The 57,671-nt window shown below is 58.8% G+C and carries 50 protein-coding genes (1 of these 50 running past the window's edge); 19 read left to right on the forward strand and 31 right to left on the reverse strand.

The window, feature by feature from the left end; translation table 11 throughout:
- Positions 1-49 precede the first annotated feature (49 nt).
- Positions 50-1,228, reverse strand: a complete 1,179-nt coding sequence (gene mltA / locus A8O26_RS17905; protein WP_064119169.1) for a murein transglycosylase A — start codon at positions 1,226-1,228, stop codon at positions 50-52.
- Between the two features lie 128 nt (positions 1,229-1,356).
- Between mltA and A8O26_RS17910 the strand changes: the two genes are divergently transcribed.
- Positions 1,357-1,806, forward strand: coding sequence for a c-type cytochrome (locus A8O26_RS17910; protein WP_064119170.1), 450 nt, complete (start codon positions 1,357-1,359; stop codon positions 1,804-1,806).
- Between the two features lie 132 nt (positions 1,807-1,938).
- Here the strand turns inward: A8O26_RS17910 and A8O26_RS17915 are convergent, their stop codons facing one another.
- The 4 genes from A8O26_RS17915 to A8O26_RS17930 all read right to left on the reverse strand — a co-directional run bounded on the left by A8O26_RS17915 (position 1,939) and on the right by A8O26_RS17930 (position 6,550).
- Entirely contained in the window at positions 1,939-2,334 is a 396-nt protein-coding gene (locus A8O26_RS17915; RefSeq protein WP_064119171.1) for a DUF1090 domain-containing protein, read from the reverse strand.
- Positions 2,335-2,431: 97 nt separating this feature from the next.
- The gene (gene ligB / locus A8O26_RS17920) at positions 2,432-4,108 is read right to left on the reverse strand and encodes an NAD-dependent DNA ligase LigB (RefSeq protein WP_064119172.1); all 1,677 of its coding nucleotides are present in this window, start codon (positions 4,106-4,108) and stop codon (positions 2,432-2,434) included.
- Between the two features lie 237 nt (positions 4,109-4,345).
- Positions 4,346-5,536, reverse strand: coding sequence for a methionine adenosyltransferase (gene metK / locus A8O26_RS17925; protein ID WP_008081040.1), 1,191 nt, complete (start codon positions 5,534-5,536; stop codon positions 4,346-4,348).
- A gap of 18 nt (positions 5,537-5,554) precedes the next feature.
- On the reverse strand, positions 5,555-6,550 hold the full coding sequence (locus A8O26_RS17930; RefSeq protein ID WP_064119173.1) for an ArsR/SmtB family transcription factor: 996 nt from the start codon (positions 6,548-6,550) through the stop codon (positions 5,555-5,557).
- Positions 6,551-6,808: 258 nt separating this feature from the next.
- On the opposite strand from A8O26_RS17930, the gene tkt reads away from it, so the two are divergent.
- From tkt to fba, 6 genes are all read left to right on the forward strand, one after another.
- Entirely contained in the window at positions 6,809-8,806 is a 1,998-nt protein-coding gene (gene tkt / locus A8O26_RS17935) for a transketolase (protein WP_016987233.1), read from the forward strand.
- 150 nt (positions 8,807-8,956) lie between these two features.
- Positions 8,957-10,009, forward strand: a complete 1,053-nt coding sequence (gene epd / locus A8O26_RS17940) for an erythrose-4-phosphate dehydrogenase (RefSeq protein WP_064119174.1) — start codon at positions 8,957-8,959, stop codon at positions 10,007-10,009.
- 12 nt (positions 10,010-10,021) lie between these two features.
- Positions 10,022-11,185: a phosphoglycerate kinase gene (locus A8O26_RS17945; RefSeq protein ID WP_064119175.1), complete on the forward strand. Its 1,164-nt coding sequence runs from the start codon at positions 10,022-10,024 to the stop codon at positions 11,183-11,185.
- Between the two features lie 34 nt (positions 11,186-11,219).
- On the forward strand, positions 11,220-11,441 hold the full coding sequence (locus tag A8O26_RS17950) for a hypothetical protein (RefSeq protein ID WP_064119176.1): 222 nt from the start codon (positions 11,220-11,222) through the stop codon (positions 11,439-11,441).
- A 57-nt stretch (positions 11,442-11,498) separates the two neighbouring features.
- Complete coding sequence (locus tag A8O26_RS17955; RefSeq protein WP_008081029.1) at positions 11,499-11,831, forward strand: MliC family protein; 333 nt, start codon at positions 11,499-11,501, stop codon at positions 11,829-11,831.
- Positions 11,832-12,102: 271 nt separating this feature from the next.
- Positions 12,103-13,167 (forward strand): class II fructose-bisphosphate aldolase, encoded by a 1,065-nt coding sequence (gene fba / locus A8O26_RS17960; RefSeq protein WP_007913760.1) that lies wholly within the window; start codon positions 12,103-12,105, stop codon positions 13,165-13,167.
- A 59-nt stretch (positions 13,168-13,226) separates the two neighbouring features.
- On the opposite strand, the gene A8O26_RS17965 is transcribed toward fba, so the two are convergent.
- Positions 13,227-13,580, reverse strand: coding sequence for a hypothetical protein (locus A8O26_RS17965; protein ID WP_064119177.1), 354 nt, complete (start codon positions 13,578-13,580; stop codon positions 13,227-13,229).
- A 506-nt stretch (positions 13,581-14,086) separates the two neighbouring features.
- Positions 14,087-14,449, reverse strand: coding sequence for a DUF6124 family protein (locus tag A8O26_RS17970; protein ID WP_064119178.1), 363 nt, complete (start codon positions 14,447-14,449; stop codon positions 14,087-14,089).
- A gap of 531 nt (positions 14,450-14,980) precedes the next feature.
- Between A8O26_RS17970 and A8O26_RS17975 the strand changes: the two genes are divergently transcribed.
- A complete protein-coding gene (locus A8O26_RS17975) occupies positions 14,981-15,241 on the forward strand; it encodes a hypothetical protein (RefSeq protein WP_064119179.1) in 261 nt (86 codons plus the stop codon).
- Positions 15,242-15,415: 174 nt separating this feature from the next.
- Here A8O26_RS17975 and A8O26_RS17980 read toward each other — a convergent pair whose 3' ends face one another.
- On the reverse strand, positions 15,416-16,084 hold the full coding sequence (locus A8O26_RS17980) for a polysaccharide lyase family 7 protein (RefSeq protein WP_064119180.1): 669 nt from the start codon (positions 16,082-16,084) through the stop codon (positions 15,416-15,418).
- 319 nt (positions 16,085-16,403) lie between these two features.
- Between A8O26_RS17980 and A8O26_RS17985 the strand changes: the two genes are divergently transcribed.
- Genes A8O26_RS17985 through A8O26_RS17995 form a run of 3 tightly spaced genes read left to right on the forward strand, consistent with a single transcriptional unit; the run spans position 16,404 to position 19,387 of the window.
- Positions 16,404-18,527, forward strand: a complete 2,124-nt coding sequence (locus A8O26_RS17985) for a putative bifunctional diguanylate cyclase/phosphodiesterase (RefSeq protein ID WP_064119181.1) — start codon at positions 16,404-16,406, stop codon at positions 18,525-18,527.
- A gap of 44 nt (positions 18,528-18,571) precedes the next feature.
- Positions 18,572-19,066 carry a YgjP-like metallopeptidase domain-containing protein gene (locus tag A8O26_RS17990; RefSeq protein WP_064119182.1) on the forward strand — a complete coding sequence of 165 codons (495 nt, stop codon included), beginning with the start codon at positions 18,572-18,574 and terminating at the stop codon, positions 19,064-19,066.
- Positions 19,067-19,090: 24 nt separating this feature from the next.
- A complete protein-coding gene (locus A8O26_RS17995; RefSeq protein WP_007913779.1) occupies positions 19,091-19,387 on the forward strand; it encodes a winged helix-turn-helix domain-containing protein in 297 nt (98 codons plus the stop codon).
- A gap of 97 nt (positions 19,388-19,484) precedes the next feature.
- Here the strand turns inward: A8O26_RS17995 and A8O26_RS18000 are convergent, their stop codons facing one another.
- Positions 19,485-19,937 (reverse strand): GNAT family N-acetyltransferase, encoded by a 453-nt coding sequence (locus A8O26_RS18000; protein WP_064119183.1) that lies wholly within the window; start codon positions 19,935-19,937, stop codon positions 19,485-19,487.
- A gap of 254 nt (positions 19,938-20,191) precedes the next feature.
- Here A8O26_RS18000 and A8O26_RS18005 point away from each other — a divergent pair, with 254 nt between their 5' ends.
- Positions 20,192-20,929 (forward strand): substrate-binding periplasmic protein, encoded by a 738-nt coding sequence (locus A8O26_RS18005; RefSeq protein WP_064119184.1) that lies wholly within the window; start codon positions 20,192-20,194, stop codon positions 20,927-20,929.
- A 121-nt stretch (positions 20,930-21,050) separates the two neighbouring features.
- On the opposite strand, the gene yccS is transcribed toward A8O26_RS18005, so the two are convergent.
- From yccS to betI, 9 genes are all read right to left on the reverse strand, one after another.
- Positions 21,051-23,243 (reverse strand): YccS family putative transporter, encoded by a 2,193-nt coding sequence (gene yccS, locus A8O26_RS18010; RefSeq protein ID WP_064119185.1) that lies wholly within the window; start codon positions 23,241-23,243, stop codon positions 21,051-21,053.
- A 229-nt stretch (positions 23,244-23,472) separates the two neighbouring features.
- Positions 23,473-24,651: an NAD(P)/FAD-dependent oxidoreductase gene (locus A8O26_RS18015; RefSeq protein ID WP_064119186.1), complete on the reverse strand. Its 1,179-nt coding sequence runs from the start codon at positions 24,649-24,651 to the stop codon at positions 23,473-23,475.
- A gap of 152 nt (positions 24,652-24,803) precedes the next feature.
- Positions 24,804-26,141: an ATP-dependent RNA helicase DbpA gene (gene dbpA, locus A8O26_RS18020; RefSeq protein ID WP_238704423.1), complete on the reverse strand. Its 1,338-nt coding sequence runs from the start codon at positions 26,139-26,141 to the stop codon at positions 24,804-24,806.
- Between the two features lie 128 nt (positions 26,142-26,269).
- Positions 26,270-27,697: a multidrug transporter subunit MdtD gene (gene mdtD, locus A8O26_RS18025; protein WP_064119188.1), complete on the reverse strand. Its 1,428-nt coding sequence runs from the start codon at positions 27,695-27,697 to the stop codon at positions 26,270-26,272.
- A gap of 154 nt (positions 27,698-27,851) precedes the next feature.
- Complete coding sequence (locus A8O26_RS18030) at positions 27,852-29,189, reverse strand: TldD/PmbA family protein (protein ID WP_064119189.1); 1,338 nt, start codon at positions 29,187-29,189, stop codon at positions 27,852-27,854.
- On the reverse strand, positions 29,189-30,631 hold the full coding sequence (locus A8O26_RS18035) for a TldD/PmbA family protein (RefSeq protein ID WP_064119190.1): 1,443 nt from the start codon (positions 30,629-30,631) through the stop codon (positions 29,189-29,191). Before A8O26_RS18035 ends, A8O26_RS18030 begins: the two co-directional genes overlap by 1 nt.
- Positions 30,632-30,893: 262 nt before the next feature.
- Complete coding sequence (gene betA, locus A8O26_RS18040) at positions 30,894-32,597, reverse strand: choline dehydrogenase (protein WP_064119191.1); 1,704 nt, start codon at positions 32,595-32,597, stop codon at positions 30,894-30,896.
- Positions 32,598-32,750: 153 nt separating this feature from the next.
- A complete protein-coding gene (gene betB, locus A8O26_RS18045; RefSeq protein WP_064119192.1) occupies positions 32,751-34,223 on the reverse strand; it encodes a betaine-aldehyde dehydrogenase in 1,473 nt (490 codons plus the stop codon).
- 88 nt (positions 34,224-34,311) lie between these two features.
- Positions 34,312-34,905: a transcriptional regulator BetI gene (gene betI, locus A8O26_RS18050; protein WP_053124587.1), complete on the reverse strand. Its 594-nt coding sequence runs from the start codon at positions 34,903-34,905 to the stop codon at positions 34,312-34,314.
- 429 nt (positions 34,906-35,334) lie between these two features.
- Here betI and betT point away from each other — a divergent pair, with 429 nt between their 5' ends.
- Positions 35,335-37,332 carry a choline BCCT transporter BetT gene (gene betT / locus A8O26_RS18055; RefSeq protein WP_038363124.1) on the forward strand — a complete coding sequence of 666 codons (1,998 nt, stop codon included), beginning with the start codon at positions 35,335-35,337 and terminating at the stop codon, positions 37,330-37,332.
- A gap of 242 nt (positions 37,333-37,574) precedes the next feature.
- Here the strand turns inward: betT and choV are convergent, their stop codons facing one another.
- From choV to A8O26_RS18070, 3 genes are all read right to left on the reverse strand, one after another.
- Positions 37,575-38,753, reverse strand: a complete 1,179-nt coding sequence (gene choV / locus A8O26_RS18060; protein WP_064119193.1) for a choline ABC transporter ATP-binding protein — start codon at positions 38,751-38,753, stop codon at positions 37,575-37,577.
- Positions 38,750-39,595, reverse strand: a complete 846-nt coding sequence (gene choW, locus A8O26_RS18065; protein WP_007962645.1) for a choline ABC transporter permease subunit — start codon at positions 39,593-39,595, stop codon at positions 38,750-38,752. Before choW ends, choV begins: the two co-directional genes overlap by 4 nt.
- 66 nt (positions 39,596-39,661) lie before the next feature.
- Positions 39,662-40,606, reverse strand: coding sequence for a choline ABC transporter substrate-binding protein (locus A8O26_RS18070; RefSeq protein ID WP_064119194.1), 945 nt, complete (start codon positions 40,604-40,606; stop codon positions 39,662-39,664).
- 437 nt (positions 40,607-41,043) lie between these two features.
- Here A8O26_RS18070 and A8O26_RS18075 point away from each other — a divergent pair, with 437 nt between their 5' ends.
- Together A8O26_RS18075 and A8O26_RS18080 are read left to right on the forward strand one after the other, a co-directional pair.
- Positions 41,044-42,420, forward strand: a complete 1,377-nt coding sequence (locus A8O26_RS18075) for an L-serine ammonia-lyase (RefSeq protein WP_064119195.1) — start codon at positions 41,044-41,046, stop codon at positions 42,418-42,420.
- A gap of 550 nt (positions 42,421-42,970) precedes the next feature.
- Complete coding sequence (locus A8O26_RS18080; protein WP_007949927.1) at positions 42,971-44,074, forward strand: GlxA family transcriptional regulator; 1,104 nt, start codon at positions 42,971-42,973, stop codon at positions 44,072-44,074.
- Between the two features lie 103 nt (positions 44,075-44,177).
- Here the strand turns inward: A8O26_RS18080 and A8O26_RS18085 are convergent, their stop codons facing one another.
- The 6 genes from A8O26_RS18085 to A8O26_RS18110 form a co-directional block, all read right to left on the reverse strand.
- Positions 44,178-44,441: a hypothetical protein gene (locus tag A8O26_RS18085; RefSeq protein ID WP_016983943.1), complete on the reverse strand. Its 264-nt coding sequence runs from the start codon at positions 44,439-44,441 to the stop codon at positions 44,178-44,180.
- Positions 44,442-44,812: 371 nt separating this feature from the next.
- On the reverse strand, positions 44,813-45,976 hold the full coding sequence (locus A8O26_RS18090; RefSeq protein ID WP_064119196.1) for a gamma-butyrobetaine dioxygenase: 1,164 nt from the start codon (positions 45,974-45,976) through the stop codon (positions 44,813-44,815).
- Positions 45,977-46,000: 24 nt separating this feature from the next.
- A complete protein-coding gene (locus A8O26_RS18095) occupies positions 46,001-46,477 on the reverse strand; it encodes a thioesterase family protein (protein ID WP_064119197.1) in 477 nt (158 codons plus the stop codon).
- 220 nt (positions 46,478-46,697) lie between these two features.
- A complete protein-coding gene (locus tag A8O26_RS18100) occupies positions 46,698-47,663 on the reverse strand; it encodes an L-carnitine dehydrogenase (protein WP_064119198.1) in 966 nt (321 codons plus the stop codon).
- Between the two features lie 142 nt (positions 47,664-47,805).
- On the reverse strand, positions 47,806-48,693 hold the full coding sequence (locus A8O26_RS18105; RefSeq protein ID WP_016983621.1) for a 3-keto-5-aminohexanoate cleavage protein: 888 nt from the start codon (positions 48,691-48,693) through the stop codon (positions 47,806-47,808).
- Between the two features lie 108 nt (positions 48,694-48,801).
- Positions 48,802-49,746, reverse strand: coding sequence for a choline ABC transporter substrate-binding protein (locus A8O26_RS18110; RefSeq protein ID WP_064119199.1), 945 nt, complete (start codon positions 49,744-49,746; stop codon positions 48,802-48,804).
- Positions 49,747-49,953: 207 nt separating this feature from the next.
- Between A8O26_RS18110 and A8O26_RS18115 the strand changes: the two genes are divergently transcribed.
- Complete coding sequence (locus A8O26_RS18115; protein WP_064119200.1) at positions 49,954-50,901, forward strand: GlxA family transcriptional regulator; 948 nt, start codon at positions 49,954-49,956, stop codon at positions 50,899-50,901.
- 70 nt (positions 50,902-50,971) lie between these two features.
- Here the strand turns inward: A8O26_RS18115 and A8O26_RS30525 are convergent, their stop codons facing one another.
- The 4 genes from A8O26_RS30525 to A8O26_RS18130 form a co-directional block, all read right to left on the reverse strand.
- A complete protein-coding gene (locus A8O26_RS30525) occupies positions 50,972-51,577 on the reverse strand; it encodes a Shedu immune nuclease family protein (RefSeq protein WP_081265215.1) in 606 nt (201 codons plus the stop codon).
- Positions 51,578-51,733: 156 nt separating this feature from the next.
- Positions 51,734-52,153, reverse strand: coding sequence for a DUF3010 family protein (locus A8O26_RS18120; protein WP_064119201.1), 420 nt, complete (start codon positions 52,151-52,153; stop codon positions 51,734-51,736).
- Between the two features lie 148 nt (positions 52,154-52,301).
- Positions 52,302-53,483 (reverse strand): DUF4238 domain-containing protein, encoded by a 1,182-nt coding sequence (locus A8O26_RS18125; RefSeq protein ID WP_064119202.1) that lies wholly within the window; start codon positions 53,481-53,483, stop codon positions 52,302-52,304.
- 113 nt (positions 53,484-53,596) lie between these two features.
- Positions 53,597-53,998 (reverse strand): lysozyme inhibitor LprI family protein, encoded by a 402-nt coding sequence (locus tag A8O26_RS18130; protein WP_064119203.1) that lies wholly within the window; start codon positions 53,996-53,998, stop codon positions 53,597-53,599.
- Between the two features lie 234 nt (positions 53,999-54,232).
- On the opposite strand from A8O26_RS18130, the gene A8O26_RS18135 reads away from it, so the two are divergent.
- The 3 genes from A8O26_RS18135 to dgcA all read left to right on the forward strand — a co-directional run.
- A complete protein-coding gene (locus A8O26_RS18135) occupies positions 54,233-55,210 on the forward strand; it encodes a dipeptidase (RefSeq protein WP_034153590.1) in 978 nt (325 codons plus the stop codon).
- Positions 55,211-55,317: 107 nt separating this feature from the next.
- Positions 55,318-55,848: a DUF5943 domain-containing protein gene (locus tag A8O26_RS18140; RefSeq protein WP_005792152.1), complete on the forward strand. Its 531-nt coding sequence runs from the start codon at positions 55,318-55,320 to the stop codon at positions 55,846-55,848.
- A 15-nt stretch (positions 55,849-55,863) separates the two neighbouring features.
- Positions 55,864-57,671, forward strand: partial view of a dimethylglycine demethylation protein DgcA gene (gene dgcA, locus A8O26_RS18145; RefSeq protein ID WP_016983627.1) — the 5' portion only. It continues 253 nt past the right edge of the window; 1,808 of the gene's 2,061 nt are visible here — the first part of the coding sequence; its start codon is at positions 55,864-55,866; its stop codon lies beyond the right edge, outside the window.

Genomic DNA, 57,671 nt, shown 5'->3' on the forward strand with positions numbered 1-57,671 from the left:
GCGAGCCTGCTCGCGAAAGCCATTGTTCAGACGACAAAGATCCTAAGGGTTACTTCTTTTCTGTATCCGCCACCTGCGGCACTTGCGGCAACGCCGCGCCTTTTGGCCAGAGCATCCAGATCTGCCCTTGCTGCTTCATGTCCCCGGCCAGTTGCCCGGCCGCCTCCCCGGTGCCCCAGAACAGATCTGCACGAACCTCGCCGGCAATTGCGCCGCCGGTGTCCTGCGCCGCCACCGGACGCACCAGGGCCGTACCATCCGGTTTTGTCGTCGACAGCCACAGCAGACTACCCAACGGAATCACCTTGCGATCCACCGCTGCGCTGTAACCCGCCGTCAACGGTACGTTCAGCGAACCGCGCGGGCCTTCGTTGCTGTCCGGGTTGCGGGTGAAGAACACATAGCTCGGATTGCTGCCGAGCAGTTCCGGGATCCGCGCCGGGTTGGCTTTTGCCCAGTTGCTGATCGCGTTCATGGTCACGTCTTCTTTCTTCAGCTCACCCTGCTCGACCAGCCAGCGGCCGATCGGCCGGTACGGGTGGCCGTTCTGGTCGGCGTAAGCGATGCGCAGCTGTTTGCCGTCCTGGGTCTGAATCCGCCCTGAACCCTGAATTTGCAGGAATTGCAGGTTCATCGGATCGGTCAGGTAGGCAACCACGGGGGCTTTGACGCCTTTGGATTCGATGGTGGCTGCGTCGTCGTAAGGCTTGAGCACGCGACCTTCGAGGCGACCGCGCAGACGCTTGCCTTTCAGTTCCGGGTAAATGCTGTCCAGCGAGACGATGATCATGTCTTCCGGCACGCCGTACACCGGCACATTGGCCGTGTCTGTCGGCGTCAAACTGCCGGGGTAGACCGGTTCGTAGTAACCGGTGATCAAGCCGTTGGGGTTGTCGTTTTCAGCGCGCAGGCCGTAGACGTCGAGGTTTTGTTTGAGGAAGGCGCGAATCTCGTCGGCGCTCTGCGGCACAGTGGCCGCTGCTGCGCAGGTCGGGCCCCAGACCGTATCAGCCTTGAGTCGGGTGCAGGCGCTGCGCCACGAACCGAAACCTGCCACCAGATCGCTGTCGGACACAACCGGCAGTGCTTCCCACGTGGCGCTGGAATAAGTGGCCAGTGCGTGGGTTTTCGGCTTGGCAGTCTCGCCACCGGTGCAGCCGGCGAGGATCGCCAGCAGCGGAAGGGTTGCGATCAACGGGTGACGCCAGGCCTTGAAACGGCTGTTCATGGAGTGATTCCTGTGCCGGTTGCCCGCGTGCTCCATGCGCTCGGACAACCCGTATTTTTAATAGGGCTATTGGTGTTTGACGGTGACGCGAGGATACTGGCCGCCGAATTCCGTGACCTGAAGCCATCATGACTCTTAAAAGAATTTCTGTTGTATTGCTGGCCTGTCTGACCCTTGCCGCCTGTGGCGGTGTCGACCCGAATTCCCCGCTGGGTCAACGCAAGGCGATCTTCAAGCAAATGCTCAAGACCGGCGAAGACCTCGGCGGCATGTTGCGTGGACGCATTCCGTTCGACGGGCCGAAGTTCGCCGAAGGCGCGGTCAAACTCGATGCGTTGTCCCATGAACCGTGGAAGCATTTCCCGCAGGTTCGCGAAGAGGATCACACCAGCGCCAAGGACGATGTCTGGAAACAGCAGGCGCGTTTTCAGGAAATGGCCCGCACCCTTGAAGCGGCCACCGGTGAATTGGTGATCGCCAGTCAGGTTCAGCCGTACAAAGCCAGCAACCTGGGGCCTGCAGTGCAGAAAGTTGAAGACGCCTGCACTGCTTGCCATAAACAGTTTCGCGATCATTGATTTTTGTAGTCTGAACTGACGCCTTCGCGAGCAGGCTCGCTCCCACAGTTGACCGGGTTGTCTAGGTGAACGCCGTCTAATGTGGGAGCGAGCCTGCTCGCGAAAAGGGCATCAAGTCCACCGCATTGCTTATCACTTATCGATTTCGTCCAGCGCGTCCTGCAGTTCTTTGCGCGACTCGGCCAGTTTGTCTTTGCGCTTGTTGATCTTCTCCGGATCGCCTTTCTTCATGGCCTTGTCGAGATCCGCCTGACGCTGACTCACTTGGTGCTTGGCTTCGAGCACCTTGTTTTCGCGCTCTTTCTTCAGGCCCGCGTCGGTGCAGTGCTCGTTCACTTCACGCAGGGCCGTTTCCAGGCCTGCCTGCTGATCGGCATTGCCGCGCGTCTTGGCTTGTTCGATCTGGTTCATGATGCCCTGCTTTTTCGCAGCGCAGCCGGTCAGGCCCGGGGCGTCTTCGTCGGCCATTACGGGGGCGGCCATCATGCCGCAGAGGGTGAGCATGGCGAGCGGTGCAAGAAATTTCATAAAAGCTCCATGTGCAAAGGCAATCGGGTCGTTCAGGCACTGCGCTGTTGGAGCGCCTCGGCGGCCGATGGGTTCCCGGTGCGCCGGGATTGCGTGGTCAAAAACCGTCGATTCCGGCGGCATGTAAGGTTTCGCTCAAGGCCAGTACCTGCGGGTCGCGAAAGAATGCGCTTAATTGCGCGGCGCGTCCCGGGCCGATACCGGCTTCTGCCAGCCATTGTTCGGTGTTGCGTTGTGCCAGCGCCTGCCACGAATCAGGCAGTCGGGCCTGACCGGTTGGCGGCAAGCCCAAGGCCCGGAGCCATTGAGCGAACGGCCGCTGGCGCGCACCGTTAAAACTGTTCATCAGGCGTTCGCTGCTGCGCTCGCCGAAGCCGGCAATGTTAGCAAGCTCTGGCGCGTCGAGGGTCAACCAATCCAGCAGGTTGTTTACGCGGCGTGTTTCGAGAAGTTTCTCCCAGGTGCCACGGCCGACATGTTGCATCGCCAGACCCTGCTTGCCACTGAGCCAGGTCAGGCGTGCGAGAAACTGGCTCTCGCAGCCGGCGGTGGGTTGCCAGCAACTCAAGGTGTGGAAGTCTTCGGCGTTGGGGATATTGATGTCTGCCCGTTCGCTGGTGCGCAGCACGACACTGTCGAGCCGCGGAATGGTCAGGCCGGCGAGGCTGATCGCGATCTGATCACCGGGGCGAATATCCAGCGTTTGCCAGCGCTTCAACGAGCTGGCGCTGACCCGTTTGATCTCTCGGTCATCCAGCATGACCGGGATCAACTCGATCACCGGTGTGATACGCCCGGTGCGACCAATCTTGAAGTTGACCTTGCGCACTTGCGCCAACGCTTGCGCAAACGGATATTTCCAGGCGACCGCCCAGTACGGCGCCCGCGCCTGCCAGCGCTCGGCGGGTGGACGCTGGCTCTGGCGCAAAACCACGCCGTCCGTGGCAAACGGCAGGGGTGAGCGATACCAGTGCTCGCGCCATTTCTGCGCCTCGGCGAAGTCGCTGACGGGATGGCTGAACGGTTCGATTGTGGCGAAACCCAGTGCTGCCAATCTGGCGATTCGCTCGGGCAAGTCCAAGGAGTCTTGCGGCCAGTCCCAGACGAACAGTCCGATGCCGGCGGCATGTTCGGCCTCAAGCGACTTTCTTCCCATCAGGCCTGCCACGGTCGCGCGGGCGTTGACGCTGCCGGCTCGAGCTTGCACGTGTTCGTTCAAGCGCCAGTAGAGTTCGCCTTGCACCAGCAGATCCACGGGTTGTGAAAGGCGTTGAGGGATAGCGCCAATTTTCTGTGCCGATGCCGTCCAGTCTTGGCCACGAACGCCGTCACCACGACTGATGGCCTGATGCAGAACGCCTGCGCGATAAATCAGCGTCACCGCGACGCCGTCGACTTTGGGTTGTACCCAGACATCCTGGCGGTCGCGTAGCCATGCTTCCACAGCCTGGGCTTTGTGCAGTTTATCCAGGCCGGTATGGGCGATGGGGTGCGCGATCGAGCCTGAGGCCGTGCGCAAGGGATCGGCTGGCGAGGGCAATTTGAAGCACTCTCGCCATTCGTTCAGGCGGGTGCGCGATTGATCGTAGAGCTCATCGGCAATCAGTGAACGACCTTCGCGGTGATAGGCGTCGTCCCATTGGTCGATCTGTTTTTGCAGGGCGGCGATTTCGCTTTTTGCTTGAGTGGCCGGCCATTTCGGGCAATCGGCGTGGGCGTTGAGGGTCGTACAGGCGAGGAGAAAAACAGACAGCAGGCGCAGAGTAGCAAGCATCGTGAGCGTCCTTGCTCAGGGGGAATGCTTGAAGGGTAGAAGACGAAAAGGCGTTCGGTGGGTGGGGTGTTTTGCGGGGTGTGTCTGCTCGGGAAGTGATGCCGGTCCGGCGGGCCTCTTCGCGAGCAGGCTCGCTCCCACAGGGGTTCGGGGGCAAGTTCAAAATTGTAGTTCAGGCATGAAAAAGCCCCGCACGGCGCGAACCGTGCGGGGCTTTTTTGTACCGCGGGGGAAGTCTTACAGACCCGCAGCAGCGCGCAGGGCGTCGGCGCGGTCGGTTTTTTCCCAGGTGAACGTGGTGAAGGTGTCTTCGCCAACGGTCTTGGTCTCTGGCGTGCGACCGAAGTGGCCGTACGCTGCAGTTTCCTGGTACATCGGGTGCAGCAGGTCGAGCATGGTGGTGATTGCGTATGGACGCAGGTCGAACACTTCACGCACCAGTTTGACGATCTTGTCGTCGCTGATCTTGCCGGTGCCGAAGGTGTTCAGCGAGATCGACGTAGGCTGAGCCACGCCGATCGCGTAGGACACCTGAATCTCGCAACGCTCGGCCAGGCCGGCAGCGACGATGTTCTTGGCAACGTAACGGCCAGCGTAGGCCGCCGAACGGTCAACCTTCGATGGATCTTTACCGGAGAACGCGCCGCCGCCGTGACGGGCCATGCCGCCGTAGCTGTCGACGATAATCTTGCGACCGGTCAGACCGCAGTCACCTACCGGGCCGCCAATGATGAACTGGCCGGTCGGGTTGATGTGGAACTGGGTGTCTTTGCTCAGCAGTTCGGCAGGCAGCACGTGCTTGACGATGAGCTCCATCACGCCTTCGCGCAGGTCTTTGTACGACACTTCAGGGTTGTGCTGGGTCGACAGAACAACGGCGTCGATACCGACAACCTTGCCGCCTTCGTAACGGCAAGTCACTTGCGACTTGGCGTCCGGACGCAGCCAAGGCAGCAGACCCGATTTACGGGCTTCGGCCTGGCGCTGCACCAACTGGTGCGAGAAAGTGATCGGCGCTGGCATCAACACGTCGGTTTCGTTGCTGGCGTAGCCGAACATCAGGCCCTGGTCACCGGCGCCCTGATCTTCAGGCTTGGCACGGTCAACACCCTGGTTGATGTCCGGGGACTGCTTGCCGATGATGTTCATCACGCCGCAGGTCGCGCCGTCGAAGCCGACGTCGGAGCTGTTATAGCCGATGTCGAGAATCACGTTACGCACGATCTCTTCCAGATCGACCCAGGCGCTGGTGGTGACTTCACCGGCAACGATGGCCACGCCAGTCTTGACCAGCGTTTCCACGGCAACGCGTGCGTGCTTGTCCTGGGTAATGATGGCGTCCAGCACCGCATCGGAAATCTGGTCGGCGATTTTGTCCGGATGTCCTTCAGACACGGACTCGGAGGTGAAGAGGGAGTATTCGCTCATCTCGATGTTTTCCTGAATTTACCGATGGTGAGTGTCGCCAGCCGGTCGCTGAAAATGGCGGACCTGGATCTGGAAACCATTACGTAAGCCTACATAGAGGCTGTCCCCGGGAACGAGTCCCGCAGCGGTGGCCCAACGGGCCAAATCGTCCTGTTCAAACCCCAACCACAGATCACCGCAGGCCTCCCTGGCCCAACTCTGGTTGTGGCTACATAACTCTGTCACGAGCAGACTACCGCCCGGTTGCAGCAGGTCGGCCATGTGCTTGAGCGCATCGGCCGGCGCGGCGAAATGGTGCAACACCATATTCAGTACAACGCAATCGGCCTTAAGGCTTGTGCCGTTCAATGCATCGGCCAATTGCAGGCTGACGTTAGCCAGCTGTTCACGTTCGCATACCTGACGCGCCAGTTCGAGCATCGCCGGGCTGTTGTCCAGCGCGGTTACGGTGCCGAAACGACGCGCCAGTTCCGGCAGAAAAGCACCATCGCCGGGGCCGACTTCAATGGCCGTGGCAGCACCATTGAAATTCAGTTTGTCGAGCAGGGCCAACACGCTTTCGCGGTACTGCGGCAAGCCTGCGATCAAATCCTGCTGGGCGCGAAATTTCTCCGCGACCCGGGCGAAAAAGTCCTGACTGGCCGCCGCACGTTGGCCGTGCACCTGTTCAATGCGCGTCTGCACATCGTCAGGCAGCGTCAGGTTGTCGACTTCTTCTAACAATGCTGCGTGCAACTTGCCGCCCAACAGTTCGGTGTGGGGCAGGGCGCGGCGATAGAAAATCGCGTTGCCTTCACGGCGGGTCGCCACCAGGTCGGCTTGTGCCAGTACCTTGAGGTGGTGGCTCATGCCGGACTGACCGATGCCGAAAATCTGCGCCAGCTCCAGAACACCAAACGAATCGTTGGCCAGCGCGCGCAAGACATTCAGGCGCAGCGGATCGCCGCCGGCCTTGCACAGGGCCGCCAGCTCGTCGCAATCGTCATGGCGAATGGAAGGCACGCGTAAATTCATAGGGCCGCAGTCTAGTGACGGTGAGAATTGATCGCAAGGCCAATATCAAAAAGTTTTGATATTGCTCGATAAATGGCACTTCTCACGAGACGGTTAACTCTACAAACGAGTAGCGGAAAGGTTTCACCAACAGAAAGCGCCGCTATCCATTGGAAAAACGCCCCCCGATGACTATCTGTCATTGCCCCGAGGCGCCCCGGTGAGGGAAAATGCCCTCCTTTTTTCCGTTTCAATCTATTCACACCCAGGAGATCAGCGATGCCTAGCCGTCGTGAGCGTGCCAACGCCATTCGTGCCCTCAGCATGGATGCCGTGCAAAAAGCCAACAGCGGCCATCCCGGTGCCCCAATGGGTATGGCAGATATTGCCGAAGTGCTTTGGCGCGACTACCTCAAGCACAACCCGAGCAATCCATCGTTCGCTGACCGTGACCGCTTCGTGCTGTCCAACGGCCACGGCTCGATGTTGATCTACTCGCTGCTGCACCTGACCGGTTATGACCTGTCGATCGAAGACCTCAAGCAGTTCCGTCAACTGCACAGCCGCACCCCGGGCCACCCGGAATTCGGTTACACCCCGGGCGTTGAAACCACCACCGGCCCGCTGGGTCAGGGTCTGGCCAACGCCGTCGGTTTCGCTCTGGCTGAAAAAGTTCTGGCAGCGCAGTTCAACCGTCCGAACCACAACATCGTCGACCACCACACCTACGTGTTCCTGGGTGATGGTTGCATGATGGAAGGCATTTCCCACGAAGTCGCTTCGCTGGCCGGTACGCTGGGTCTGGGCAAGCTGATTGCGTTCTACGATGACAACGGCATCTCCATCGACGGCGAAGTCGAAGGCTGGTTCACCGACGACACCCCGAAGCGTTTCGAAGCCTACAACTGGCAAGTGATCCGCAACGTTGACGGTCACGACCCGGAAGAGATCAAGACCGCCATCGAAACCGCGCGCAAGAGCCCGCTGCCGACCCTGATCTGCTGCAAGACCACCATCGGTTTCGGCTCGCCGAACAAGCAGGGCAAAGAAGACTGCCACGGCGCCCCGCTGGGTGATGCGGAAATCGCGCTGACTCGCCAGGCGCTGAACTGGAACCACGGCCCGTTCGAAATTCCGGCCGACATCTATGCCGAGTGGGATGCCAAGGAAAAAGGTCGCGCGGCCGAAGCCGAGTGGGATCAGCGTTTCGCTGCCTACTCCGCTGCATTCCCGACCGAAGCCAACGAACTGGTGCGTCGTCTGAGCGGTGAGCTGCCAGCTGATTTCTCGGAAAAAGCCTCGGCCTACATCGCTGAAGTCGCGGCCAAAGGCGAAACCATCGCCAGCCGTAAAGCCAGCCAGAACACCCTGAACGCGTTCGGCCCGTTGCTGCCGGAACTGCTTGGCGGTTCGGCTGACCTGGCCGGTTCCAACCTGACCCTGTGGAAAGGTTGCAAGGGTGTCAGCGCTGAAGATGCCAGCGGCAACTACATGTACTACGGCGTGCGCGAATTCGGCATGACCGCAATCATGAACGGCGTCACCCTGCACGGCGGCCTGGTGCCTTACGGCGCGACCTTCCTGATGTTCATGGAATACGCCCGCAACGCCGTGCGCATGTCCGCGCTGATGAAGAAGCAAGTCATCCACGTCTACACCCACGACTCTATCGGTCTGGGCGAAGACGGCCCGACGCACCAGCCGATCGAACAACTGACCAGCCTGCGTACCACACCGAACCTCGACACCTGGCGTCCAGCCGATGCCGTTGAATCGGCGGTGGCCTGGAAAAACGCACTGGAGCGTAAGGACGGCCCATCGGCGCTGATCTTCTCGCGCCAGAACCTGCAGCACCAGGAACGCGATGCCGGCCAGATTGCCGACATCAGCCGTGGTGGTTACGTGCTGAAGGACTGCGCAGGCGAGCCTGAGCTGATCCTGATTTCGACCGGTTCGGAAGTCGGTCTGGCGGTTCAGGCTTACGACAAACTGACCGAGCAGGGCCGCAAGGTGCGTGTGGTTTCCATGCCGTGCACCAGCGTGTTCGATGCTCAGGATGCTGGTTACAAGCAAGCCGTGCTGCCGTTGCAGGTCAGCGCACGTATCGCGATCGAAGCGGCGCACGCCGACTTCTGGTTCAAGTACGTGGGTCTGGAAGGTCGCGTGATCGGCATGACCACGTACGGCGAATCGGCTCCGGCTTCGGCACTGTTCGAAGAGTTCGGCTTCACCCTGGAAAACATTCTGGGTCAGGCTGAAGAGCTGCTGGAAGACTGATCCGGAAAAGATGTCGTCTGAGCTGACGCCTTCGCGAGCAGGCTCGCTCCCACATTGGAATGCATTTCCCTGTGGGAGCGAGCCTGCTCGCGAAAGCGTTGGTTCAGGCAACATCGCACTGACTGATTCCCCACGGTAATCGAGAACCCCATGCCTCAACCGCGTCCCTTCAAAGTTGCACTCAACGGCTACGGCCGGATTGGTCGTTGCGTCTTGCGTGCGTTGTTTGAGCGAGGCGAAAAAGCCGGGTTTGAAATTGTCGCGATCAACGATCTGGCGGACATGGCCAGCATCGAATACCTGACACGCTTCGACTCCACCCACGGCCGTTTTCCGGGCGAAGTGCGAGTAGAAGGCGATTGTCTGCATATTAATGGCGACTGCGTGAAGGTCCTGCGCAGTGCCACCCCCGAAGGCATCGATTGGGCGTCGCTGGGCGTCGATCTGGTGCTCGAATGTTCCGGTGCCTACAACACCCGTGAAGACGGCCAGCGTTTCCTTAACGCCGGCGCGCCGCGCGTATTGTTCTCGCAGCCGATGGCCAGCGAGGCGGATGTCGACGCCACCATCGTTTACGGCGTCAATCAGGATTGCCTGACCGGCGACGAACTGCTGGTGTCCAACGCCTCCTGCACCACCAACTGCGGCGTGCCGTTGTTACGCCTGCTCGACAAGGCCATTGGCCTCGATTACGTGTCGATCACCACCATTCACTCGGCAATGAACGATCAGCCGGTGATCGACGCCTATCACCACGAAGACCTGCGCCGCACCCGTTCGGCGTTCCAGTCGGTGATCCCGGTGTCCACTGGTCTGGCGCGTGGTATCGAGCGCCTGCTGCCGGAACTTGCCGGGCGAATTCAGGCCAAAGCCGTACGCGTGCCGACGGTCAACGTGTCCTGCCTCGACATCACGATGCAGACCGCCACCGCGACCGACGCCAATGAGGTCAACCGGATCCTGCGCGAGGCCGCCACCCATGGCCCGCTCAAAGGCCTGCTGGCCTACACCGAGCTGCCGCACGCCAGTTGTGATTTCAACCATGACCCACATTCGGCCATCGTCGATGCCAGTCAGACCCGTGTTTCCGGCCCCAAGCTGGTGAACATCCTGGCCTGGTTCGACAACGAATGGGGTTTTGCCAACCGAATGCTGGACGTTGCAGAACACTATCTGCAAACAGCAACTTCAAAAAAACCGTAGGAAGTGCGACCCATGACCGTGTTGAAGATGTCCGACCTCGATCTGCAAGGTAAGCGCGTATTGATCCGCGAAGACCTCAACGTCCCAGTCAAGGACGGTGTTGTCACCAGCGATGCGCGTATCCTGGCTTCGCTGCCGACCATCAAGCTGGCCCTGGAAAAAGGCGCGGCCGTGATGGTTTGCTCGCACCTTGGCCGTCCGACCGAAGGCGAGTTCTCTGCCGAGAACAGCCTCAAGCCTGTCGCTGACTACCTGAGCAAGGCGCTGGGCCGTGAAGTGCCGCTGGTCGCTGATTACCTGGGCGGCGTTGACGTCAAGGCCGGCGACATCGTGCTGTTCGAAAACGTGCGCTTCAACAAAGGCGAGAAAAAGAACGCTGACGAACTGGCCCAGCAATACGCCGCCCTGTGCGACGTGTTCGTGATGGACGCTTTCGGCACCGCTCACCGCGCCGAAGGTTCGACCCACGGCGTGGCCAAGTTCGCCAAAGTCGCCGCTGCTGGCCCGTTGCTGGCTGCTGAACTGGATGCACTGGGCAAGGCTTTGGGCGCACCGGCACAACCAATGGCGGCCATTGTTGCCGGCTCCAAGGTCTCGACCAAACTCGACGTACTGAACAGCCTGAGCCAGATCTGCGATCAACTGATCGTCGGCGGCGGCATCGCCAACACTTTCCTCGCGGCAGCCGGTCACCCGGTTGGCAAGTCGCTGTACGAACCAGACCTGCTCGACACCGCGCGCGCCATCGCTGCCAAAGTCAGCGTGCCGCTGCCGGTCGACGTAGTAGTCGCCAAAGAATTCGCCGAAAGCGCTGAAGCCACCGTCAAGCTGATCGCTGACGTTGCTGCTGACGACATGATTCTGGACATCGGCCCGCAAACCGCAGCCAACTTCGCTGAACTGCTGAAATCGTCGAAAACCATTCTGTGGAACGGTCCGGTCGGCGTGTTCGAGTTCGATCAGTTCGGTAACGGCACCAAAGTGCTGGCTCAGGCCATCGCTGAAAGCTCGGCGTTCTCCATCGCTGGCGGTGGCGACACTCTGGCTGCGATCGATAAATATGGCGTGGCTGAGCAAATCTCCTACATTTCCACCGGTGGTGGCGCGTTCCTCGAATTCGTCGAAGGCAAAGTGCTGCCAGCCGTTGAAGTCCTGGAAAGCCGGGCCAAGGCCTGAGGCCGCCCGTTTGGCCAGGCAAAGGAGTGTTTACATGGTCAAGTCGTTAGCGCTGTTGTTGCTGACCGGTACGCTGGCGGCCTGCGGGAGTAACCCGAAGGCCGAAGCCACGCCGGCGCCGAGCGAGTCGCAGAAGGGCTGTTACCAGGCCGACTGGCAGGCCGAAACCAACCCGGTGCTGAACAAGCGCTCGGGGCCGGACGGCCTGGAGAAATACGAGACGCAAACCCCGGCCAAGGAACATGGTTGTCCTTGACGGGTCTGACTCTTTAACTCAGGGCTGGCGGCGTGCGCCGTCAGTCGAGGAACACGGATGAAAGGCTTGATCGCCATTGCGGCGTTGGCATTGTTGGGCGGTTGCGCGCAGTTGAACCTGTTTCAGTCGTCTGCCCCGGCGGATAACTGGACGACCTGGACCTGCGACAGCCAGGCCAAAGTGCTGTGGCGTTACGCCGATGCCGGCCAGAAGGAAGTCGACGTTCGACTGGGTGGCGGTGATCAGGTCTATCGCCTGAAAGAAGAGCCGGGCGCCTCGGGCACGCTGTACAGCGACGGCATGCTGGCGTTTCACGTCAAAGGTGAGGAAGGCCTGGTGTACTGGGTCGCCACCAATGACCTGATCGGCCGCGGCTGCAAAGCTGAATAATTGCAACACCGCAGGCCCAATGTGGAAACAGATCCAACTGTGGGAGCGAGCTTGCTCGCGAAAGCGGTGGATCAGCTTGCATCAATGTTGACTGTTGAAATGCATTCGCGAGCAAGCTCGCTCCCACAGGAGGTCTGTGTAGCTCTCAGGATTTTGCTTTATCGAATCACCAGACCGGGCCTCAACCCCCGATCTGCAATCACTTGAATAGCCGCCGCCGCTCCGGCAGGCTGGCACGATTAACGACCCTCAACCGGGAGAGACACACACAATGGCACTTATCAGCATGCGCCAGATGTTGGACCACGCAGCCGAATTCGGCTACGGCGTTCCAGCTTTCAACGTCAACAACCTTGAGCAGATGCGCGCCATCATGGAAGCCGCTGACAAGACTGACTCCCCGGTGATCGTTCAGGCTTCGGCCGGCGCTCGCAAATACGCCGGCGCGCCTTTCCTGCGTCACCTGATCCTGGCCGCGATCGAAGAATTCCCGCACATCCCGGTGTGCATGCACCAGGACCACGGCACCAGCCCTGACGTCTGCCAGCGTTCGATTCAACTGGGCTTCAGCTCGGTGATGATGGACGGCTCGCTGGGCGAAGACGGCAAGACCCCGACCGACTACGACTACAACGTCCGCGTTACCCAACAAACCGTGGCCATGGCGCACGCCTGCGGCGTTTCGGTAGAAGGCGAGCTGGGCTGCCTGGGTTCGCTGGAAACCGGCATGGCCGGTGAAGAAGACGGCATCGGCGCCGAAGGCGTTCTGGATCACAGCCAAATGCTGACCGATCCGGAAGAAGCCGCTGACTTCGTCAAGCGGACCCAGGTTGATGCCCTGGCCATCGCCATCGGCACCAGCCACGGCGCCTACAAGTTCACCAAGCCACCTACCGGTGACGTGTTGGCGATCGACCGCATCAAGGAAATCCACAAGCGCATCCCGAACACCCACCTGGTGATGCACGGTTCGTCCTCGGTGCCACAAGAGTGGCTGGCGATCATCAACCAGTACGGCGGCGACATCAAAGAAACCTACGGCGTACCGGTTGAAGAAATCGTCGAAGGCATCAAATACGGCGTACGCAAAGTCAACATCGACACCGACCTGCGTCTGGCATCCACTGGTGCGATGCGTCGCCTGATGGCCACCAACCCGAGCGAATTCGACCCACGTAAATTCTTCGGCGCCACCGTGACCGCAATGCGTGATGTTTGTATCGCTCGTTATGAGGCGTTCGGTACTGCGGGTAATGCTTCGAAGATCAAACCGATCTCGCTGGAAGCGATGTACCAGCGTTATCTGAAGGGTGAGTTGAACGCTAAGGTAAACTAAGTGTTTGGTCTCAACTGCGTTATAAAAAACCCGCCATAAGGCGGGTTTTTTATTCTTTGTTATTTCACTTTGTCGGCTTTAAAATTATACGTTTTACCCACATTATCCCCACCTGCGTTAACCGTGACCGTACCGTTCAACTTCTCATCGTTGGCGTCGGCCGATTTCAAAGTGATGGTGAGTGTACTGTCACCATGTCCATATTCATCTCCATCTGAGGCTTTTGCTTTTGCTTGAAGATTAAAGGACCTTGAATTCTTCGCGGTATAGGTACCGGTGACGGTGAAATTAAGTCCGTAATATTGCATTTTGCCATTTTTTAACTGTCCATTTTGTGGGCTCAGTTCGTCAAATGTAAGTTTTAAGCAATTGCTTTCACCTGGATCAGAGACGGCGCCGTTGTAAGTAACCATTATGTTTGTCCTGTGTTCGCGATATTTAAGACTCGGGCTAAATGTCAGTCCGAAGTTGATTTTTTCGTATCACGTTGATGAGGTTAGATTGAAGGCTGTTTTTTGTAACCTGATAGAAATGACAGTTTTTTATATTAATTCGCGATGCTTTGGTCGAGTATTTCGTAAGTTCGATATATGTGTGGGTGATTTAAATAGGTTTGTTCTACTTGTTTTTATCAGTTCGAGCGAATTCGATTGCGTAAGTTGTTAAAAAAGGACGGATTTATTTATCAAGATTCCGTTCCCTTTATTCGCCTGTGTCGTGTCAGTCCCGCTAGATCGGCAAGCTGTGCCTGCGTCAGGCCACGACTTACAAGTTTTTCGCGTAATTGAATACCGAGACGGATGATTGAAAGAGGGTATCCATGTTGCGCTACCGTCACATTTTGATGTGTTGCGTATGGGGAACATTTAGTCCATTTGGTTCAAGAAACCCGCCATGAGGCGGGTTTTTTTGTGGGCGGCTATTTCTTTAGTTCGACATGATCCAGTGCCTGATTCACCGCCAGTTCACCGAGCATGACCACCTGCGCGATGCCTAGCGCGGTCTTGCGGTGTGAAGTGTCCAGCATGGCGGCGAAGTTGTTGAGCATTTCGCTGGCTGAACCCAGGGTTTCGCTGGCGTTGGCCAGCAGGGATTCGGTGTTGTACTTCGGGTTGGCGAGGTACATGGGCTCGGGTTGATGCGTGCTGGCCATGATGAAGGCGGAAGGTTTTAGGTAATGGTCGAGGGCGCGTTCGGCGGCGTCGTGGAGTTTTTTTGAGTCGAGGGATTCGTAGGGGGATGCGGGATCTGTTTCTGGCGGGTGTGGCGTTGATTTGATCATGTTTCGTCTCCGGTAAATGGAGCCGACACCGGATCGCTACTAAACGAAGAGGGTGGCAGCTGAACGCAGGTTAGTAGACCGGGGAGACGCGACCGGCGCACCCGAAGGCGCCCTGCGTACAGCTACCATCAAGCGCAGGCGTAGAAATACCTGACTGAACGGATGCACATACGCTTCGCGTAACCACGGGCTACTAAACCCGATCACTGGAAATCAGTGACGCGAATCAAGTTACCGATGGCCCGCCAGGCGCACAAGCCGGCGGATTCTGGCGTACCCGTAGGCAACGACGCAAGGTGTTGTAGGCATCCGGAAGTAACCGCTGGGTGGCTTAAACAACGTTGTTGAATGCAGACCGTCGGGTCCACAGTGCGTTTGTTATCTTTTGTGTACAGAGTTCTGCAATTCACCGGCCAATTTAGAAGTTGGATAATTCCAAAATCGTATAAAAAACTGTCAGAAATTACAGGTGTCTTGGGGTTGTTTATAGTTGAAGATAGAGTCTCTTCAATATCGTAAAGGAGTACGGCCATGAGTATCAGCGCAGCAAGCTTCACATTTGGTGCACGATATAAAGTCATCAGTAATTCTGGCGTAGAGATAGAGGGGGTCGTGGAAGAGAATGATCCAACCTCTCTGTTGATTGGGCTAGGGGCGGATCCAAAACAAACAGTCCCTTATCAAAAGATTGCTAGTTTTGAGAAGGTTGAAATTGCAATTCAACAAAGAGGCGGAGCAGCGAATGCCAATGCGATTAAGGCAGCTGTTGCAGCTGGGAAGGGCAAGTATTAGTAAACGTCGACACAATGTTGATCTCAATCGTGATGCAAGTCCTTTACTTGACTCGCAATATATTGGTTGGCGAGTGTGTTAAGTGATTTTATTTTCGCGTTGAGTCATATCTTTTCACTTAGAAAATTAACCCGCCCAACGGCGGGTTTTTTTGCGTTTGATTGGTTGATATCACTATTTGTCGTGATCGATGTCGAGTTTGGAGAAGGTCACTTGCCCACCTTCACTCGTGTACCCGGTATTGTCCTGCACATAAACCCCAGCCTTGAAGTACAACGGCTTGTTCCGCCAGGTCGCGCTGATCTGGCTGTCCCACTGATAACCCGCCGCGCTGATGCCGAGTGCGCCGCCGGGGCTTAAGTGGATGAGGTAGTTGAATTCGCGATCCAGTTTGATCCCGGTCGCCAGGGTGATGACGCGGCTTTCATCCTCGTCCGGATGCATGCGCACCTTGATCACGAGGTTGCCGGTTTCGGTTTTTGTCTTGTACTGATATTCAAGTTTGACCATCGGCTTCTGGCTTTCATAAGCGTGGATCTGGCCGATGACGATCTTGCCGGAGCTCGGTACTTTGTTCACCGTGACGGTCGCGCGCAGCAAGTTGTCGGCGTCCGGGTAGTACCAGTTGCGCAGGGTGCCGTTGCTGTAGGTTTCGCGCAGTTCGGTGCGTGGGTAGATGGCGTTTTCGGTTTTTGACCCGGTAACCGGTGACCAGAAGAACAAGGTGCCGGTGTCGGAATGGAAGTACTGATCTTTGAAGCCGTTCACCAGTTTTGAGGTTTCGACGGTGTATGGCGGGCTGCCAACGGGAACGCTGAGGTTCCAGGTTGCGAGATCGATCATGTCGGTTCTTCCACTCAAGTTTCACTGCACGCACGTGCCAGAAGCTCTAGCCCGCACGTTTTGGGGCGGCCTTTATAAGCGTAGAGGGATTTTTTGTTAATGCCCGTTTGGCAGATGATTGACGTCAACATCCTGTCGAAATGCCATCTCTGCCGGTTTCCGGGGGCTTCAGCGGTGACCGTTAGTCGGCAAATTCACGCTTTGGTTAAATGATGGCCTGATGACAGCTTCTGCTTTCTTGGATCCAGTACTAGAGTGAAGGCTCAGTATGTGTACGGTTTTACCGGAATCGCCCTGAAGTCCCGACAAGAGAAGCAGCATGGAATGCGCGCAACCCCCGCCAGGTGAAGGCAGCTCTGTCCTTTTGATCGTTGATGATTACCCTGAAAATCTGATCAGCATGCGCGCGTTGCTGCAGCGTCAGGATTGGCACGTCATCACGGCCGCCTCCGGTTTCGAAGCGCTCAATCTGTTGCTGGAACATGACGTCGACCTGGTGCTGCTGGATGTGCAGATGCCGGGTATGGACGGCTTTGAAGTCGCACGATTGATGCGCGGCAGCCAGCGCACGCGCCTCACGCCGATTATCTTTCTGACCGCCAACGAACAATCTCAGGACGCCGTGATCAAGGGCTATGCCAGTGGCGCGGTGGATTACCTGTTCAAACCGTTCGACCCGCAAATCCTCAAACCCAAGGTGCAGGCGTTGCTGGAACACCAGCGTAATCGCCGCGCCTTGCAGCGCCTGAGCCATGACCTGGAAGTGGCGCGCGCCTTTAACGCCTCGGTGCTGGACAACGCCGCCGAGGGCATTCTGGTGCTGGGCGAGGACGGCTTGATCCGCTTCGCCAATCCGGCAATTTCACGGCTGCTCAATGCGCCGGTGAAAGAGCTGGAAGGTAAGGAGTTTCTCGACTATCTACAGAAGCCGCACATTCCGTTGTGGGCCGATTCCGAGTTTTATGCCGGCTACAAGCGTGGCGAAACCCTGAGACTGCACGATGCCTTACTGCGCACAGCGCCCGGCCAGCAAGTGCCGGTGGCCTTGTCTTGCGCGGCATTGCCCTCCGAGCAACATGCGATGGTGGTGACGGTGCTGGACATGTCGGTGGTGCGGCACCTGCATCAGCAACTGGAGTTCCAGGCGGTCACCGATCCACTGACCGGGTTGCTCAACCGACGTGGGTTCTACCAGACCGTTGAAAATCTGTTGTTGCGTGGTGAGCGCAGCGACAGCAGTTGGGTATTGCTGTATCTGGATCTCGACGGCTTTAAACGGGTCAACGACTCCCTTGGTCACGATGCCGGTGATCGCGTGTTGCGCTGGGTCTCGGAGCAGTTGAAGGCCTGCCTGCGACCTTTCGACATTCTCGCGCGCATGGGCGGCGATGAATTTACCGCGCTGCTGGACCTGGAGTTCCCCGAGCAAGCGGCGAAGATTGCGGAGAAGCTCATTGAACGGGTGTCGATCTGTCAGCAGATCGAAGGTCTGGACATCGCCCTCGGCGCCAGCATCGGCATCGCCACTTACCCCGATTGCGGTTCGAACCTCGACGGCTTGCTGCGCGCCTCCGACATCGCCATGTACGAAGCCAAACGCGCCGGCCGCCAGCAATATCGCTTCTACGATCATGAAATGAATGGCCGGGCGCGCTCGCGGCTGATGCTCGAAGAAAGCGTGCGCAGCGCCATCGAGAACCGTGATTTCAATCTGGTCTATCAGCCGCAAGTCGCCATCGACACGGGGCAGATTCGTGGTTTCGAAGCCTTGCTGCGCTGGCAGCACCCGAGTGTCGGCGATGTGCCGCCGGGATTGTTTTTGCCGTTGCTGGAGGAAGCGCGGCTGATCAGTCGCCTCGGCAGCTGGATCTATCATCGTGGCGCCGGCCAGCGTAAAGCCTGGGAAACCCTGTTCGCCGACGACTTGGTGCTCGGCGTGAGTTTGAGCAACACCCAGTTCAGCCTGCCGAATCTGGTCACCGAGTTGCGTCAGGTGATGGAGCGGCACGCCCTGCAACCACGGCAACTGGAAGTCGAAGTCACCGAAGAAGCGTTGATGCAAAACCCCGAGGAAACCCGCAAACAACTGCGCTTACTGCGCAATCTCGGTGTGCGCGTGGCGCTGGATGATTTCGGCTCCGGCCCTTGCTCGTTGGCGCATCTGCGCGATCTGGAACTGGATACGCTCAAGCTCGATCGCCATCTCATCGCGCGATTGCCGGACTCCAAACGCGACGCCTCGCTGGTCAGCACAGTCATCAGTCTGTGCAAGCAATACGGATTGCTGGTGATCGCCGAGGGCGTGGAAACCATCGAGCAATACCAATGGCTACAAGCCCACGGCTGCGAGTACGTGCAAGGCTTCCTTGTGGCGCGGCCATTGATCGCCGAGGACGCCGCCAGCTTTGCCGAACCGTTTGACTGGAGCGCGCTGCCCGGCTGAATTCGCTACACTGGCGGACCTTTTTCGAACCGTGTCGCTCGTCCATGACTGTGTTGAAGTACCTCCAGGCCTATCCCGCGCAATTACAGGATCAGGTGCGCCAACTGATCGCCGAAGGACGTCTGGGTGAATACCTGAATCAACGCTATTCGGGGCGCCACGACGTGCAGAGCGACAAGGCCTTGTACAGCTACGCGCTGGACATGAAGCAGGAATACCTGCGCAACGCGCCGGCCATCGACAAGGTGCTGTTCGACAACCGCCTCGACCTGACCCACCGCGCACTGGGTCTGCACACCACGGTTTCGCGGGTGCAGGGCGGCAAGCTCAAGGCCAAGAAAGAGATTCGTATCGCTTCGTTGTTCAAGGATGCCGCGCCGGACTTTCTGAAAATGATCGTCGTGCACGAACTGGCGCACTTCAAAGAGTCGGAGCACAACAAGGCGTTCTATAAATTGTGCGAGCACATGCTGCCGGGGTATCACCAGGTCGAGTTCGATCTGCGCGTGTACCTGACCTGGCGCGATATGCAGGCTTAACCGTACGCAACCAGGAAGGTGGGGATGGACGTCAGCAAGACCAAAAGCAGTTTCTACCGCCGCTTGTATGTGGCGTACCTGATCGACAGCGGTCTGGCGCCGAGCGTGCCGACGCTGACCGAAGTCACCGGCATGCCCCGGCGCACGGCGCAGGACACGATTGCGGCGCTGGCGGATCTGGATATCGTCTGTGAATTCGAGCAGGAAGAGGGCGCGCGTAATCATGCGGGGCGCTATCGGATTCGTGAGTGGGGGGCGATTGATCGTGGGTGGATCGAGCGTAATTTGCGGCAGATCAAGGCTGTTCTTGAATATCCCTGAGTCCTGCGGCGCCTGAGCTGACGCCTTCGCGAGCAGGCTCGCTCCCACAGTTGGAATGCGTTTCCCTGTGGGAGCGAGCCTGCTCGCGAAGGGGCACTTAAGGGCGACGCATCCCGATATGCGGAATGTCATCCTCCAGATATTCCTCACCCGCCACAACAAACCCATACTTGCCGTAATACCCCTGCAAATGCGCCTGCGCCGACAGATAGATCGGCACCTGCGGCCAATGCTTTTCGGCCTGCTTCAGCGCCTGCTCCATCATTTCGTGCCCCAGCCCTTTGCCACGACCTTGCGGTGCGGTAATCACGCGGCCAATCACCACGTCGCCGCCCTGAGATTCCGGATCCAGCAGACGCAGATAGGCCATCAACTGGTCATCCTCCCAACCCATCAGGTGAAAGGTATCGCCTTCCAGATCCTGGCCGTCGAGGTCCGGATAGGCGCATTTCTGTTCGACCACGAACACGTCCGAGCGCAGTTTCAACAGCGCATATAGCTGTTCCTTGCCCAGATCACTGTGATGTTTGCAGACCCACTCGATTGTCATTTTTCGATTCCTTGAACGTGTCGCCCGATACTAAGCGCCTGCGGCAAAGATGTCTTTATGGCGTAAGAGTCTGTGACAAAGGTCAAAATGCCATCATTCCTTTCTCGCAGCCTCCGCGACTTTGTGTAATCTGCAGGAGAGCGCTGTGCACTGGCTGCAATGAGCTAATGTTAGGGCCTGGGTTTTGCCGGTAAGGGGCCTTGGGGTTTTGACTGAAAACATGCCGGGCATCTGCCCGCTAAGGATTTTCAAGCATGCCGCGATTGCATCGAGCCTTTGCTTTGATCGGATTGCTCTTGCTGAGTCAGAGCGCTGCAGCGGAGAAGCTGCGGCTGGTGTTTGATATCTGGCCACCCTTTACCGACGACACCTTGGTCAACGGTGGTCTGGCCACCGACATCGTCAGCACGGCGCTGGCCCGGGCCGGTTATGCCAGCGGTTATGAACAGGTGCCATGGGCGCGCGCCCTGCTCGGCGTCGGCGAGGGCCGTTACGATGTGTTGGTCAACGCCTGGTACAACGACGAGCGGACCAAACTCGGCCAGTTCTCCGGTGAATATCTGCTCAACCGCATCCGCTTTCTCAAGCGCAAAGACACGCCACTCGACTACTCAAATCTGCAGCAACTGCACACCTATCCGATTGCAGTGGTGCGCGGCTACGCCTACTCGGCGCCGTTCGATGCCGACACGGCGTTGCAGAAAGTCCCTGTGCATAACTTCGCCATGGCCGTGCGCATGCTCGCGGCGGATCGGGTCAAGCTGACGCTGGAGGATGAGTTTGTGGCGAAGTATTACCTGGCCAGGGAATCCGCCAAGGTGCGCAACTCGGTGGAGTTTTTGCCCCAGCCGTTGAGTGAGAACAGCCTGCATATCTTGGTCAGCCTGAAGAATCCGCAGCATGAGCAGATTGTCGCGGGGTTTGACAAGGCGATTGCGGCGATGAAGGCGGATGGGAGTTATGACAAGTTGTTGAGGCAGCATGGGATGTGAGGGCTGATCCAGAATCCTCTGGGTGGCTGATGGCCTCTTCGCGAGCAAGCTCGCTCCCACATTGGATTCGTGAACGACACAGAACAAATGTGGGAGCGAGCTTGCTCGCGAAGGCGTCCTGTCAGCCAGCGCTGACCTCACTGGTGTCCTTGATAAGATGCGCCGCCAACGTCCGCAACGGCCCCAACTGCCGGCAGATCAACGCCAACTGCGTCTGCACCAGCCGCTGCCCCTCATCGATCTCATCGGCCATCTGCTCCAGCTCATTGGCCAGCGCTTCTTCCTCGTCACTCTGAATCGCCACCGGCTGCTTGTTCGCCAACCCCTGAGCGATTTCATCGATGCTCGTCGCCAGTTTCACCCCGGCGCCATCAATCAAATGCTCGCGCACATCCGCCGGTAACTGCGTCTCGCGATGCGCGCCCAGCCCTGACAGATAACTCAACAACGTGTGTGACAGCACCAGAAAGCGGAAGCCGACATCCGCTTCCTTACGGAAATGCCCCGGTTCCATGAGCATGTTCGCCAGCGTCGTCGACAGCGCCGCATCGGCGTTGTGCGCGTTGCGTCGCGCCAGGCGATAAGCGAGGTCGTCGCTTTTGCCAGCGGCGTATTGCTGCATGATCTGGCGCAGGTAGATGCTGTTGCAGGTCAGGGTGTTGGCCAGCACTTTGTTCAGGCGTCGGCCCTGCCAGTCCGGCAGGAACAGGAATACCGTCAGGCCGGCAATCAGGCTGCCGAGCAAGGTATCGAACAACCGTGGCAGGAACAGCCCGTAACCATCACCGACCTGGTTGAAGCAGAACAGCACCATGATGGTGATCGCCGCCGTCGCCAGGGTGTAGCGGGTGGTTCGGTTGGTGAAGAACACCACGCCGGCGGCGATGGCGAAGCAGGACTGCACCAACGGGCTCGGGAACAGATCGAACAACGCCCACGCCACGGTCAGGCCGATGGCCGTGCCGAAGATCCGCTGACCGAGCTTGCGCCGGGTCGCGCCGTAGTTCGGCTGGCAGACGAACAGGGTGGTGAGGATGATCCAGTAACCCTGCGACGGGTGAATCAGATGCACCATGCCGTAGCCGATACTCAGCGCCAAGGGCAGACGCAGGGCATGACGGAACAACAGAGACGTTGGCGTTAACTGCGTGCGCAGGCGAATCCAGACGTCCTTGAGGTTGCGCGGCGAGCGGTCGAGCAGGCTGCTGTCGGTTGCGTCGGCCAAGGCATCGGGGTTGCTCGCGTCGCTGAGCAAACGGTCTAGGGTGCCGAGGTTGGCCGCCAGTGCGCGCAGTGAGCGCAGCAATCCGCGCCATGCCGGGTTGCTCTGGATGCGCAGGTGTTCGAGGGAGGCGTCGAGGTCGCTCAGGGCTTCGGCGAAACTGGCGTCGTAAATGAACGGCTGGCGCATCTGGATCGATTCGGCCAAGGCGCGGCAAGCCTTGCCCTGTTGACGCAACAGGCGCTGGCAGCGGAACAGTACGTCGCTGTGGAAGAACGCTTCGGCCAGCGCGTTGTACGGATAGTGCGAGGAGCTGGCGCGTTCGTGGATGTCCTGAGCGAGGAAATACAGTTTCAGGTAGCGACTGACCTTCGAGCCGGGGCGGCCGTTGCCAACGCGGTGCAGGATGATTTCCTTGGCGCTGTTCAACGCTGCGACCACGCGGCCGTTTTGCTGGGCCAGTTCCAGACGTCGGGCTTCGACGTCCATCTGCCGGATCGGCTCGAACAGCGAGGATTTCAGCTTCAGGTAAAAGCCCAGTTCGCGGAATAATCGCGCCAGACTCTGCTGCACCGGCTGGTTGGAAAACAGCGCCTGCCACAACACCGAGAGCAAGCCGTACCACGCCGCACCGGCCACCAGCAGCATCGGCTCGTGCCAGAAGTCGGTGACCGCGCCGCCGCGCTGATCAACGCCGATCATCGTGTACACCGACAGAATCAGCGTCGCCGAGGCAATCGCCCCATAACGCTCACCGAGCGCACCGAGCATGGTCAGGCCGAAACTGGCCAGCGCCAGAGCAATGGCAAACACGATGGGGTAGGGGAAGAGCAATTCCACCGACAGCGCGGCGATGCTGAAACACACCAGCGTCACGGCGAGGGCATTGAGGCGGCCCTGCCAACTGTCGTCGGTTTCCGCCAAAGCGCTGGCGATGATGCCGAGGAACAACGGGATCAACAGGCCCATTTCATCCTGATACCAACACAGCGCCATGCTGCCGGTCAGGGCGATGAACACCCGCACGCTGTAGCTGAATTTATCCAGCGCCCACAGGCGCCGCAAAGACTGACGAAACGAGGTCGAGGACATGAAGTGCGAAGGCCTTCCGAGGCGATGCCGCTAAATTGAGCCAGTAATGACGCCGACGCAATGGCGCCGATCACATCTGACAGCAAAAAGTGTTCCTTTTACTTACACCACAAACCACTGTGGGAGCGAGCTTGCTCGCGAATGCGATGTGTCAGTCACCACAATGTTGACTGAAAGACCGCTTTCGCGAGCAAGCTCGCTCCCACAGGGTTTTGTGTTTGGCTTTGGATCAAGCGTACTGCGCGGCGGCGTAACCGGAGGCCCAGGCCCACTGGAAGTTGAAGCCGCCCAGGTGGCCGGTGACGTCGAGCACTTCGCCGATGAAGTACAGGCCGGGGCTTTTCAGCGATTCCATGGTCTTGGAGGAAACTTCGCGGGTGTCGACACCGCCGAGGGTTACTTCGGCAGTGCGATAACCTTCAGTCCCCGCCGGAACGACTTTCCAGCTGCCCAGCTTCTCGGCAATCTCCGCCAGTTCAGCGTGGGTGTACTGCTTCATCGGCTTGGACACGAACCAGTTGTCCGCCAGCAGATTGGCCATCTTCTTGGTGAAGATCTCACCCAGTAGGGTTTTCAATTCGCTGTTCGGGCGCTCGGTGACTTGTTGCTGCAGCCAGCTCGCCGCATCGTGATCCGGCAGCAGGTTGATTTCCACCGTGTCACCGGATTCCCAGAACGAGGAAATCTGCAAAATCGCCGGGCCGCTGAGGCCGCGGTGAGTGAAGAGGATGTTCTCGCGAAAGCTCTGGTCGTTGCAACTGACCAGACAATCCACCGAAGTGCCGGACAGCTCGGTGCACAGTTCCTTGAGCTGATCGGTGATGGTGAACGGCACCAGACCGGCGCGGGTCGGCAGCAGTTCATGACCGAATTGTTTGGCCACTTGGTAACCGAAACCGGTGGCGCCCAGCGTCGGGATCGACAGACCGCCGGTGGCGATTACCAGCGACTGGCACTGGATCTGGCCGAGGGTGGTGTCGAGCAAGTAACCGCTTTCGACCTTCTCGATGGTCTGGATCGACGTGTCCAGATGCAGCTCGACGCCGACCTGATCGCACTCGGTCAGGAGCATTTCGAGGATGTCGCTGGATTTGTTATCGCAAAACAACTGGCCGAGTTTCTTCTCGTGGTAGGGCACGGCGTGTTTGCCGACCATGCCGATGAAATCCCACTGGGTGTAGCGCGCCAGCGCGGATTTGCAGAAATGCGGGTTCTGCGAGAGGAAATTGCTCGGCTCGGTGTACATGTTGGTGAAATTGCAGCGGCCACCGCCCGACATCAGGATTTTCTTGCCGGCCTTGTTCGCGTGGTCGAGCAGCAACACCTGACGCCCACGCCCGGCGGCGGTCAGTGCACACATCAACCCAGCGGCGCCAGCGCCAATGATCACGACTTCGGTAGAGCGCAAAACGGTGTCCTCATGGTGGGTCGCTACAAAACAAACTGTGGGAGCGAGCTTGCTCGCGAAAGCGGTGTGTCATTCAACGTGATGTCGACTGACAGATTGCATTCGCGAGCAAGCTCGCTCCCACAGGGGATCTTCGTTAAATGGAAGATCGGTTACAGGATACGCACGCGCAGCGAACGGCCCTTGATCTTGCCGTCGTTCAGGCGCTGCAGGGCTTGCATCGCCACGGTACGGTCCACGGCCACATACGCCTGGAAATCGAAGATCGCAATCTTGCCCACCTGTGCACCCGGAATGCCGGCATCGCCAGTCAGTGCGCCAAGAATGTCACCCGGACGAACCTTGTCTTTACGGCCAGCGCCGATGCACAGCGTGGTCATTGGCGGTTGCAGCGGGGCGAGGCCCTGGGACTTGAGGTTATCGACCTGATCCCAGTTCAGTGGCGACTTCTGCAGTTGTTCGATGGCCTGTGCACGGTGCGCTTCACCCGGCGCAACCAGGCTGATCGCGATGCCTTTCTCGCCAGCGCGACCGGTCCGGCCAACGCGGTGAATGTGGATTTCCGAATCGCGGGCCAGTTCGACGTTGATCACCATGTCCAGCGCATCGATGTCCAGACCACGGGCAGCCACGTCGGTGGCGACCAGTACCGAAGTACTGCGGTTGGCGAACATCGCCAGCACCTGATCGCGGTCACGCTGTTCCAGATCGCCGTGCAGGCCGACGGCGGAAATGCCTTTGGCGGTCAGGTGATCGACAGTTTCCTGCACTTGCTGCTTGGTGAAACAGAACGCTACGCAGGACGCCGGGCGGAAGTGGTGCAGGACTTTGGTCACTGCGCTCATGCGATCTTCCGGGGAAATCTCGTAGAAACGCTGCTCGATCTGCGTGTCATCGTGGAACGCCTCGGCTTTCACCGTTTGCGGGTCACGCATGAATTTCGACGCCAGTTGCTTGATGCCCACTGGGTAGGTGGCGGAGAACAGCAGAGTCTGACGGCGCTCCGGGGTCTTGATGATGATGTCTTCGATGGCGTCGTAGAAACCCATGTCGAGCATGCGGTCGGCTTCGTCGAGGATCAGCGTGTTCAGGCCATCGAGCACCAGCGAACCTTTGCGCAGGTGCTGCTGAATGCGGCCCGGGGTGCCGACGATGATGTGCGCGCCGTGTTCCAGCGAAGCGATCTGCGGGCCGAAGGACACGCCGCCGCACAGGGTCAGGACCTTGATGTTGTCTTCGGCACGGGCCAGACGACGGATTTCCTTGGCGACCTGGTCGGCCAGCTCACGCGTCGGGCAGATCACCAGTGCCTGGCAGCCGAAGTAGCGCGGGTTGATCGGGTTGAGCAGGCCGATGCCGAACGCGGCGGTCTTGCCGCTGCCGGTCTTGGCCTGGGCGATCAGGTCCATCCCCTTGAGGATCACCGGCAAGCTCTGCGCCTGGATCGGCGTCATCTGGGCATAACCGAGGGATTCGAGGTTAGCCAGCATGGCGGCGGACAGCGGCAGAGTATTAAAAGCGGTGGCGATGGTGGTCACGGGACTGGCCTGCAAAACAAAATGTCGCGCAGTGTAGCAGCCCCGTGCCACTTTCTTCGAAAGTTCTGGACGAACAGCGGTTAATGTTCGATGTGTTCTTCCGGGCGTTTGGCGCGGCGGCCGTCTTCTTTCGACAGTTGCGAGAAGATCGTTGCCGCGAGCATCGCCATGATTCCGACGGTGACAAAGGTCAGTTGGAAGGCACCGAGCACGGTTTCCACGCCATCGTTACCGACCTCTGCGGTAAACCCGCCCAGCAACGCACCGGCGCAGGCAACCCCCAGGCTCAATGACAACTGCGCCACCACCGACAGCAAGCTGTTGCCGCTGCTGGCGCTGGCGTCATCCAGATCGATCAATGTCACGGTGTTCATCGCCGTAAATTGCAGCGAGTTGATCGCACCGAGAATCGCCAGCAGACACAGCAGCAACCAATACGGCGTTTGCTCGCTGACCAGACCCATGCTCGCCAGCATGATCCCCAATGCCAGCGTGTTACCCGTGAGGACGATGCGATAGCCAAGCCGTTCGATCAGCGGCCGCGCCACCCACTTGGCGATCATCGCCGCTGCGGCCAGCGGCAGCATGCTCATCCCCGCTTGCGACGGTGAATAGCCGAGCGCCACTTGCAGCAGCAACGGCACCAGAAACGGCAATGCACCGCTGCCCAAACGGGCAAAGAGGTTGCCGAGAATACCGACGGCAAAGGTGCGGGTCTTGAACAGCGACGGCGCGAACAGCGGGTTTTCAATGTGCCCGGCACGCAACCAGTACGCCGCCAGACAGGCCATGCCGCCGAACAGCAGCAACATCACGCGCAGGTGCGGCAAGTGCAATTCGCCGAGGCCTTCCATGGCGATGGTGATGAGGATCATCGCCGCGCCGAACAACAGGAAACCGAGGCTATCGAAGCGCGTGCGTTCGGTGCCGCGCAGGTCGGGAATGAATTTCCACACCGCGTAGCAACCGATGACGCCGACCGGCAGGTTGATCAGGAAGATCCAGTGCCATGTCAGGAATTCGACCATCCAGCCGCCCATGGTCGGGCCGATCAACGGGCCGAGCAGGCCGGGGATGGTGATGAAGCCCATGATCCGCACCAGTTCGGATCGCGGGTACGCGCGCAGCACCACCAGTCGCCCGACCGGCAGCATCAGCGCACCACCCAGGCCTTGAATGACGCGGGCGCCGACCAGCATGCTCAGGCTGCTCGACAGCGCACAGAGCAACGAGCCGAAGCTGAACAGCAGAATCGCGCCGAAGAAGATTTTCTTGGTGCCGAAGCGGTCGGCGATCCAGCCTGAGGCAGGGATCAGCAACGCGACGGTGAGCATGTAAGAGATGACCACGCCTTGCATGCGCAATGGATCTTCGGCGAGATCGCGGGCCATGGCGGGCAGCGCGGTGTTGAGGATGGTCCCGTCGAGGGACTGCATGAAGAACGCGATAGCGACGACCCACGGCAACCAGCGGGCGGTGATGGCGTCGAGAGGCGGGCGGTTGGGCATGGAACCTCTTGTCGTTGGAGTTAATGCATATCCATTGTCGAACGCGGTCAGTGTGGGAGCGAGCTTGCTCGCGAAAGCGGTAGGTCAGTCGCCATCAATGTTGAATGACATGGCCTCTTCGCGAGCAAGCTCGCTCCCACAGGTTTTTGCGGTGTTACAGGGTCAAGGTCAAACGGCTGACCAGTGCCCCCGGCAGCAACGCCGACGACGTGTTGCGTTGGCTGTAGGTACTCGCCGACAGCAACAACTCACGCTCGGCGGTCAGCGCTTCCAGCTGCGAACCCAGCAAACTGTAAGCGCTATCGTCAAAACGCATGGTGCTGACCGGCGCCTGGATCTCGCCGTTCTCGACCCAGAAAGTCGCGAAGCGGGTCATGCCGGTCATGCGTGCCGCCGGTTGATCCGAGTAGTTCAGGTACCACAGGTTGCTGATGTACAGCCCGGTGCCCAATTGCTTGAGGATCTCTGTTTGCGACAGATCACCGGCGGCCATGTTCAATGCACTCGGCATTTCACCGCCGCCAGCGCCGTTGGCGGTCAGACCGTATTCGGCGGCACTGCGCGAGCCGACCAGTTGATCGCCAGCCTTGCCTTCGACAATCAAACGCAAATCACTGCGCGGATAACCTTCGCCGGAAAACGCCGGGCTCAGCGATTCGCTGACCTTCTCGTCCAGCGACAGCAGCGGACTGAAGGCCTGATCGCCGACATACAGCTTCTGCAACGGGCTGCTTTTGCTGGCAATCGACTGCGCCGAAAAACCGCCCCAGCTCAGCATGCCCATGATTTCTTCCAGCGCCGCTGGCGCCAGGTACGCGCGGTATTGCCCCGGTGCCAACGTGCGCAACGGACGACCGAGAAATTCCAGTTGCTCGCGTGCCTGGGCAAAGCGCTTGGCAAAACCTTCGCGGCTCCAGTCATGCCCGGCATAGCTGGCTTTCACCGCTTCGCCGTTCTCGTGAAACAGGCTGAAGTCGAAGTTGAAGCTGTTGGCCTGATGCCAGCCAAACGCCCCCGAAGAACTGGCGAAACCACGGCTGATCGGGCCCGCAGCATAGAAGCCGACCAAATCCAGACCTTCAGCTGCTGCGCAGATTTCATCGACAACCTGTTCGGTGTCCGGCAGCGGATGTTCCTGCACGTTCTGGCTCTGCCAGCCGTTGTGATTGAGCAGCAGATACGGATCCTGCGGCAGCAGCGGCAGGGTTTCGCGCAGTTGTTGCAGGCCTTCGGCGAGGCGTTGCAGATCGCCCTCCTGATCACCGGAAAGGGTGACTTGCAGGTCGGCGTGACGTCCGTCGTTGATCAACTTCAGAACGATGTTGGCCTGCTGCACTTGCCCGGCCTGACGCACCTTGGCGTGATTGAAACGCACAAACGCCGAGGATTCAGCAGCGTAGCTGAGGGTGAACTGCTCCGGTTCACGCACGCTGTCGCGCAGCCAATTGACCATGACCTTGAAGGCGTCGGACTGACTCTTCGAAATGCTCATCAGGCGTCTCCCCCAAACACATCAACGTTGCTGAATACGCAGGCCGGCGAAGCGTGGCCGACGCGGATCACCTGGTTCGGTTCACCCTTGCCGCAGTTCGGCGTGCCCAGCACCTTGACGGTGTTGGCGTCGCCGACGGCGCGCAGGCTTTTCCAGAAGTGCGCGGAAATTGCCCGGTAGTTCGGGTTTTTTACCACGCCTTTGAGTTCACCGTTTTCGATCAACTGGCCCCATTCGCAACCGAACTGGAATTTGTTGCGCGCATCGTCAATCGACCACGAACGGTTGGTGCTCATCAGAATGCCGTTCTCGATGCCTTCGATCAGTTTGTTTAAAGGCTGATCGCCCGGCTCGATATTGAGGTTGGCCATGCGGTCGATCGGCGCGCGGTTCCAGCCGCAGGCGCGACTGTTGGCTACGCCTTCCATCCCGGCACGATATTGCGACAGCGCACCGCCCAGCGGCCGCAGCAGCAAGCCATCGCGAATCAGAAATTGTTTGCTTGCTTGAGTGCCGTCGTCGTCATGGCCGTAGCTGGCCAGTTCTTCGGGAATGCCCGGATCGAAGGTCACGTTGAGCAGTTTCGAGCCGTATTGCAGGCTGCCGAAGTCGCTGGCTTTGACGAAACTGGTGCCGGCGTAATTGCGTTCGTCGCCGAGGATGCGGTCGAGTTCCAGCGGATGGCCGATGGATTCGTGGATCTGCAGCATCATTTGATCGGGCATCAACAGCAGGTCGCGCGGGCCTTGCGGGGTGTTCGGCGCGAGCAGCAGTTGCAGCGCCTGATCGGCGACTTGCGGGCCGGCGCCGATCAAACCGCAACGGCTGATCACGTCAGCGCCGCCCTGTTGGCCGAAGTTCTCGCGGCCGAGGCTGCGGGTCTGGCTGTCGTTGCCGTCATAGGCGGTGACGTCGAGGCCTGGGTAAACGAAGCGCTGGGCCTGGCGCAATTGCGCCCCGGCGCTGCTCAGGTAGATCTGCTCGACGTGGGTAATGCCAATGCTCACCTGCCAATTCACCAGGCGCTCATCCTTTGGCACCGAGGCGGATTCCGCGCCGAGCAACTCAAAGCATTCGCTCAGGGACGGAAAGGGTTGTTCGAGATTGGGCGAAAAGTAATCAGCACGATCGCTGGACACTGGCTGATCGCGCAGGTCGAGCAAGGCGTGCGGCTTGAGCCGGCGCGCTTGCTGCTCGGCGCGTTCGAGGGCGGCTTGCAGACCTTGTTGCGACAGGTCATTGGTCGCGGCATAGGCTTCAACGCCGTTGACGCGCACGGTGAGCATCGCGCCTTCGTCGCGGCTCAGGCTCGGCGGTTCGGCGACATTCTTGCGTACCGACAGGTACTGGCCGGACTCGCGTACATACCGCAGGGAAAAAAACTCAGCGCCCGTGCGCAAGGCAGCAAAGCGCTGCTTGAGCTGGGGGTGGAAATCGAACATTCGGGAACCTCCTTGTCAGGGGGAAGCGGTAGAGCAGCGGCGGGGAGGGGTGAAACGGTTGCGCGAGGTCTAGAGTAGGCCTGCGTGGGGGTAGGATCAAGTGAAGAGGGGGGGTAGGAGGATTTACTGTGCAGCGAGGGAATTTGTGCTGAATGTGAGGGCCCCTTCGCGAGCAGGCTCGCTCCCACATTTGATTTGTGAACGACACAGATCCAGTGTGGGAGCGAGCCTGCTCGCGAAGGCCGCGCCTCGGTATTACGTCTTACTGAGCAGCCGGGGTGATATCACGCATCGGCTTGCCCTTCACCGGTGCATCGCCCGCGACGTAGTACGGTGCGGTGCTGCGCGGCAGCGGCTGGCGGCCACGGATCTTGTCGGCGATTTTCTCGGCGATCATGATCGTCGGCGCGTTCAGGTTGCCGGTGGTGATGATCGGCATGATCGAGGCATCGACCACACGCAGGCTCTGCATGCCGTGTACGCGACCTTCGCCATCGACCACAGCCATCTCGTCGGTGCCCATCTTGCACGAGCAGGACGGGTGGAACGCAGTTTCGGCGTGCTCGCGGATGAACTTGTCCAGCTGCTCATCGGTTTGCACTTCGATGCCCGGGCTGATTTCGCGACCACGGAAAGCGTCCAGCGCAGGCTGTTGCATGATTTCACGGGTCAGGCGGATGCCGTCGCGGAACTCCTGCCAGTCTTGCTCGGTGGCCATGTAGTTGAACAGGATGCTCGGGTGCTGGCGCGGGTCTTTCGACTTGGCCTGGATGCGACCACGGCTCGGCGAACGCATGGAACCCATGTGCGCCTGGAAACCGTGCTCTTTCACACCGTTGCTGCCGTTGTAGTTAATCGCTACCGGCAGGAAGTGGTACTGGATGTTCGGCCATTCGAATTCCGGACGCGAACGGATGAAACCGCCGGCTTCGAACTGGTTGCTGGCGCCGATACCGGTGCCGTTGAACAGCCATTCGGCACCGATGGCCGGCTGGTTGTACCAGAGCAGCGACGGGTACAGCGAAACCGGCTGAGTGCAAGCGTATTGCAGGTACAGCTCAAGGTGATCCTGCAGGTTTTCACCGACGCCCGGCAGGTCGTGAACGACCGGGATGTCGAGGCTTTCCAGCAGTTTCGCCGGGCCTACGCCGGAGCGCTGCAGAATCTGCGGCGAAGCGATGGCGCCGGAGCACAGCAGGACTTCTTTGCGCGCCTTGGCTTCAACACGCTCTTCAGCGTCGCCAACCAGGTAACGCACGCCAACAGCACGCTTGCCTTCAAACAGAATCTTGTCGGTCAGGGCGTGGGTGACGATGGTCAGGGTCGAACGCTTTTTCGCGGTGTCGAGGTAGCCACGGGCGGTGGAAGCACGACGGCCGTTTGGCGTCACGGTGCGGTCCATCGGGCCGAAGCCTTCCTGTTGATAACCGTTCAAGTCTTCGGTGCGCGGGTAACCGGCTTGCACGCCAGCTTCAACCATGGCGTGGAACAGCGGGTTGTTGCCAGCCTTCGGCGTGGTCACGCTGACCGGACCTTCGCCACCGTGGTAATCGTTCGGGCCGATGTCGCGGGTTTCGGCTTTGCGGAAGTACGGCAGGCAGTCGAGGTACGACCAGTTTTCCAGGCCTGGCAGTTTTGCCCAGCCGTCGTAGTCCATCGCGTTACCACGGATGTAGCACATGCCGTTGATCAGCGAAGAGCCGCCGAGGCCTTTGCCGCGACCGCATTCCATCCGACGACCGTCCATGTGTGGCTCTGGATCGGTTTCGTACGCCCAGTTGTAACGACGGCCTTGCAGCGGGAACGCCAGTGCGGCGGGCATTTGCGTGCGGAAGTCGAAACGGTAGTCCGGGCCGCCTGCTTCGAGCAGCAGAACGGTGACGCCAGCGTCTTCAGTCAGACGGGTCGCCAGGGTGTTACCGGCCGAGCCGGCACCGATGATGATGTAATCGAATTCTTGGGACATTGAATGCACCCTCTTTAGATGTGGTCAGGTCGGGCCTGACGAGTGCTTTGCACTCGATTCGCGAGCGGGCTCGCTCCCACAGGAGACACTGCTCCAATGTGGGAGTGAGCCTGCTCGCGAAGACGGCCTCGCGAGCAATACAAGACTCGGGTCTTAGAACACCGAAACGTAATCGCCCAGCTCGACCTGTACCGATTTGATGCGGGTGAAGTTGTTCAGCGAGCTGATGCCGTTCTCACGACCAACACCCGACTGCTTGTAACCGCCGACCGGCATTTTTGCGTCGGACTCGCCCCAGGCGTTGATCCAGCAGATACCGGCTTCCAGTTGATGAATCACGCGGTGGGCGCGGTTCAGGTCTTTGGTGACGATACCGGCGGCCAGGCCGAAGTCGGTGTCGTTGGCGCGGCGGATCACTTCTTCTTCGGTTTCGTAGGAGAGGATCGCCATCACCGGGCCAAAGATTTCTTCGCGGACGATGGTCATGTCGTCGGTGCAATCGGTGAACACGGTTGGTGCCACGAAGGCGCCTTTGGCGAATTCGCCGTCGGTCAGACGGTCGCCGCCGCACAGGACGCGGGCACCTTCTTCTTTGCCTTTGGCGATGTAGCCCAGCACGCTTTCCATGTGCGCGAAGCTGACCAGCGGGCCGAAGTTGGTGTTTTCGTCTTCCGGGTTGCCGACGCGGATGCGTGCAACGCGCTCAACGATCTTGGCTTCGAAAGCGGCTTTCAGGTGCGCCGGAACGAACACGCGAGTGCCGTTGGTGCAGACCTGACCGGAGCTGTAGAAGTTGGCCATCATCGCGGTGTCGGCAGCGCGATCGAGGTCGGCGTCGTCGCAGATGATCAGCGGGGACTTGCCGCCCAGTTCCATGGTCACGTCTTTCAGCGACGAAGCCGAAGCGCTGGCCATGACTTTCTTGCCGGTGTCGGTGCCGCCGGTGAAGGAGATTTTTTCGATGCGTGGGTGCTCGGTCAACCAGGTGCCGACTTCGCGGCCGCTGCCGGTCAGGACGTTGAACACGCCGTTTGGCAGGCCGGCTTCGGTGAAGATCTCGGCCAGTTTCAGGGTGGTCAGCGAGGTGACTTCGCTTGGCTTGAAGATCATCGCGTTACCGGCCGCCAGGGCTGGAGCGGATTTCCACAGCGCGATCTGGATCGGGTAGTTCCACGCGCCGATACCGGCGACAACGCCCAGCGGCTCGCGACGGGTGTAAACAAAAGAGGTGTCACGCAGCGGAATCTGCTCGCCTTCGATCGCCGGCACCAGGCCTGCATAGTATTCCAGCACGTCAGCGCCGGTAACGATGTCGACGTACTTGGTTTCGGAGAAGGATTTACCGGTGTCCAGGGTTTCCAGCGCGGCCAGCTCATCGTTGCGCTCGCGCAGGATGTCGACGGCACGACGCAGGATGCGCGAACGCTCCATGGCGGTCATTGCAGCCCAGATTTTCTGGCCCTTTTCAGCAGCGACCACAGCGCGCTCGACGTCTTCCTTGGTCGCACGTTGCACTTGGGCGAGGACTTCACCGTTCGCCGGGTTGATGGCTTCGAAGGTGGCATCGCTGCCAGCGTCGGAGTACGCGCCATCGATGTAAAGTTTTTGCAGTTCGAAACGGGCCATAGTGTCCTCGCAAGTGCATTAGTGGTTGGCGTTGACCACCGCGGTGAGGCTGCGGTGGCAGTGAGGGGCCGAGCGTTTTCTGTGTGCTCTAGCTCACCTTCTTGGCCAATTGGAAATCCATGTATTCGTAAGCGATCTGTTGCGCCTGCGCTGTGTCGAAAGCGTCTCCCGACAACGCGCCGCGCAACCACAAACCGTCAATCAACGCTGCCAGGCCACGCGCTGCGGTGCGCGCATCTTCGAGCGGCAACACACGGCGGAACTCGCAGCACAGGTTGGAATACAGGCGGTGATCGTTGATCCGCTGCAACCTGTGCAAAGACGGCTGGTGCATGCTGGTGGCCCAGAAGGCCAGCCAGGTTTTCATTGCCGGGCCATTGACCTGGCTGGCGTCGAAGTTGCCTTCGATGATCACCTGCAGATGCGCCCGTGGGCTGTCATCTGCCAGCGCTTGGCGGCGCAGGGTGACGTTCTCGCTGAGGACGCTCATCAGATACCGCATCGTGGCGGCAATCAGGCCGTTCTTGTCCTGAAAGTAATGACTGATGATGCCATTCGAGACACCGGCCAAACGGGCGATCAGCGCAATGCTGGCGTCCCCCATTCCGACCTGATCGACCGCCTGCAATGTGGCTTCGATCAGTTGTTGGCGGCGGATGGGTTGCATACCGACCTTGGGCATCTTGCACATCTCCTTAGGCCTTCCGAGCGGCGAATCACGCCTATCGGATTGACGGCCAGTCTATTTTGTTTTGATTGAACGTTCAATCAACAAAGAATAAGATCTGCGACAAATCGTCGCTGCCTACAGATTTTTCCTGCGTGTAAGTGGCGATAAAACCGACATTCGAAAAAGCTCGAAACCTGCGTGGGGCATGGCGCGGTTCGCGATTCGATGGACGTGTTGAAAGGGCAAGACGCTCAGGGCCAGGTTTCGGATGAACGTCCGTCCACCTTCGGCCACGAAAGCGATTCGCAGCGCCATTTCGGCAGGTTCGGGCATTTTTCGGGGTGTCTTTATATCACCCGCCGGTCGGCTGCCAACTAACCGATTGGTCGGGTTCCGTGTTGCCTTGTGTTCTTCTCTCGCACTGCCTGGAGCATTTGTGCCATGAGTTCTGCCTCGCTTATAAAGACCCCGCCCGAGAAGGTGACGGTCAACGGTTGGGTGTTTTACACCTCTACCGCGCTGATTCTGTTGTTGACCGCCATTCTGATTATCGCCCCGCAAGAGGCCGGCAGACTGTTGGGTATCGCTCAGGCCTGGTTGTCGCGCAGCTTCGGCTGGTACTACATGGTGGTGATCGCCGCCTACCTGGTATTCGTCGTCGGCCTGGCGTTTTCCTCGTACGGCAAACTCAAACTGGGCAGCAAGGATGACACCCCGGATTTCAGTTACGGCGCCTGGGCGGGGATGCTGTTCTCGTCGGGTATCGGTATTTCGCTGCTGTACTTCGGCGCGTCCGAGCCGCTGGATCACTACTTCAATCCGCCGGAAGGCGCATCGGCCAGCAACCTGGCTGCGCGTCAGGCAGTACAGCTGACTTTCCTGCACTGGGGCCTGCACGGCTGGGCGATTTACGCACTGGTCGGTCTGGCCGTGGCGTACTTTGCTTACCGTCATAACCAGCCACTGGCACTGCGTTCGGCGTTGTATCCGCTGGTCGGCGAACGTTGGGTCAAGGGCGCGGCCGGTCACGCGGTGGACGGCTTCGGCATGTTCGTGACCCTGCTGGGTCTGGTGACGAACCTGGGGATCGGTTCGCTGCAAGTGTCTTCGGGCCTGGAAAACCTGTTCGGCATGGAACACAGCAACACTAACCTTTTGATCGTGATCATCGTGATGAGCACCGTGGCGACCATCGCTGCCGTGTCCGGCGTGGAAAACGGCATCCGTCGTCTGTCCAACCTGAACATCGTGCTGTTCAGCGGTCTGCTGATTTTCGTCTTGCTGTTCGGCCCGACCCTGCACCTGCTCAATGGCTTCGTGCAGAACATCGGCGATTACCTCAACGGTATCGTGCTGAAAACCTTCGACCTTTATGTGTACGAGGGCGACAACGCCAAGTCCGAGCGCTGGATGGGCCTGTGGACCCTGTTCTACTGGGCGTGGTGGATTTCCTGGGCGCCATTCGTCGGCATGTTCATCGCGCGTATTTCCCGTGGTCGTACCGTGCGTGAACTGGTGGCTGGCGTGCTGCTGATTCCACTGGGCTTTACCTTGGCCTGGCTGTCGATCTTCGGTAACTCGGCGCTGGACCTGGTGATGAACCATGGGGCGGTGGAGCTCGGCAAAACGGCGCTGGAACAGCCGTCGATGGCGATCTATCAATTGCTTGAGCACTACCCGGCGTCGAAAGTCGTCATCGGTGTGTCGATCTTTGTCGGCTTCGTGCTGTTCCTGACCCCGGCCGACTCCGGCGCGGTGATGATGGCGAATCTGTCCTGCAAGGGCGGCAACGTCGACGAAGATGCGCCGCACTGGCTGCGGATCTTCTGGTCGGTGGTGATCACGCTGGTGACCATCGGTCTGCTGTTCGCCGGTAACTTTGAAGCCATGCAAACCATGGTGGTACTGGCCGGTCTGCCGTTCTCGGTGGTGCTGGTGTTCTTCATGTTCGGCCTGCACAAGGCGATGCGCCAGGACGTGCAGATCGAACAAGAGCAGGCGCAACTGGCCGAGCGCGGTCGTCGTGGTTTCAGCGAGCGTCTGACGCAACTGGACCTGCAACCGAGCCAATCGGTAGTGCAGCGCTTTATGGACAAGCAGGTCAGCCCGGCGCTGGAAGATGCCACCGCGCAAATGCGTGCGCAGGGTCTGGAAGTGCAGACGCTGTTGGGTAAATCCAAGCGCTGCATGGGCGTGCGCGTCGAGATGGAAGAGGGCAACCCTTTCGTCTACGAAGTCAGCCTGGACGGCTATCTGGCGACCCCGACCGAATCGGCTCAATCCGATGAAGCGCGCCAGCGTTACTACCGCGCTGAAGTGTATTTGCACAACGGCAGCCAGGATTACGACCTGATGGGCTTCACGCAGGATCAGATCACGCGCGATGTGCTCGATCAGTTTGAAAGCCATCGGCAGCTCCTTGGCCGGGTGTACAGCTAAAGTCAAAAGCTTGCCCTCACCCCAGCCCTCTCCCCAAGGGAGAGGGAGAAAGGGAGCAGATCGGGGGCTTTTCAATACCTGAGTTCGACTCGATTTCTCAGGTCGATGTAGCTTGAAAATACAACTCGGTCAGTCCCCTCTCCCTCTGGGAGAGGGCTAGGCGGGCGGCGTTCCGATGAGGGGCTTTTCCCTGACCCAATAAAAAAGGGATCGCTCACCGCGATCCCTTTTTTTATCCCGCCTTAACCGAGGTTCTTGCCCAACAGCGCGTGATACAACTCGCTGTCACCCAAGATCCCCACCACATGATTGTCATCGTGCAGCACCAGCTTGTTGCCGGTCTGATAACGAATCTGCAACGCATCACGCATGCCGATATTCGAATCCACCAGCGTCGGCTTGCGCTCCAGCCCCTCAACCGCTTGCCCCGGTGCCCAGTTCTGCAGGTTCAACACTGAACCATTCTGCCGCGCACCCTTGATGGTGTTGCCTTCAGCCAGGTCCAGCCACGAGTCGCCGCCCGGATCGAGACACACCGAACCGTTGATACGTTTGCACTTGTCCAGTGTGCGCATCAGGCTGCGACCGCAGAGCACATTGAGCGGATTGGTGTGCGCGACGAAGGTGCGCACATAATCATCCGCCGGGTTCAGCACGATCTCTTCCGGCACGCTGTACTGGATGATCCGGCCGTCCTTCATGATCGCGATGCGGCTACCGAGTTTCAGCGCCTCGTCGAGGTCGTGACTCACGAACACAATGGTCTTGTTCAGCTTGCGTTGCAGTTCCAGCAGTTCATCCTGCAAGCCCTGACGAATCAGCGGGTCGAGCGCCGAGAACGGTTCGTCCATCAGCAGTATGTCGGCGTCCATCGCCAGTGCCCGCGCCAGACCGACACGCTGCTGCATGCCGCCGGAGAGTTCGTCAGGCTTCTTGTTGCGCCATTGGGTCAGGCCAACCAGTTCGAGTTTTTCGTCGACGAGCTTCTTGCGTTCCTTCTCCGGGCGACCCTGCATTTCCAGACCGAAACTGATGTTCTCGCGCACCGTCAGCCAAGGCATCAGGGCGAACTTCTGGAACACCATGGCGATGCGCTTGGTGCGCATCATTTTCAGCTCGGCCGGGGTGCAGGAGGCGATGTCGATCTGGCGGTTTTCATGCTCGACGAACAGCTTGCCGCGACTCACGGTGTTGAGGCCGTTGATGCAGCGCAGCAGGCTCGACTTGCCGGAACCCGACAGGCCCATCAGCACGCAGATCTCGCCTTTGTTGATGTCCAGCGTGGCTTTTTCCACGCCGACAATCTGTCCGGTCTTCTTCAGGATTTCGTTGCGGGTCATGCCCTGATCCAGCAGCTTGAGCGCCTCGCGTGGATCCTTGGAGAAGATTACGTCGACGTCTTCGAAGCGAATTATGCTCATGCGTCACCCCCTACTTTGGCGTCGGGTTGTTTGCAGATACGGTCGAGCATGATCGCCAGCAGTACGATCGCCAGGCCCGCTTCGAAGCCCAGGGCGATATCAGCAGTGTTCAGTGCGTTGACCACCGGTTTGCCGAGTCCGTCGGCGCCTACCAGTGCCGCGATCACCACCATCGACAACGACAGCATGATGCACTGGGTGATGCCGGCAGCGATGCTCGGCATGGCGTGAGGCAGTTCGATCCGTGAGAGCAATTGGCGACGCGAGCAGCCGAAGGCCTTGCCGGCGTCCATCAGTTCTTGCGGGACATCGCGGATGCCCAGGTAGGTCAGGCGGATCGGCGCAGCGATGGCGAACACCACCGTGGAGATCAGGCCCGGCACCACACCCAGCCCGAAGAGGGTCAGGGTAGGAATGAGGTAAACGAAGGTCGGTACGGTCTGCATCAGATCGAGTACCGGACGCATTAAAGTGTAGAACATCGGTTTGTGCGCGGCGACGATGCCCAACGGCACGCCGATGACCACGCAGACCAGGGTCGCGAACATGACCTGGGCGAGGGTTTCCATGGTTTCCTGCCAGTACCCCAGATTGAGGATCAGCAGAAAGGAAGCGATAACGAAAACGGTCAATCCCCATTTGCGCTGGATGAAATGCGCGAGCAGGGCGATGAGGCCGATCAAGACAAAAGGGTTGAACCAGGTCAGCGCAAACGTCACGCCGTGGATCATCGTTTCCAGGGTCACGGCGATTGCGTCGAACGTGCTGGCGCCGTGTTGCGTCAACCATTCAACGAAGCCCGCGATGTACTGGCCTAGAGGTATTTTCTGATCAATCAGCATGGTAGTGAACGTCCGCATGCAAGGAAATAAACAGCCCGGACGGCCGCAGCCGTCCGGCATAAGCGATTACTGAAGCTTGGCTTTCACGGCCTCCAGGCCAGGTTTACCGTCAATGGTGGTCACGCCAGCGAGCCAGGTATCGAGCACTTGTGGATTCTTTTTCAGCCAGGCCTTGGCGGCCGCGTCAGGCTTCATCTTGTCGTCGAGGATGTTGCCCATCAGTTCGCTTTCCATGTCGACGGTGAACTCCAGGTTCTTCAGCAACTGACCGACGTTGCTGCACTCCGCGGCGTAACCCTTGCGGGTGTTGGTCGCCACGGTTGCAGCACCGAAATCGGGGCCGAAGAAATCATCGCCGCCGGTCAGGTATTGAATCTTGAAGCGCTTGTTCATCGGGTGCGGCGCCCAGCCGAGGAAGACCACGGCGGTGTCGCGTTTCTGCGCGCGATCAACCTGCGAGAGCATGCCCGCTTCCGAGGATTCGACGACTTTGAAACCGGCGGTCTTCAGGCCGAAGGCGTCCTTGTCGATCATGCTCTGAATCAGCCGGTTACCGTCGTTGCCAGGCTCGATCCCGTAGATCTTGCCGTCGAGCTCTTTCTTGAATTTGGCGATGTCGGCGAAGTCATGCAGACCTTTGTCATACAAGGCTTGCGGCACGGCGAGGGTGTATTTGGCGCCCTTGAGGTTGGTGCGCACGGTTTCCACGGTGCCGGCGTCGCGGTAGGCCTTGATGTCGTTTTCCATGGTCGGCATCCAGTTGCCGAGGAACACGTCCATGTTCTTGCCGTCGGCCAGCGACTTGTAGGTCACGGGCACGGAGATCATGGTGGTCTTGGTCTTGTAACCGAGGGCGTTGAGCACGACGGAGGTGGTGGCGGTGGTCGCGGTGATGTCGGTCCAGCCGACATCGGAGAAGTTAACGGTACTGCACTGCGCCGGTTCTGCAGCTTGCGCCAGTAACGGCAGACTCAGCATGGCGGCCAACAACAACGACGGGGAACCTTTCATGGATGGACTCCTTGGTGTTTTTTTTGGCAGTGTTCCGACTGTGGACCACCGCACTTATAGGTTGCGGTTGGATGGCGTTCTGGAGACAGCTCTACCACGGCGCCTTGCAATCGAGTCACAACGATCATGTACCAGTGAAAATCTGACGCCTACAGGGGGGGTCGTATCCAGTACAGGGATGGTCGTATCTAGTGTCGGTGACGTCGTTTACAGCTTTTTTCAGCCCCCGATGGCCATCTGAACCGCAAAAAAACGGCGAAAAACCGGGGCGAAAACGGCGCGGCGCTGGTGGACATGAGTGCGTCGGTGTCAGACGCCGTGCGCTCCGACAAAAGCCTGATGATGCGGGCATTCCGGCGGATCGCAGCTTGAGCGTAGCAGCTCCGCCAGCGGGCGCTTTTGCGTCCCGGACCGGCACCCTCAGGAGCTCTGCAGCAATGGCTATCAGCGTTTTCGACCTGTTCAAAATCGGCATCGGCCCGTCCAGTTCCCACACCGTCGGGCCGATGCGCGCGGCGGCGTTGTTCGTCGAGTCGTTAAGGAGCCAGCATCAACTGGAACAGGTGCGGCGAATCGAGGTGCAACTGTTCGGTTCGTTGTCGGCGACCGGTATCGGTCACGGCAGCGACAACGCGGTGATCATGGGTTTGATGGGCGAATGGCCGGACGCAATCGACCCGGCGCAGATCGGCCCGCGGATTCAGGCGCTGCGCGAAACTCATACCCTTCTATTGGATGGTCGTTTGTCGGTGCCGTTTGTCTGGGCGCGGGACATGCGTCTGATCGACGAGAACCTGCCGTTCCACCCCAATGCCATGACGATTGTGGCCGAGGGCGATCACGGCGAACTGCATCGCGACACCTACTATTCGGTCGGTGGGGGCTTCGTCGTGGATGAGGCGCAGGCGTCCAGTGGCGTGGTCGATCTGGATCGCACTGAACTGCCTTACGACTTTTCCAGCGCGGTTGAATTGCTGGAGCTTTGTAAAAAGAACAACCTGCGGGTCGCCGAACTGATGCTGGCCAACGAAAAGGTCTGGCGCAGTGAAGAAGAGATCCGTGCCGGCCTTATGAAACTGTGGCGGGCGATGCAGGATTGCGTCGAGCAGGGGCTGAAACACGAGGGCATCCTGCCCGGCGGTTTGAATGTGCGGCGGCGTGCGGCGAAGTTGCATCGCAGTCTTCAGGAATTGGGTAAGCCCAATGTGATTGGCTCGACGCTTAGCGCGATGGAGTGGGTCAACCTGTTTGCGCTGGCGGTGAATGAAGAGAACGCGGCGGGCGGGCGCATGGTGACGGCGCCGACCAATGGTGCGGCGGGGATCATTCCGGCGGTGCTGCATTACTTTATGAAGTTCAGCGAGGCGGTGACTGACGCCAACGTGGTCGACTACTTCCTCGGTGCGGCGGCGGTGGGGATTCTGTGCAAGAAGAATGCTTCTATCTCGGGCGCTGAGGTTGGCTGTCAGGGTGAAGTCGGCTCGGCGTGCGCGATGGCGGCGGCGGGGCTGGCAGAGATTCTTGGCGCTACGCCGGAGCAGTTGTGCAACGCGGCGGAAATTGGCCTGGAGCATAACCTTGGGCTGACTTGCGATCCGGTCGGTGGCCTGGTGCAAGTGCCGTGCATCGAGCGCAACGCGATTGCGGCGGTGAAGGCGATAAACGCGGCGCAGATGGCGCTGCGTGGTGATGGTCAGCACTTTATTTCGCTGGACCGGGTGATTCGCACCATGCGCGATACCGGTGCCGACATGCATGACAAATATAAAGAGACTTCGCGCGGTGGCTTGGCGGTCAGCGCGGTTGAGTGCTGAATCAGTGACACCGAGGTGAATTCTTCGCGAGCAGGCTCGCTCCCACATTGGAACCTGGCGTTCACCAATTTTGTGTTCGCTGGAGATCTACTGTGGGAGCGAGCCTGCTCGCGAAGGGGCCAGACCAGTCAAAACTGCTCACCAAGTGAACACGGACAATAAATCACGCCACCTTTTAGCGCGTCGCAAACAGATAAGAGTCTTTCCCAGCTGTTACATGCATTCAGCACCCGCTACCGTCCGTCACCCGTGCCTGCGGTGACACTCCCCACAAACTGCGCGCAGGCCAGTTCCCACAAGTGCTACCGATTTGCTCACAGACGTCGGGGCAGGGCTTTCACCGTCGCTGATGGCACTTCGAAATACCTTTCGTCGGACGGCTCGGATAGACACGTCGCGACGTCGTTTTCAGGAGTTATTGAACGGCCATCCAATTTTAGGCATGGCAATTGCTCTGTCATAACAAAGCCCGTCTCCCACGCGAGAACGCTGGCAATAACAAGAGCCTCCGCCTGAGGCCATCACCCGCTTTGTGTGAGGAGATACCGCGATGACGTCGTTCAACTCCGGGGCCCAACCCCAGAACCGTGCGCCTCAATCCATCGGCTTTCTGCTGCTGGACAATTTCACGCTGATTTCTCTGGCCTCCGCAGTAGAACCCCTGCGCATGGCCAACCAATTGTCCGGTCGCGAGCTGTATCGCTGGAGCACCCTTACCGTCGATGGCGGCCAGGTGTGGGCCAGTGACGGTCTGCAAATCACTCCCGACGCTTCCATGCACAAAGCCCCGCCACTCGACACTGTGATCGTCTGCGGCGGTATCGGCATTCAACGCACCGTGACCCGTGAACATGTCTCGTGGCTGCAAAGCCAGGCGCGTCAGTCCAAGCGCCTCGGCGCCGTGTGCACTGGCAGTTGGGCGCTGGCCTGCGCCGGGTTGCTCGACGGTTTCGATTGCAGCGTGCACTGGGAGTGTCTGGCGGCGATGCAGGAAGCTTTCCCGCGCGTGGCCATGAGCACGCGCTTGTTCACCCTCGACCGTAACCGTTTCACCAGCTCTGGCGGCACCGCGCCGCTGGACATGATGCTGCACCTGATCAGCCGCGATCACGGCCGTGAACTGTCCGCCGCGATCTCGGAAATGTTTGTCTACGAACGCATCCGCAACGAGCAGGATCACCAGCGCGTGCCGCTCAAGCACATGCTCGGCACCAATCAGCCGAAACTGCAGGAAATCGTCGCGCTGATGGAAGCCAATCTGGAAGAGCCGATCGACCTGGATGAGTTGGCGGTGTACGTCGCCGTGTCGCGTCGACAGCTGGAGCGGTTGTTCCAGAAATATTTGCACTGCTCGCCGTCGCGCTACTACTTGAAGCTGCGCCTGATCCGCGCCCGGCAACTGCTCAAGCAGACGCCGATGTCGATCATCGAAGTGGCGTCGGTGTGTGGTTTCGTCTCCACGCCGCACTTCTCCAAGTGCTACCGCGAATACTTCGGCATTCCGCCGCGTGACGAGCGCGTCGGCTCCAACACCACCCAGCAAGTGGCGATGTTGCCGCTGCCGCAGGCAATCGTGATGTCGCCGCTGTCGGGGCCGATGTCGGCGTTGAGTCAGGCGCGCAATGAATCGACATTTGCCAGCGTGAGGCTGTAGACCGAGTCATCGTTCTTCGTCGGAACGCCGCCCGGAGACAGGCTCGCTCCCACATTGGAATGCATTCCTACTGTGGGAGCGAGCCTGCTCGCGAATGGATTTATCAGGCGCTATGGCTTTGCTGGTAGTCCGCCAATGCCGGCAACAACTGTTTGTCGATCGCCTGGCGCACCGCAGGCTGAATGCTGGCGCCGCTGGTGTACATGTCCTTGACCATCTTGCGCAGTTCAAACGCGCGAACATTATCCAGACCGCGCACCGCGCACTCGCAAGCCTGATCGGCGGTAGTGCCGCTGGGTACTTGAATACCCAACGCCTTGAGCTGGCCCAACAAATCTTCCTGATCGATCAAATCGGCATACATCATGACGCGCATCCTTCTTCGGTAACGGAGGTCGTGGCTCGATTCTGGTAGCCACACCGGGGCACGGCAAGGGCGATTTGTCGCAGTGGCTGCGACGGCTATGAACAGGTCGTTTTCGGCTAACTTGCCGCTCAAGGGAGTGGGCACACTGAACTCAGCTTGCAACACGAAGGTTTGGTCACCCTCGCTTGGCAGCTCCTCAACAGTACCCTCTGCCCCGATCCTGTCACGGCTTGCATCGGGGCTTTTTTTGGGCTGTGATTCGGTTAGTAGCGCGTTGTTTGGACTGACGCTTTCGCGAGCAAGCTCGCTCCCACAGTTGAAATGCATTCCAATGTGGGAGCGAGCTTGCTCGCGAAGGACGATGATGCGGTCTAGCGCTGCAATACCAGAATCCGCGACAACAACTCATCCCGGTCGACATAGCAGCCCTGAAAATGTCGTGCCCCGGTAGCAGGATCAAACGCATTGCGCGCATGCAACGTGCGGCGGTTATCAAAGCACCACAGCTCACCGGGATTGAGCCGCTGCATCAGCCGAAACCGCGGCTCACGGGTCATTGCAATAAACCGCCGATACGCCCGATACAACAGCGGCATCTGCTCCACCGACGTCTCAAACGCCCCGCGCAAAAAGTTCGCCATGCGAATCTCGGCGACTCTGCCCAGAGCATCCAAAGCAATGATCGGCGCCAGGCAGCGATAGTCGCTGTGGCGATCCTTGTTGCGAAACTCCACGGGGATTTCACACAACGCCTTGAATGACTCGGGATCTTCCTGGCGCAACGCATCGGCAATCGCAAACCCATCAACAAAAATGCTCTCGCCACCCTCGGCGTCATTCACCAGGCAATGCAGAAATTGCAGCCCCGGTTGCAGCTCACGAGTGGGCAGGTCGGTGTGCAACGGCAGGTTGAAAGCGGTGTAGGCATTGCTGTCGGCATCGGCTTTGGATTGCACGTTGAACAGCACGCCGAAGTTGCTCTCGCGGATGAATGAAATGCGTTGCACGATGAGCTTCAGCGAGCCGGGTTCGGTGGGCACACCGCGCACTTGCGTCAGGCCGATGTCGCGAATGGCGATCATCCATTGCAGCAGGGTGGCATTGTCGTTCATCAGCGCCGCGTATTCGAATACCGGGAGTTGCAGATCGTTACGCCAAAGAAAGGGCTTGGGCTTGGCGGCCAGACGTTCGGCGCGGGATTCATCATCGTAGGCATGCGCGCGCAACCAGCCCGGATCGAAACGGCTGAGGTGACCGTTCGCCCAGTCGATGCGCAGGCAGCCGTCGGTATCGATGTGCGCGGCCGCTGGTTTCAGATCATCAGGCGCATCGACAATCTCGAATACCTGTTCACGGGTGACGTTGTAAACGCAACGTTCGCACGGGCAGTTGTCTCGCAACCAGACATGGTGAAACGGGCTGACGCGACCGTCAGCCCACTCAATGGCAACACGATCCGCCAGGCTCTGCACGCCACCGAGCGCGCTGATCAACGGATAAGTACGGAAATCGGCAACAGCGGCAGCGGTGTTCATGGCGGCTCCTTGCGATCGATGGATTTACCTTGCAGGTGGCAGCGCGATGACGCGGCCGAGGTAAGCGGGAACGGGCAGGTCTTTCTGTTCGGCGACGATGCTTTGCAGGAGGCCCAATGTGTCTGGGCTGAACGGTGCCGAGCGTGGGCCGGCGAGGTCGACGTGCAAGAGCATTTGTTCGTTGCCGGCCAGTTCCTGCTCATCGCCGACCTTGTGCAGGCTGTGATAGAGGTGCAGGCGTTTGCTGTCGTGACCGATGATTTGCGTGTGCACTTCGACCTCGGTGTCGAGCTTCACTTCGTGCAGGTAATTGAGGTGCAGTTCGAGGGTGAACAGTGAGTTACCGCTGGCTTCGCGGTGGTTGCTGTCCATGCCGAGACGGTCCATCAGGGCGTCGGTGGCGTAGCTGAAGATCAGCAGGTAGAAGGCGTCGCGCAGGTGGCCGTTGTAGTCGACCCAGTCGGGGATGATTTTGGTTTGGTAGGTGGTGAGGGTGGGCATGATTGGGTTCCGGCAGTTGGCGGGTCGTTAAGATAGCTACCCCCTCACCCCAGCCCTCTCCCCCAGGGGGGAGAGGGGGAAAGGGAGCAGATCGGGGGCCTTTCAAAACTTGAATTCGGCTCGGTGGTGCAAGTCGGCGTAACTCTAACAATCAACTCGGTCAGTCCCCTCTACCTCTGGGAGAGGGCTAGGGTGAGGGCAGCGGTTTGAAGCGACCCCATCACTCGCTGAACGTCATCCCATGTTTTTCCTTGGTGGTCTTCACCGCCTCAAGCACCGCCAGCAAGCAATCATCACGATAACGCTCCAGCGCCGAAATGCTGTGACGACCAAGCTGATCACTGGTGCCATCGACCACATCGTCAATCAACTTGTCCGTCAGTTCCGGCGCTGGCAGATAGGTCCACGGCAATTGCAACGCCGGGCCGAATTGCGACATGAAGTGGCGCATGCCCGCATCACCCCCCGCCAGCGTGTAAGTCAGGAACGTACCCATGAACGACCAGCGCAACCCGGCGCCAAACCGGATCGCATCGTCGATCTCGCCAGTGGTGGCCACGCCGTCATTGACCAGGTGCAGGGCCTCACGCCACAACGCTTCAAGCAGGCGGTCGGCAATGAACCCCGGCACTTCCTTGCGCACATGCAACGGACGCATGCCGAGAGATTCGTAGACTTTCATCGCCGCTTGCACAGCTTCCGGCGCGGTGTTCTTGCCACCGACCACTTCCACTAGCGGCAGCAGATAAACCGGGTTGAACGGGTGGCCAACCACGCAGCGCTCAGGGTGCGTCGAACTCTCGTAAAACTCACTCGGCAGCAGCCCCGACGTGCTCGAACCAATCAACGCATTCGGCTTGGCCGCTGCACTGATTTTGCTGTGCAGATCGAGTTTCAGCTCCAGACGTTCCGGGGCGCTTTCCTGAATGAAATCGGCATCCCGAACACACTCTTCGATGGTCGCGACAAAGCGCAGGCGATCCTGCGAAGCGCCCGGCGCCAGGCCGTTTTTCTCCAGCGCACCCCAGGCATTGGCCACGCGTTTGCGCAGCGCCGCTTCGGCGCCTGGCGCCGGGTCCCAAGCGACCACGTCGAGGCCATGGGCGAGGGCGCGGGCCACCCAGCCACTGCCGATGACACCACTGCCCAGCGCGGCGAAGGTTTTGATTTCGGTGATAAAGCTCATGGCGACATTCCTGAATAGTTCGGCGATCAACTGTGGGAGCGAGCCTGCTCGCGAATGCGCTGGCTCTGCTGCTGAAGACGCTTCGGATGGACCGGCCTCTTCGCGAGCAGGCTCGCTCCCACAGGGTTTTGAGGTGAGTTCCTTAACCGCGCTGGGTCAGGCCCATTTTCTTGCGGCCTTCCGCCGGGGTCAGCACGCGGGCGCCGAGGCGGCTGAGGATCTCGGTAGCGCGCTCGACCAGTTGGCCATTGGTCGCCAGCACGCCTTTGTCCAGCCACAAGTTGTCTTCCAGCCCGACCCGCACGTTGCCGCCCAGCAGCACCGCTTGCGCCGCCATCGGCATCTGCATCCGGCCAATCCCGAACCCGGCCCACACCGCATCCGCTGGCAAGTTATCGACCATGGCTTTCATGGTCGTGGTGTCTGCCGGCGCGCCCCACGGAATGCCTAGGCACAACTGGAACAACGGGTTATCCAGCAAACCTTCTTTGATCATCTGCTTGGCAAACCACAGGTGACCGGTGTCGAAAATCTCCAGCTCGGCTTTCACACCCAACTCGGTAATACGCTTGGCGCCGGCCCGCAGTTGCGCCGGGGTGGAGACGTAAATGGTGTCGCCATCGCCGAAGTTAAGGGTGCCGCAATCGAGGGTGCAGATTTCCGGCAGCAACTCTTCAACGTGGGCGAGGCGGGTCAGCGGGCCGACCAGATCGGTGTTCGGGCCGAACTCCATCGGGTTCTCGCCGGCGCCGATTTCGAGGTCGCCGCCCATGCCGGCGGTGAGGTTGACGATGATGTCGACATCGGCCTCGCGGATGCGCTCCATCACTTCGCGGTACAGTGCCACGTCACGGCTGAACTTGCCGGTCTGCGGATCGCGCACATGGCAGTGCACAACGGTGGCGCCGGCCTTGGCCGCTTCAACGGCTGCCGCTGCGATCTGTTTCGGGGTGACCGGCACGTGCGGGCTCTTCGCGGTCGTGTCGCCAGCACCGGTGAGTGCGCAGGTGATGATGACGTCGTGGTTCATGGTGCGGTTTCCTTCAGGCGTGATGGCTCTGTCCGCAGCCCTTTTTCGGGCTGCGTAGCGTCGGTCAGTCCTCTCTCCCGTCAGGGAGAGGGGCTTTTCAATAGAGGGTTATTTGCTGGTCAACTGAAGGTTTTCAGCGGCCGGTTTGCCATCGAAGGTGGTCACACCTTCCAGCCAGCGCTGCTTGTCTTCGGGGTGATCCTTGAGCCATTGCCTGGCCGATTCGAAAGCGTCCTTGTGGTCGAGCAGCGGCTGCATCATCCGGCTCTCGTCCTCGGCGGTGAACGTCAGGTTGGTCAGCAGACGGCCAACGTTCGGGCACTGCTCGGCGTATTTCGGTGCGGTGACGGTCCACACGGTGGCCATGCCTTCGTTCGGGCCGAGGGCGTCGTCGCTGCCGGTCAGATAAGTCATTTTGACGTTAACGTTCATCGGGTGCGGCGCCCAGCCGAAGAACACCACAGCCTCTTTGCGGCGCACGGCGCGATCGACAGCGGCGAGCATGCCGGCCTCACTGGACTCGACCAGCTGAAATTTGCCGAGACCGAACTGGTTCTTGGCGATCATTGCCTTGATCTGCGTATTGGCGCCCGAGCCTGGCTCGATGCCATAGATCTTGCCGCCCAGTTCTTTTTCGAATTTGGCGATGTCGGCGAAGGTTTTCAGGCCCTTGTCCGCCAGATAAGTCGGCACCGCGAGGGTCGCACGGGCATCTTTCAGGCTCGGCGCTTCGAGAACTTTGACCTGATTGGCGTCGACGAACGGCGTGATGGTCTGTGTCATCAGCGGGTTCCAGTAACCGAGGAACAAGTCCAGACGCTGATCGCGGATCCCGGCGAAGATAATCTGCTGGGACGCGCTGGTTTGTTTGGTGTTGTAGCCGAGGCCGTCGAGCAGGACCTGGGTCATGGCACTGGTGGCGATCACGTCGGTCCAGTTGACCACGCCCATACGTACGTTCTGGCACGCTGCCGGGTCGGCCGCCATGACGCTGGCGCTCAAGAAAGCGGTACCGCTGAGTGCAAGAACACAGCTGCTGATCAGTCGTTTCATGTCGGGTTCCTCGGCAGGTCGTTTATTGTGGTTTCCGGCGTCTGATGCGCCGGTGATGCAAAGTTACGCAGCAATGCGCCCGTGAAAACGCACTGCGGCGACTGGCATTTGCACTGTAGCGACCTGTGCGCTTGAACGCCGACGACAATCGGCGTATCAACGAGCCACGCTCCCCTCCCTCTCGTTACCCGCGAATCGAGTGCGCACATGTCTCAGGATTTCTACTTTCTGCTGATGCCGGGGTTCTCCGCCATCGGCTTTATTTCCGCGATCGAACCGTTGCGCGTGGCCAACCGCTTTCGTGGCGAGCTGTACCGCTGGCATGTGTTGAGTGCCGATGGCGGGGCAGTGCTGGCGAGCAATGGCATGTCGGTCAACGCCGACGCCGCGCTGGAGCCGCTGAAGAAAGGTGCGACGTTGTTGGTGGTGGCCGGGTTTGAACCACTGAAGTTCGCCACGCCAACCCTTGAACACTGGTTGCGGCGGCTGGACAACGAAGGCGTGACCCTCGGCGCCATCGACACCGGCAGCTTTGTCCTTGCCGAGGCGGGCCTGCTCGATGGCCATCGCCTGACCCTGCACTGGGAAGCCATCGACGCCTTCAAGGAATCTTATCCACAGCTCAGCGTCACGCAGGAATTATTCGAGATCGACCGTCGACGCATTACCTCGGCGGGCGGCACGGCTTCCATCGATTTAATGCTCGATCTGATCGCCCAGGCCCACGGCCCACAACTGGCGATTCAGGTCAGCGAGCAGTTTGTGCTGGGGCGCATTCGTCCGCGCAAAGACCACCAGCGCATGGAAGTCGCCACGCGTTACGGCATCAACAACAAGAAGCTGGTGCAGGTGATCGGCGAAATGGAACAGCACAGCGAACCGCCGCTGACCACGCTGCAACTGGCGGAATCGATCAAGGTGACGCGGCGGCAACTGGAGCGCTTGTTCCGGCTGCATCTGAATGACACGCCGAGCAATTTCTATCTGCGCCTGCGCCTGGAAAAAGCCCGGCAGCTACTGCGCCAGACCGACATGAGCGTGCTCGAAGTCAGCATCGCCTGCGGCTTCGAGTCCCCGTCGTACTTCACCCGCAGCTACCGGGCGAAATTTGCCCGGTGTCCACGGGAGGATCGACGTACGATACCTATAGATTAGAGGTTGAATATTTTGGTAACTGGAAGTCTATAAAGACTACCGCTAACAGTTCTTTTTTATTTTTGGGGGGTTAGCGGATTTTGTTATAACCTCTGTTTTGATAGGCTACACATTCTAAATAGCCGGGAAAGTTGCTATCGGTGAGAAAGTCTTTTCTTTCTCGTGCCCATCCGTCATAAGTTCTTATTTGGATGTAGTGGTTTTCTTCGGTCTTGGCTGTCCATCTATCCTGTCTTTGGATGCTGTTAATCTCGGCGCTTCGACCGTATATCAGTATCCCTCGGGGGGCATACATTGTGATCGCGTCCCCGGATTTTCGTCTTAAAGGTTCTAATTGTTGACTTAGTGATTCTCTATTTTTGGAGCACCAAATTAGCCAGTCATTGACTTGTTGCAATGCTTGATTGAAATCTTGAGTAAATTGATCGTTTTTTGTGAAGATGGATTTGCTCGGGCTTTCTAGCTCGACCAGATAAACAAAGCACCGTCCCGACTGAGGGTTAACATATGAAAAGTCAGTTACGTAGTCGGTGCCAAGTGGAAATTTTCGTATAACAGCGTTGCCCATGAAGTACCCGCTTCCGCAGATGGCTCCAACATTAGACTCGAAAAAATTTTGGCAGTCGCGCTCTTCGGGGTTTGTTTGTAATAGTGCTTCTAGTGTGTTGTTCGTCATGTTTTATTTTAATGTTTTAGTATGTTTGTGATTGTGCTGATTTTTTTGCGTGAAGTAAATTTGGTCTTGTTGTATTCGTTTCACTATGCATCAGTCATAGTGAGTGTAAATAGATACGGTCTCGGTACGAGCAGATTAATTTTTACCGATCAATCCCTAGATTTTTTTAACCAATGCCGCGCAACCGGCCTTGTACGCCTCATGCTGATACTTGTTCAGCGTTCCCGGCAGCTCAAAGTTGTGTTTCTTGGCCTGGGCATTGATCGTCTGCGGAGACAGCAGCGTCACCTCGCAGCCATCCAGCAACTGAAACACGCCCTCGATCTTGAACGTGGTCGGCCCGCCGGCAAATTCGCCCTTCTTGCTGCGCTTCTTGATCGCGATGCGATCAATGGCGTTTTCCCGCACAAAAGATGCTACCTGCGCGGCGAATATTTTGACGTTGGCCGCCTCGTCGTCATCGTCCAGCGCAATTTTCTTGGTGCTCAGAGCGACATGGCTCAGCACCGAACCGTTGACGGACGCCACGGCGATGATCGCTTCACTGCCTTTGATTTCGATTCCGCAGATGTTCATGTGTGTACCTTAATTGGCTAAAGCACTGCAGCTTACAACTCTAGAGGGGTATCGGAAATGGCAAACGCTGCTTCAGTTTTCTCCCTGTGGTCTCGTGCGTTGTGGCGATGCTCTAAAAATGATGGTGCAAAGTTTTTTCGGGCCCCTCCTATCGAGCCGAAAGCTTTCTCAAAAAGTGATAAAGATTTGTGTCGTGCATTACTGGTACTAGCGTAGAGATGTTCCCTGTATTTAAATTTACGTGTTTTTTTGGAGTGCGCCCTTCTCGTATGTCGCGCTCATCCCAGCGGCTCCTGGATTTAAAAAAAATTTCATTTTCTTTTTGTTGTGATTTTTGAGGCTGTTTTGCATCAATCATAGCGTTTAATTTTTTGAGGCTTATAAGTCTTGGATCTGGTTGTAAGAAAAAAGAATCCCCGATAGAGGGCCAGAATGTTGTTTTAATGTTTGCTTCAGGGAAAAGCCAGTTTTTATCTAGCGCCCCGATATATTTTTTAGAATTTGTTTTTAGTATAAAGTTTATTGCGATTACTTCTTCTTCAGAGACCTCTCTTCCGAACTGAATAGTGCTGGTGTCAAATACGCTGGTTTCGTAGTACTTCGGCGATGATCTTATTTTTAGGAGGTTCATGCCTGGATTTTTGACTAATTCAGGACGAGTGATGATCAGGCATCTGTCGATGCAAAGAGGGAATATCGTCTGCGTTCCAACTCTTTCGATGATTGCTTGGCCCGCTATTGTACATTCATTAGATTTTGGAAATACTTTCCGATTGTAAGTCGTGATAGGCGCGTCAGAGATTATGAATTTTGTTTGGGATTGAGTGCAAGATACTATTTCCCATATCCCTTCCGTCCAACTATTCAGGAATAACTCGTATGAAACTCCCATGGCTCCGATTTTGAATTGATGATTCATTGCTTTTGTATTGTCAAAGATCTCAAGCATCTTTGGTGTTCTGAAGAGTTGGGCACACATGAATTTCACAAAATCTAAAAAACTTTCCGTTGTGTTTTCTAACGATTCAGGATGTGAGATGCTTGAAATGGTTTGCTCTCCCTTTCTGTCTACATCGCCGAAAAATTTCTTTTCTACTATGTCGGTCGAATTCTCTCCAAAATAAAGTGTGTATAAATGCTCCTTCTTGAATGCTTTTTTTGTTCCGAAGTGTTCGAGTTCCCTTTTTGGGGTTTTTCTTCCGTCTTTTTGTGTATTAAATCCTGGGTTTAAATCTAGATAATGAAGTTTGGTGTTTTGTGGGTAGTTGATAAATCTCTTCTGCAGCCACTGAGGAACATAGTGATTGTTTTTTGTGAAATTCCCTTTCATCGATTTCCCGTCAAATAATTGTTTGAGTCAAACTGGTGGCAGGACTGGCCAAGCCGACCTCCGCTGGCTGTTGTATAGCTTGTTCGATCAGCATTGAATGGCGTACGGGCGATTTACTCTTGGCCTATCGACTCCAAAAACTCCGACCGCTCATCACTCATCCGCGCCACGCAGTCATTCTGCGCAATCGTGAACGCCTTGCTCCCCGCCGTCGCCGGGAACGCTTCCACCGCGCAATCGGCATCCCGCGTCTTCAGCCACTGCTGCTGAGCCGTCTTCAGCTTGGCAGTGATGTCCGCCAGTTGCGTCGCGTTTTTGCCGTACGCGGTCTGCATGCGTTCGGTCAGGCTGGCGTAGTTGTCCTTGAGCAGGTCTTCGGCGGTGGTGCGGCTGTAGGTCGAGCATTCCAGGGTCTGGACGTCGTTTTCGACGGCGTCGCAGGGGTTGTTGTCGGATTCCTCAGCGGCGTGTACGCCGGTCGCCATCAGTGCCAAAGCCAGGAAGATCGATTTCATTGTTGTCGCCGCTCTAATCCAGTGGTGTTTCCAAGATGGGCCAGATTCTGGCTCAAGCTGGCGGGCTTGAACAGGTAGCTGATCGGAGCGTCTGGCGACCCTTTGTCGCGGATTGACGCTTTCGGCAATTCCCCTGTCGTTTTTGCACCCGGTCGCCCCGGCACCGAGGCATATGCTGGCCCCAAAGCGCCGGCAGACGATTCGGCGCATGAATTGCCAATAAGGGGACGCCTGATGAGCCCAGCCGAATTACACGCCGACAGCATCGTTATCGACGGTCTGATCATTGCCAAATGGAACCGCGAGCTGTTTGAAGACATGCGCAAGGGCGGTCTGACGGCAGCCAACTGCACGGTGTCGGTGTGGGAAGGCTTTCAGGCGACCGTGAACAACATCGCTGCCAGCCAGAAGCTGATCCGCGAAAACAGCGACTTGGTGATGCCGGTGCGCACCACCGCCGACATCCGTCGCGCCAAAGAACAGGGCAAGACCGGCATCCTCTTCGGCTTCCAGAATGCTCACGCCTTTGAAGACCAGATCGGCTATGTCGAGGTGTTCAAGCAGCTCGGCGTTGGCATCGTGCAGATGTGCTACAACACCCAGAATCTGGTCGGTACCGGTTGCTACGAACGTGACGGCGGCTTGTCGGGTTTCGGTCGCGAAATCGTTGCCGAGATGAACCGCGTCGGCGTCATGTGCGACCTGTCCCACGTCGGTTCCAAGACTTCTGAAGAAGTCATCCTCGAATCGAAAAAACCGGTCTGCTATTCCCACTGCCTGCCGTCGGGTCTCAAAGAGCACCCGCGCAACAAATCCGATGAAGAACTGAAGTTTATTGCCGACCACGGCGGTTTCGTCGGCGTGACCATGTTCGCGCCGTTCCTCGCCAAGGGCATTGATTCGACCATCGACGACTACGCCGAAGCGATCGAATACGTGATGAACATCGTCGGCGAAGACGCCATCGGCATCGGCACCGACTTCACCCAGGGTCACGGTCAGGACTTCTTCGAATACCTGACCCACGACAAGGGCTACGCCCGCCGTCTGACCAGCTTCGGCAAGATCATCAACCCGCTGGGCATCCGCACCGTCGGCGAGTTCCCGAACCTGACCGAAACCCTGCTCAAGCGCGGCCATCCCGAGCGCGTCGTGCGCAAGATCATGGGCGAGAACTGGGTCAACGTCCTGAAAGACGTCTGGGGCGAGTAACGCTGACTCAAGACCGCCGCCGATCTGCTCCCTCTCCCTCTGGGAGAGGGCTGGGGTGAGGGCTGCGGCCAACACTGAATCTAAAATTTTTCTGGAGTTAAGTTTCCATGGCCAAGATCGCCCCGCAATTGCCAATCGAAGTCGACAGCGAGACCGGTGTCTGGACCTCCGACGCCCTGCCAATGCTCTACGTACCGCGTCACTTCTTCGTGAATAACCACATGGGCATCGAAGAGGTTTTGGGCGCTGACGCCTACGCAGAAATCCTCTACAAGGCCGGCTACAAGTCCGCCTGGCACTGGTGCGAAAAAGAAGCCGAATGCCACGGCCTGGAAGGCGTCGCGGTGTTCGAGCACTACATGAAGCGCCTGTCGCAACGCGGCTGGGGCCTGTTCAAGATTCAGGACATCGACCTCGACAAAGGCACCGCCAGCGTCAAGCTCGAACACTCGGCGTTCGTCTACGTCTACGGCAAGGTCGGGCGCAAGGTCGATTACATGTTCACCGGTTGGTTTGCCGGGGCCATGGATCAGATCCTTGAGGCGCGCGGCAGCAAGATCCGCACGGTTGCCGAGCAAGTCTACGGTGGCTCCGAAGAAGGCCACGACGACGGCCTGTTCACCGTCAAGCCGTTGTAAGTCGAGGAACCCGCCATGGCTTTCGAAGCAATGTTTCAGCCGATCCAGATCGGCAAACTGACCATCCGCAACCGCGTGCTCAGCACCGCGCACGCCGAGGTCTACGCAACGGACGGTGGCATGACCACCGACCGCTACGTCAAGTATTACGAAGAGAAAGCCAAGGGCGGCATCGGCCTGGCAATCTGCGGCGGCTCCTCCGTGGTCGCTATCGACAGCCCGCAGGAATGGTGGAGCTCGGTGAACCTGTCGACCGACCGGATCATTCCGCATTTCCAGAATCTGGCCGACGCCATGCACAAGCATGGCGCCAAGATCATGATTCAGATTACCCACATGGGCCGCCGTTCGCGTTGGGACGGCTTCAACTGGCCGACCCTGATGTCGCCGTCGGGCATCCGTGAGCCAGTGCACCGCGCCACTTGCAAAACCATTGAACCGGAAGAAATCTGGCGGGTGATCGGCAACTACGCCCAGGCCGCGCGCCGGGCCAAGGCCGGTGGTCTTGACGGCGTTGAACTGTCGGCGGTGCACCAGCACATGATCGACCAGTTCTGGAGCCCGCGCGTCAACAAGCGTACCGATGAGTGGGGCGGCACCTTCGAAGGCCGGATGAAGTTCGGTCTGGAAGTGTTGAAAGCCGTGCGCGCCGAGGTTGGTGACGATTTCTGCGTGGGCATGCGTCTGTGCGGTGACGAGTTCCACCCGGACGGTTTGTCCCACGAAGACATGAAGCAGATCGCCAAGTATTACGACGACACCGGCATGCTCGACTTCATCGGCGTCGTCGGCTCGGGTTGTGACACGCACAACACCCTGGCCAACGTGATTCCGAACATGAGTTATCCACCGGAGCCGTTCCTGCATTTGGCCGCCGGGATCAAGGAAGTGGTCAAGGTGCCGGTGCTGCACGCACAGAACATCAAGGACCCGAACCAGGCCACGCGCATTCTCGAAGGCGGTTACGTCGACATGGTCGGCATGACCCGCGCGCACATCGCCGACCCGCACTTGATCGCCAAGATCAAGATGGGCCAGATCGACCAGATCAAACAGTGCGTGGGCGCCAACTATTGCATCGACCGCCAGTACCAAGGCCTCGACGTGCTGTGCATCCAGAACGCCGCGACGTCCCGTGAGTACATGGGCGTGCCGCACATCATCGAGAAATCCACCGGGCCGAAACGCAAGGTTGTGATCGTTGGTGCCGGCCCTGCCGGGATGGAAGCGGCGCGTGTTGCTGCCGAGCGTGGCCACGACGTGACCCTGTTCGAGAAGAAAGAATTCATCGGCGGGCAGATCACCACCGCATCGAAAGCGCCGCAGCGCGACCAGATCGCCGGTATTACTCGCTGGTTCCAGCTGGAACTGGCGCGGCTGAAAGTCGATCTGCGCCTGGGCACGGCGGCTGATGCCGACACCATCATGGACTTGCGTCCGGACGTGGTGGTGCTGGCGGTCGGTGGGCATCCGTATCTGGAGCAGAACGAACACTGGGGCGCCGCTGAAGGTTTGGTCGTCAGCAGTTGGGACGTGTTGGATGGCAAGGTCGCACCGGGCAAGAACGTGCTGGTCTACGACACCATTTGCGAGTTCACCGGGATGTCGGTTGCCGACTTCCTCGCCGACAAGGGCAGCCAGGTCGAGATCGTCACCGACGACATCAAACCGGGTGTGGCCATCGGTGGTACGTCGTTCCCGACTTACTACCGCAGCATGTACCCGAAAGAAGTGATCATGACCGGCGACATGATGCTGGAGAAGGTCTACCGCGAAGGCGACAAACTGGTCGCGGTGCTGGAGAACGAATACACCGGCGCCAA

The organism is Pseudomonas fluorescens (genome assembly GCF_001648775.1).
Classification (GTDB): Bacteria; Pseudomonadota; Gammaproteobacteria; order Pseudomonadales; family Pseudomonadaceae; genus Aquipseudomonas; species Aquipseudomonas fluorescens_M.

Excerpts from the sequence above, each read along its gene's own strand:
- A8O26_RS17990 (WP_064119182.1), top strand. The coding sequence starts at position 18,572 with ATGACTGTGTTGAAGTACCTCCAGGCCTATCCCGCGCAATTACAGGAT.
- A8O26_RS18000 (WP_064119183.1), bottom strand. The coding sequence starts at position 19,937 with ATGACAATCGAGTGGGTCTGCAAACATCACAGTGATCTGGGCAAGGAA.
- tkt (WP_016987233.1), top strand. The coding sequence starts at position 6,809 with ATGCCTAGCCGTCGTGAGCGTGCCAACGCCATTCGTGCCCTCAGCATG.
- A8O26_RS30525 (WP_081265215.1), bottom strand. The coding sequence starts at position 51,577 with ATGACGAACAACACACTAGAAGCACTATTACAAACAAACCCCGAAGAG.
- choW (WP_007962645.1), bottom strand. The coding sequence starts at position 39,595 with ATGCTGATTGATCAGAAAATACCTCTAGGCCAGTACATCGCGGGCTTC.
- epd (WP_064119174.1), top strand. The coding sequence starts at position 8,957 with ATGCCTCAACCGCGTCCCTTCAAAGTTGCACTCAACGGCTACGGCCGG.
- mltA (WP_064119169.1), bottom strand. The coding sequence starts at position 1,228 with ATGAACAGCCGTTTCAAGGCCTGGCGTCACCCGTTGATCGCAACCCTT.
- betB (WP_064119192.1), bottom strand. The coding sequence starts at position 34,223 with ATGGCCCGTTTCGAACTGCAAAAACTTTACATCGATGGCGCGTACTCC.
- A8O26_RS17975 (WP_064119179.1), top strand. The coding sequence starts at position 14,981 with ATGAGTATCAGCGCAGCAAGCTTCACATTTGGTGCACGATATAAAGTC.
- A8O26_RS18105 (WP_016983621.1), bottom strand. The coding sequence starts at position 48,693 with ATGAACCACGACGTCATCATCACCTGCGCACTCACCGGTGCTGGCGAC.
- A8O26_RS18125 (WP_064119202.1), bottom strand. The coding sequence starts at position 53,483 with ATGAAAGGGAATTTCACAAAAAACAATCACTATGTTCCTCAGTGGCTG.
- A8O26_RS18095 (WP_064119197.1), bottom strand. The coding sequence starts at position 46,477 with ATGCCCACCCTCACCACCTACCAAACCAAAATCATCCCCGACTGGGTC.
- A8O26_RS18080 (WP_007949927.1), top strand. The coding sequence starts at position 42,971 with ATGACGTCGTTCAACTCCGGGGCCCAACCCCAGAACCGTGCGCCTCAA.
- A8O26_RS18035 (WP_064119190.1), bottom strand. The coding sequence starts at position 30,631 with ATGTTCGATTTCCACCCCCAGCTCAAGCAGCGCTTTGCTGCCTTGCGC.
- ligB (WP_064119172.1), bottom strand. The coding sequence starts at position 4,108 with ATGCTTGCTACTCTGCGCCTGCTGTCTGTTTTTCTCCTCGCCTGTACG.
- A8O26_RS17910 (WP_064119170.1), top strand. The coding sequence starts at position 1,357 with ATGACTCTTAAAAGAATTTCTGTTGTATTGCTGGCCTGTCTGACCCTT.
- A8O26_RS17985 (WP_064119181.1), top strand. The coding sequence starts at position 16,404 with ATGGAATGCGCGCAACCCCCGCCAGGTGAAGGCAGCTCTGTCCTTTTG.
- A8O26_RS18070 (WP_064119194.1), bottom strand. The coding sequence starts at position 40,606 with ATGAAAGGTTCCCCGTCGTTGTTGTTGGCCGCCATGCTGAGTCTGCCG.
- A8O26_RS17995 (WP_007913779.1), top strand. The coding sequence starts at position 19,091 with ATGGACGTCAGCAAGACCAAAAGCAGTTTCTACCGCCGCTTGTATGTG.
- A8O26_RS18130 (WP_064119203.1), bottom strand. The coding sequence starts at position 53,998 with ATGAAATCGATCTTCCTGGCTTTGGCACTGATGGCGACCGGCGTACAC.
- choV (WP_064119193.1), bottom strand. The coding sequence starts at position 38,753 with ATGAGCATAATTCGCTTCGAAGACGTCGACGTAATCTTCTCCAAGGAT.
- A8O26_RS18085 (WP_016983943.1), bottom strand. The coding sequence starts at position 44,441 with ATGATGTATGCCGATTTGATCGATCAGGAAGATTTGTTGGGCCAGCTC.
- A8O26_RS18030 (WP_064119189.1), bottom strand. The coding sequence starts at position 29,189 with ATGAGCATTTCGAAGAGTCAGTCCGACGCCTTCAAGGTCATGGTCAAT.
- A8O26_RS17970 (WP_064119178.1), bottom strand. The coding sequence starts at position 14,449 with ATGATCAAATCAACGCCACACCCGCCAGAAACAGATCCCGCATCCCCC.
- A8O26_RS18100 (WP_064119198.1), bottom strand. The coding sequence starts at position 47,663 with ATGAGCTTTATCACCGAAATCAAAACCTTCGCCGCGCTGGGCAGTGGT.
- fba (WP_007913760.1), top strand. The coding sequence starts at position 12,103 with ATGGCACTTATCAGCATGCGCCAGATGTTGGACCACGCAGCCGAATTC.
- A8O26_RS17945 (WP_064119175.1), top strand. The coding sequence starts at position 10,022 with ATGACCGTGTTGAAGATGTCCGACCTCGATCTGCAAGGTAAGCGCGTA.
- A8O26_RS17950 (WP_064119176.1), top strand. The coding sequence starts at position 11,220 with ATGGTCAAGTCGTTAGCGCTGTTGTTGCTGACCGGTACGCTGGCGGCC.
- A8O26_RS18120 (WP_064119201.1), bottom strand. The coding sequence starts at position 52,153 with ATGAACATCTGCGGAATCGAAATCAAAGGCAGTGAAGCGATCATCGCC.
- A8O26_RS17980 (WP_064119180.1), bottom strand. The coding sequence starts at position 16,084 with ATGATCGATCTCGCAACCTGGAACCTCAGCGTTCCCGTTGGCAGCCCG.
- yccS (WP_064119185.1), bottom strand. The coding sequence starts at position 23,243 with ATGTCCTCGACCTCGTTTCGTCAGTCTTTGCGGCGCCTGTGGGCGCTG.
- A8O26_RS17915 (WP_064119171.1), bottom strand. The coding sequence starts at position 2,334 with ATGAAATTTCTTGCACCGCTCGCCATGCTCACCCTCTGCGGCATGATG.
- A8O26_RS18110 (WP_064119199.1), bottom strand. The coding sequence starts at position 49,746 with ATGAAACGACTGATCAGCAGCTGTGTTCTTGCACTCAGCGGTACCGCT.
- A8O26_RS18115 (WP_064119200.1), top strand. The coding sequence starts at position 49,954 with ATGTCTCAGGATTTCTACTTTCTGCTGATGCCGGGGTTCTCCGCCATC.
- A8O26_RS18135 (WP_034153590.1), top strand. The coding sequence starts at position 54,233 with ATGAGCCCAGCCGAATTACACGCCGACAGCATCGTTATCGACGGTCTG.
- betT (WP_038363124.1), top strand. The coding sequence starts at position 35,335 with ATGAGTTCTGCCTCGCTTATAAAGACCCCGCCCGAGAAGGTGACGGTC.
- A8O26_RS17930 (WP_064119173.1), bottom strand. The coding sequence starts at position 6,550 with ATGAATTTACGCGTGCCTTCCATTCGCCATGACGATTGCGACGAGCTG.
- metK (WP_008081040.1), bottom strand. The coding sequence starts at position 5,536 with ATGAGCGAATACTCCCTCTTCACCTCCGAGTCCGTGTCTGAAGGACAT.
- A8O26_RS17965 (WP_064119177.1), bottom strand. The coding sequence starts at position 13,580 with ATGGTTACTTACAACGGCGCCGTCTCTGATCCAGGTGAAAGCAATTGC.
- A8O26_RS17955 (WP_008081029.1), top strand. The coding sequence starts at position 11,499 with ATGAAAGGCTTGATCGCCATTGCGGCGTTGGCATTGTTGGGCGGTTGC.
- betA (WP_064119191.1), bottom strand. The coding sequence starts at position 32,597 with ATGTCCCAAGAATTCGATTACATCATCATCGGTGCCGGCTCGGCCGGT.
- mdtD (WP_064119188.1), bottom strand. The coding sequence starts at position 27,697 with ATGCCCAACCGCCCGCCTCTCGACGCCATCACCGCCCGCTGGTTGCCG.
- betI (WP_053124587.1), bottom strand. The coding sequence starts at position 34,905 with ATGCCCAAGGTCGGTATGCAACCCATCCGCCGCCAACAACTGATCGAA.
- A8O26_RS18075 (WP_064119195.1), top strand. The coding sequence starts at position 41,044 with ATGGCTATCAGCGTTTTCGACCTGTTCAAAATCGGCATCGGCCCGTCC.
- A8O26_RS18140 (WP_005792152.1), top strand. The coding sequence starts at position 55,318 with ATGGCCAAGATCGCCCCGCAATTGCCAATCGAAGTCGACAGCGAGACC.
- A8O26_RS18090 (WP_064119196.1), bottom strand. The coding sequence starts at position 45,976 with ATGAACACCGCTGCCGCTGTTGCCGATTTCCGTACTTATCCGTTGATC.
- dbpA (WP_238704423.1), bottom strand. The coding sequence starts at position 26,141 with ATGCTGGCTAACCTCGAATCCCTCGGTTATGCCCAGATGACGCCGATC.
- A8O26_RS18005 (WP_064119184.1), top strand. The coding sequence starts at position 20,192 with ATGCCGCGATTGCATCGAGCCTTTGCTTTGATCGGATTGCTCTTGCTG.